51 protein-coding genes (2 of these 51 cut by a window edge) are annotated in these 57123 nt (G+C 66.5%); 28 read left to right on the top strand and 23 right to left on the bottom strand.

What is annotated here, in order from left to right:
* Positions 1–1312: the 5' portion of a glycosyltransferase family 87 protein gene (locus GDIA_RS03705; protein ID WP_043458668.1), read on the bottom strand. Its footprint begins 164 nt before the window's first position; the window shows 1312 of its 1476 coding nt (coding positions 1–1312); it begins with the start codon at positions 1310–1312; the stop codon falls past the left edge of the window.
* Positions 1313–1651: 339 nt separating this feature from the next.
* Between GDIA_RS03705 and GDIA_RS03700 the strand changes: the two genes are divergently transcribed.
* Both GDIA_RS03700 and GDIA_RS03695 read left to right on the top strand, forming a co-directional pair.
* On the top strand, positions 1652–2020 hold the full coding sequence (locus tag GDIA_RS03700; protein WP_012226517.1) for a hypothetical protein: 369 nt from the start codon (positions 1652–1654) through the stop codon (positions 2018–2020).
* Positions 2017–3381, top strand: a complete 1365-nt coding sequence (locus GDIA_RS03695; RefSeq protein WP_012553324.1) for an SGNH/GDSL hydrolase family protein — start codon at positions 2017–2019, stop codon at positions 3379–3381. Before GDIA_RS03700 ends, GDIA_RS03695 begins: the two co-directional genes overlap by 4 nt.
* On the opposite strand, the gene GDIA_RS03690 is transcribed toward GDIA_RS03695, so the two are convergent.
* From GDIA_RS03690 to GDIA_RS03620, 16 genes are all read right to left on the bottom strand, one after another.
* On the bottom strand, positions 3374–3679 hold the full coding sequence (locus GDIA_RS03690; RefSeq protein WP_012553323.1) for a lipoyl domain-containing protein: 306 nt from the start codon (positions 3677–3679) through the stop codon (positions 3374–3376). The two genes, GDIA_RS03695 and GDIA_RS03690, sit on opposite strands and share 8 nt — an antisense overlap.
* Positions 3680–3816: 137 nt before the next feature.
* Positions 3817–4806, bottom strand: a complete 990-nt coding sequence (locus tag GDIA_RS03685; RefSeq protein ID WP_012226514.1) for an alpha-ketoacid dehydrogenase subunit beta — start codon at positions 4804–4806, stop codon at positions 3817–3819.
* On the bottom strand, positions 4796–5731 hold the full coding sequence (locus GDIA_RS03680) for a thiamine pyrophosphate-dependent dehydrogenase E1 component subunit alpha (protein WP_012553322.1): 936 nt from the start codon (positions 5729–5731) through the stop codon (positions 4796–4798). The genes GDIA_RS03685 and GDIA_RS03680 overlap by 11 nt, the downstream gene beginning before the upstream one ends.
* A gap of 2 nt (positions 5732–5733) precedes the next feature.
* On the bottom strand, positions 5734–6588 hold the full coding sequence (locus GDIA_RS03675; protein WP_012553321.1) for an SGNH/GDSL hydrolase family protein: 855 nt from the start codon (positions 6586–6588) through the stop codon (positions 5734–5736).
* A gap of 2 nt (positions 6589–6590) precedes the next feature.
* Positions 6591–7649, bottom strand: coding sequence for a glycosyltransferase family 2 protein (locus GDIA_RS03670; RefSeq protein WP_012553320.1), 1059 nt, complete (start codon positions 7647–7649; stop codon positions 6591–6593).
* The gene (locus tag GDIA_RS03665) at positions 7646–8446 is read right to left on the bottom strand and encodes an SGNH/GDSL hydrolase family protein (protein ID WP_012553319.1); all 801 of its coding nucleotides are present in this window, start codon (positions 8444–8446) and stop codon (positions 7646–7648) included. The genes GDIA_RS03670 and GDIA_RS03665 overlap by 4 nt, the downstream gene beginning before the upstream one ends.
* A complete protein-coding gene (locus GDIA_RS03660; RefSeq protein WP_012553318.1) occupies positions 8443–9636 on the bottom strand; it encodes a transglutaminase-like domain-containing protein in 1194 nt (397 codons plus the stop codon). Before GDIA_RS03660 ends, GDIA_RS03665 begins: the two co-directional genes overlap by 4 nt.
* Positions 9637–9973: 337 nt before the next feature.
* Positions 9974–11503 (bottom strand): flippase, encoded by a 1530-nt coding sequence (locus GDIA_RS03655; RefSeq protein ID WP_012226508.1) that lies wholly within the window; start codon positions 11501–11503, stop codon positions 9974–9976.
* Between the two features lie 409 nt (positions 11504–11912).
* Positions 11913–12758 (bottom strand): glycosyltransferase family 2 protein, encoded by an 846-nt coding sequence (locus GDIA_RS03650; RefSeq protein ID WP_012226507.1) that lies wholly within the window; start codon positions 12756–12758, stop codon positions 11913–11915.
* 15 nt (positions 12759–12773) lie between these two features.
* Positions 12774–13661 (bottom strand): glycosyltransferase family 2 protein, encoded by an 888-nt coding sequence (locus tag GDIA_RS03645; RefSeq protein WP_012226506.1) that lies wholly within the window; start codon positions 13659–13661, stop codon positions 12774–12776.
* Positions 13658–14839: a glycosyltransferase family 4 protein gene (locus tag GDIA_RS03640; protein ID WP_012226505.1), complete on the bottom strand. Its 1182-nt coding sequence runs from the start codon at positions 14837–14839 to the stop codon at positions 13658–13660. Before GDIA_RS03640 ends, GDIA_RS03645 begins: the two co-directional genes overlap by 4 nt.
* A gap of 75 nt (positions 14840–14914) precedes the next feature.
* Positions 14915–15316 carry a hypothetical protein gene (locus GDIA_RS03635; RefSeq protein WP_012226504.1) on the bottom strand — a complete coding sequence of 134 codons (402 nt, stop codon included), beginning with the start codon at positions 15314–15316 and terminating at the stop codon, positions 14915–14917.
* Positions 15317–16402 carry a glycosyltransferase family 4 protein gene (locus tag GDIA_RS03630; RefSeq protein WP_012226503.1) on the bottom strand — a complete coding sequence of 362 codons (1086 nt, stop codon included), beginning with the start codon at positions 16400–16402 and terminating at the stop codon, positions 15317–15319.
* A 46-nt stretch (positions 16403–16448) separates the two neighbouring features.
* Complete coding sequence (locus tag GDIA_RS19770) at positions 16449–16580, bottom strand: hypothetical protein (RefSeq protein ID WP_280110223.1); 132 nt, start codon at positions 16578–16580, stop codon at positions 16449–16451.
* Positions 16558–18630, bottom strand: coding sequence for a GumC family protein (locus tag GDIA_RS03625; protein ID WP_244455093.1), 2073 nt, complete (start codon positions 18628–18630; stop codon positions 16558–16560). The genes GDIA_RS19770 and GDIA_RS03625 overlap by 23 nt, the downstream gene beginning before the upstream one ends.
* A 122-nt stretch (positions 18631–18752) precedes the next feature.
* Entirely contained in the window at positions 18753–20105 is a 1353-nt protein-coding gene (locus GDIA_RS03620) for an exopolysaccharide biosynthesis polyprenyl glycosylphosphotransferase (RefSeq protein WP_244455092.1), read from the bottom strand.
* Positions 20106–20792: 687 nt separating this feature from the next.
* On the opposite strand from GDIA_RS03620, the gene GDIA_RS03615 reads away from it, so the two are divergent.
* The 5 genes from GDIA_RS03615 (at position 20793) to GDIA_RS03595 (ending at position 26677) form a co-directional block, all read left to right on the top strand.
* Positions 20793–21980 carry an outer membrane beta-barrel protein gene (locus GDIA_RS03615; RefSeq protein ID WP_231854102.1) on the top strand — a complete coding sequence of 396 codons (1188 nt, stop codon included), beginning with the start codon at positions 20793–20795 and terminating at the stop codon, positions 21978–21980.
* A gap of 43 nt (positions 21981–22023) precedes the next feature.
* The gene (locus tag GDIA_RS03610) at positions 22024–22602 is read left to right on the top strand and encodes a polysaccharide biosynthesis/export family protein (RefSeq protein WP_012553316.1); all 579 of its coding nucleotides are present in this window, start codon (positions 22024–22026) and stop codon (positions 22600–22602) included.
* Positions 22603–22635: 33 nt separating this feature from the next.
* Entirely contained in the window at positions 22636–23835 is a 1200-nt protein-coding gene (locus GDIA_RS03605; protein ID WP_043458664.1) for a glycosyltransferase, read from the top strand.
* A 48-nt stretch (positions 23836–23883) separates the two neighbouring features.
* The gene (locus tag GDIA_RS03600; protein ID WP_012226496.1) at positions 23884–25371 is read left to right on the top strand and encodes a hypothetical protein; all 1488 of its coding nucleotides are present in this window, start codon (positions 23884–23886) and stop codon (positions 25369–25371) included.
* A 76-nt stretch (positions 25372–25447) separates the two neighbouring features.
* Positions 25448–26677 (top strand): acyltransferase family protein, encoded by a 1230-nt coding sequence (locus tag GDIA_RS03595; RefSeq protein WP_012553314.1) that lies wholly within the window; start codon positions 25448–25450, stop codon positions 26675–26677.
* An 8-nt stretch (positions 26678–26685) separates the two neighbouring features.
* On the opposite strand, the gene GDIA_RS19400 is transcribed toward GDIA_RS03595, so the two are convergent.
* Complete coding sequence (locus tag GDIA_RS19400; RefSeq protein ID WP_012226494.1) at positions 26686–26853, bottom strand: hypothetical protein; 168 nt, start codon at positions 26851–26853, stop codon at positions 26686–26688.
* Between the two features lie 181 nt (positions 26854–27034).
* Between GDIA_RS19400 and GDIA_RS03590 the strand changes: the two genes are divergently transcribed.
* The gene (locus GDIA_RS03590) at positions 27035–27613 is read left to right on the top strand and encodes a phosphatase PAP2 family protein (RefSeq protein WP_012226492.1); all 579 of its coding nucleotides are present in this window, start codon (positions 27035–27037) and stop codon (positions 27611–27613) included.
* Positions 27614–27622: 9 nt separating this feature from the next.
* Here GDIA_RS03590 and acuI read toward each other — a convergent pair whose 3' ends face one another.
* Positions 27623–28600: an acrylyl-CoA reductase (NADPH) gene (gene acuI, locus GDIA_RS03585; protein ID WP_012226491.1), complete on the bottom strand. Its 978-nt coding sequence runs from the start codon at positions 28598–28600 to the stop codon at positions 27623–27625.
* A 218-nt stretch (positions 28601–28818) separates the two neighbouring features.
* Here acuI and GDIA_RS03580 point away from each other — a divergent pair, with 218 nt between their 5' ends.
* Positions 28819–30264 carry an NAD-dependent succinate-semialdehyde dehydrogenase gene (locus GDIA_RS03580; protein ID WP_012553312.1) on the top strand — a complete coding sequence of 482 codons (1446 nt, stop codon included), beginning with the start codon at positions 28819–28821 and terminating at the stop codon, positions 30262–30264.
* A 121-nt stretch (positions 30265–30385) separates the two neighbouring features.
* A complete protein-coding gene (locus GDIA_RS03575; RefSeq protein WP_012553311.1) occupies positions 30386–31480 on the top strand; it encodes a branched-chain amino acid aminotransferase in 1095 nt (364 codons plus the stop codon).
* A 65-nt stretch (positions 31481–31545) separates the two neighbouring features.
* Here GDIA_RS03575 and GDIA_RS03570 read toward each other — a convergent pair whose 3' ends face one another.
* A complete protein-coding gene (locus GDIA_RS03570; RefSeq protein ID WP_012226486.1) occupies positions 31546–31905 on the bottom strand; it encodes a RidA family protein in 360 nt (119 codons plus the stop codon).
* Between the two features lie 320 nt (positions 31906–32225).
* On the opposite strand from GDIA_RS03570, the gene GDIA_RS03565 reads away from it, so the two are divergent.
* Positions 32226–34712, top strand: coding sequence for a phosphocholine-specific phospholipase C (locus GDIA_RS03565; RefSeq protein ID WP_012226484.1), 2487 nt, complete (start codon positions 32226–32228; stop codon positions 34710–34712).
* Positions 34713–34731: 19 nt separating this feature from the next.
* Here the strand turns inward: GDIA_RS03565 and GDIA_RS03560 are convergent, their stop codons facing one another.
* From GDIA_RS03560 to hutC, 3 genes are read right to left on the bottom strand one after another with little or no spacing between them, the layout of a single operon-like run.
* The gene (locus GDIA_RS03560) at positions 34732–36087 is read right to left on the bottom strand and encodes a cytochrome-c peroxidase (protein WP_012226483.1); all 1356 of its coding nucleotides are present in this window, start codon (positions 36085–36087) and stop codon (positions 34732–34734) included.
* Positions 36088–36092: 5 nt separating this feature from the next.
* Positions 36093–37742 (bottom strand): phospholipase C, encoded by a 1650-nt coding sequence (locus tag GDIA_RS03555; protein ID WP_220792385.1) that lies wholly within the window; start codon positions 37740–37742, stop codon positions 36093–36095.
* A gap of 41 nt (positions 37743–37783) precedes the next feature.
* Positions 37784–38497: a histidine utilization transcriptional repressor HutC gene (hutC, locus tag GDIA_RS03550; protein WP_012226481.1), complete on the bottom strand. Its 714-nt coding sequence runs from the start codon at positions 38495–38497 to the stop codon at positions 37784–37786.
* Between the two features lie 199 nt (positions 38498–38696).
* Between hutC and adhP the strand changes: the two genes are divergently transcribed.
* The 17 genes from adhP to GDIA_RS03465 form a co-directional block, all read left to right on the top strand.
* Entirely contained in the window at positions 38697–39725 is a 1029-nt protein-coding gene (gene adhP, locus GDIA_RS03545; protein WP_012553308.1) for an alcohol dehydrogenase AdhP, read from the top strand.
* 143 nt (positions 39726–39868) lie between these two features.
* A complete protein-coding gene (locus GDIA_RS03540; protein WP_012553307.1) occupies positions 39869–41290 on the top strand; it encodes a M20 family metallopeptidase in 1422 nt (473 codons plus the stop codon).
* 130 nt (positions 41291–41420) lie between these two features.
* A complete protein-coding gene (locus GDIA_RS03535) occupies positions 41421–41855 on the top strand; it encodes an NADH-quinone oxidoreductase subunit A (RefSeq protein ID WP_012553306.1) in 435 nt (144 codons plus the stop codon).
* Entirely contained in the window at positions 41840–42475 is a 636-nt protein-coding gene (locus GDIA_RS03530) for an NADH-quinone oxidoreductase subunit B (RefSeq protein WP_012226477.1), read from the top strand. The genes GDIA_RS03535 and GDIA_RS03530 overlap by 16 nt, the downstream gene beginning before the upstream one ends.
* A 12-nt stretch (positions 42476–42487) precedes the next feature.
* Entirely contained in the window at positions 42488–44293 is a 1806-nt protein-coding gene (gene nuoC, locus GDIA_RS03525) for an NADH-quinone oxidoreductase subunit C/D (RefSeq protein ID WP_012226476.1), read from the top strand.
* Positions 44280–44774 carry an NADH-quinone oxidoreductase subunit NuoE gene (gene nuoE / locus GDIA_RS03520; protein WP_012226475.1) on the top strand — a complete coding sequence of 165 codons (495 nt, stop codon included), beginning with the start codon at positions 44280–44282 and terminating at the stop codon, positions 44772–44774. Before nuoC ends, nuoE begins: the two co-directional genes overlap by 14 nt.
* A complete protein-coding gene (gene nuoF / locus GDIA_RS03515) occupies positions 44771–46057 on the top strand; it encodes an NADH-quinone oxidoreductase subunit NuoF (RefSeq protein WP_012226474.1) in 1287 nt (428 codons plus the stop codon). The genes nuoE and nuoF overlap by 4 nt, the downstream gene beginning before the upstream one ends.
* 9 nt (positions 46058–46066) lie before the next feature.
* A complete protein-coding gene (gene nuoG / locus GDIA_RS03510) occupies positions 46067–48757 on the top strand; it encodes an NADH-quinone oxidoreductase subunit NuoG (RefSeq protein WP_012226473.1) in 2691 nt (896 codons plus the stop codon).
* Entirely contained in the window at positions 48754–49710 is a 957-nt protein-coding gene (nuoH, locus tag GDIA_RS03505; RefSeq protein ID WP_012226472.1) for an NADH-quinone oxidoreductase subunit NuoH, read from the top strand. The genes nuoG and nuoH overlap by 4 nt, the downstream gene beginning before the upstream one ends.
* 10 nt (positions 49711–49720) lie before the next feature.
* Positions 49721–50233: an NADH-quinone oxidoreductase subunit NuoI gene (nuoI, locus tag GDIA_RS03500; RefSeq protein ID WP_012553305.1), complete on the top strand. Its 513-nt coding sequence runs from the start codon at positions 49721–49723 to the stop codon at positions 50231–50233.
* Positions 50234–50244: 11 nt separating this feature from the next.
* Positions 50245–50742: an NADH-quinone oxidoreductase subunit J gene (gene nuoJ / locus GDIA_RS03495; protein WP_012553304.1), complete on the top strand. Its 498-nt coding sequence runs from the start codon at positions 50245–50247 to the stop codon at positions 50740–50742.
* On the top strand, positions 50739–51053 hold the full coding sequence (gene nuoK, locus GDIA_RS03490) for an NADH-quinone oxidoreductase subunit NuoK (protein ID WP_012226469.1): 315 nt from the start codon (positions 50739–50741) through the stop codon (positions 51051–51053). Before nuoJ ends, nuoK begins: the two co-directional genes overlap by 4 nt.
* Positions 51054–51058: 5 nt before the next feature.
* On the top strand, positions 51059–52936 hold the full coding sequence (gene nuoL, locus GDIA_RS03485; RefSeq protein ID WP_012226468.1) for an NADH-quinone oxidoreductase subunit L: 1878 nt from the start codon (positions 51059–51061) through the stop codon (positions 52934–52936).
* Positions 52933–54414 (top strand): complex I subunit 4 family protein, encoded by a 1482-nt coding sequence (locus GDIA_RS03480; RefSeq protein ID WP_012226467.1) that lies wholly within the window; start codon positions 52933–52935, stop codon positions 54412–54414. The genes nuoL and GDIA_RS03480 overlap by 4 nt, the downstream gene beginning before the upstream one ends.
* 11 nt (positions 54415–54425) lie before the next feature.
* Entirely contained in the window at positions 54426–55892 is a 1467-nt protein-coding gene (locus GDIA_RS03475; RefSeq protein WP_231854100.1) for an NADH-quinone oxidoreductase subunit N, read from the top strand.
* Positions 55893–55952: 60 nt separating this feature from the next.
* The gene (locus GDIA_RS03470; RefSeq protein WP_012553303.1) at positions 55953–56405 is read left to right on the top strand and encodes a CBS domain-containing protein; all 453 of its coding nucleotides are present in this window, start codon (positions 55953–55955) and stop codon (positions 56403–56405) included.
* A 298-nt stretch (positions 56406–56703) separates the two neighbouring features.
* Positions 56704–57123: the 5' end (the start) of a flavin monoamine oxidase family protein gene (locus GDIA_RS03465; RefSeq protein ID WP_043458659.1), read on the top strand. 1182 nt of this gene lie beyond the right edge of the window; the window shows 420 of its 1602 coding nt (coding positions 1–420); the start codon lies at positions 56704–56706; its stop codon lies beyond the right edge, outside the window.

Here is a 57123-nt window from a genome sequence, read left to right as displayed (position 1 = left end):
CGATGCGGCCTGCCAGGATGGACGGATAGGTCACCGGCATCGAAACGAGTATGATGCTGCACCAGACCAGCCTGTCCGTCAGCGGGCCGCCATGCAACGGCAGCCGGCCTGTGATGTAGGCACTCCACGGCATCAGCAGCAGCAGATAATAATGCGTCCACGATACGGGGCTGGTGATGACGCAGAATGCGATCAACAGCGAAAAATCGAATATATCCGACAGGTCAGCCGCGCTCCGGCCCGTCCGGGCTGCCCGGGATCGCCAGGCCAGGCTCGCGATGGTGGTCAGCGCGAGGATGACGATCGCCAATGCCTTCGACACCAGGGTCATGGAAAACGGCAGGTCATGCAGATACCAGTCGAAGACATATTTCGGCCCTGTCGCAAGCCGCAGCAGGAACGCGTTGATGGACTGATTGTTGAAGGCGCCGATGGTCTGCTGCGTATAGCGGACAATGCACCACTCGTACCATCCGCGCGTGACAGGCCAGCCGAAGACCGCCACGGACGATACGGCCGTCACGGCCACGATCGCCGCGCAGGCCCCGGCGGCGCGCCAGTTTCGCCGATACAGGAAATAGAGGAAGAAGATCGAAATCATCGGCTTGATGGTGGCGGAAAATCCGATCAGCAGGCCAACGGAATACATCCGCTTCTTCTTCAGCAGGCCGAGGCTCAGGATAAGCAGGAGGAATATGAAATGGGTCGTGTTGCCCATGTCGAACATGCTGTACCACAAAGGGCCGTTGCAGATAAAAAGGAAGAACACCAGAATCTTCTTCCTGGTGTTGCACCCTTTCGTCAGGATCAGGAAGGACCCGACCACGGCCAGCAGCCCCAGAATGGAAAAGACGATCGCCGCCCCGGTGGGGCCCATATAGGGGAACGGGGCGAACAGGTAGACGTCGATGGGCCAATTGACGAATTTTCTGTTCATGAGAAACGGAACCAGCGCGCCCCTGCCATGCCTCAGCACGGCATCGGCCGCGTCGTAATAGCAGTCGCGGAAATCGGCCATGAACAGGGGAGGTTTTATAAAATATAGAGGAAACCATATATTGATAAATATCGATAAAATAGCCAACGATATCAGGAGGGAAATTGTCATGCTCCAATTCCCTTTGGTCAGGGATATGCGCAGGTTTTGCATGGTATTCCGTATTCCCTGTATTAAATGGAATTTGTCATATGGTCCGATAGGATAATATATAAAATCACGCGGGCTCGAATTTTTCGGTTTTTGCCGGACCATCGCTCTCGTGCCGTCCGGCGATGGGACGATCAGTCCCACTGATCTCGATCGGTCGAGCATTGCCCGATGATTACGCCGCAGGCACGAGGCGGTTGCACCCCGTTCCAGCCCCGGTTTGGTCGTGACAGGAAGATCAGGGCGAGGACGCCAGCCGCGGCAGGGTATGGAGAAATATCGTCGATCGGCAAGAGCCATGACAACGCAACGGAAAATCCACAATACGAGACAAAATCGGCCATATCGGAGAAACGGTGCGGGCGGTGGGGGAACGTACCGAAAGGAAGGGCGTTTGCTGTTTCGTTGCTTTTCGATCCGGATATATTCCGCACCCGAAGCGATCAAATATGGCAATATAATCAGTATAATTTTCAATAATTACATTACGGGGCGAGGGGCTGCATGCTCTATGAATTCAAGCTCACTTCACTCATTCCCCAGATGTCCGGCGCGACCACGGAATGTGTCTATGCCGCGCCCGATGCGGCGCTGCGGATGGGCAGCAAGCTGATGGACCTCAGCGTCGATCTCAGCAGTGCGTTTGCCCAGGAATGTCCGCCGGTTTCCTATTATCGAGTGGTGCTGCGCGAGGCCGTCTTCCTGCGGCGGATCGACCTGTCGCCGGGACAGTACTGCGCCCTTGGCGATCGTCTGGCGCTGTTTTCCACCGATCCCGACGAATCCCTGGATCAGGAGGTGGATCGGCCGGTGCGCTGCACCGTGGCCGGTATCATTCATCACGACGGCATGTGGACAGGACGGCATTCATGAACAGGATTCCCCTGCGTTTCGGCGCGCTCAAGGCCGACGGCTATACCATTGTTCGTTCCAGCCTGCGCTGGCTGCGTGAATCCGGCCAGTTCTGTCGGGCCGGTCAGCCGGTCGCCTATTGCAATATCAGCCTGGAACCATCGGGTGTGCGGATTGCCGCCGGCGCGTCCATGGCCGGGGAACTGGAGATGCAGGTGGCCTTCGCGCCCCGTGTGTCCGGCCGCCTGACCGTGCAGGACGACATGGCCCGCGGCGGCTACCTGGCCATTCGCGGTGTCGATACATGGGACCCGAATACGATCCTGGGCCATATCGAACCCGACGGCGAGGTCCAGGACGACGATCCGGGGCGCCTTCGTCTGCTGATGCTGGCCGGGCGGCGGATGACGGCCCTGGCCGACGTGCATGCGGGCCTGCTTTCCGGCTGGTTCGGACGCAGCCGCGCGTGGTGGCATGAGGACGGGGAGACACCTGTCACGCTGCTCAGCATGGGGGTCTGCGACGCGGCCGGCGTCGTACTGGGCGAGCAATCCGCGTTCCTGGAAATGTTCGAAGCCGAACGGCGATCCTCGCAGTTCGTCTTTGTGCCCGATCATCCCGTCGCCCCCTGCACGCCGATCCTGATCGACCAGTTGTCGCGGACTCCGGCGCAGTTCGATGCGATCGCCGAGGATCTGCGGCGTTTCCTGGGCAGCGGGGCGGTGGCGCCGACGGCGGATGACTGGATGTTCGCCGGGGCGTTGCTGTCGGTCCTGCAGAACGCACCGCTGAAGGATCGCTACACGGTGTTCGGTGCCGACGGTTCGACCCGTCTCGGGCCGCCGGACGCCGTTCTGCTGTCCCTGAGCGTGGAACCGCAGGCGATCCTGCGTCACCGGACGCTGGGCTACCCCCTGCATGTCATACGTCACCACCTGGCGGCGGCGGGCCCGGCCATCCGGGCGTGGATCGCCGGTTCCTTCGAATCGGTCAGGCGCCCGGTGGATGCGATCCGCCGCGATTACGAAACGCTGATCGATACCCTGGCCGCCACGACCAGAAGCCGCGTCATGGTGCTCAATCGCATGTCGACGTCGGGATACGAGGATATCTCCAGCTACCTGGCCTTCGATGCCCCGCTCAGCGACACGCTGTCCAATATCGCCGCCAAGGAATGGAACCTGATGCTGCATGACGTGGCGGAAAGCCGCGACCTGACCATCATCGACGTCGACGCGCTGGGTGCCGAACTCGGCGGGGGCATGCATCTGCCGGACGGAATTCACCAAAGCGGACAGATGGCGGTGGCCCTGAGGCAGGAGATCCTCCAGGCGCTGTCGGAAACGCGACCGGTCGGAACTCCTGCCGCCCTGGTCAGGTAATTTCGAACGCGACGGGGATGTCGGCTGCCGCGACATCCCCGTCGGGCAGGGGCTCGTCCGCCTCGTCGCTGAACAGCGCCAGCCGCAGCCCGACCGCGCACCAGTCGCCGGGCTGGGCGTGAATTGCCCGCAGGATGCCGGCCTGGCCCGCCCGCACCTCGACGACCGCCTTGTGGGTCTCCAGTTCGACAATCAGGTCGCCCGGCGCAAAGGCGGTCCCGGCATCGCCATGCCATTCGAGGATACGAATTTCCTCGACCCCGGGCACCGCGGCGGGAACGGATAATTGGTAGATCATGCATGTTTTCCTGGTTTGGGTGGTCGATCGCGCTCTGGAGCAATCAGTCATCGGATAGAACCAGCTGAATTGCTCCAGTCTTTTGTTTTCCGAGCATCTTCACGTGGTCAGGTGATTTCACCCGACCACGATCTGCTCTATTGCGCCATAAGCGCGCACACGGTTCGGGCAACGCGTGCCGCATCGGGAACGCACGCCGTCTCCAGAACCGGATTCGATGAAACGGGCGCGGGAAGGGCGCCGATGCGGATCCACGGCCTGGGGCCGATCCGTTCGAACATCTGGCTGGCCACCTCGGCGCCGACGCCGCAGACGGTCTGGCCTTCCTCCAGGGTCAGCAATCGCCCCGTCCGCGCGACGGACGCCGTCACGGTTCCGATGTCCAGCGGCGCCAGGCTGCGCAGGTCGATGACTTCGCAGGATATGTCCTGGTATTCGAGCGCGCGCGCCGCCTCCAGGGCCACCTGGACCATGTAGCCATGGGTGACCAGCGTCACGTCCCGCCCCGTGCGCCGGACGCAGGCCTGCCCGAAGGGAACCGGTTCCTCGATCACCGGCACCTCGCCCGGGGCGGGGAACAGCCGCTTGTGGTCGATATAGACGACGGGCCCGTCATGCCGCAGGGCCGTCTTCATCAGCCCGTAGGCGTCGGCCGGGGTGGCCGGCGCCACGACCGTCAGGCCCGGGACGCTCATCAGCCAGGCCTCGATGCATTGCGAATGGGCCACGCCCTGGCCGTGCGCGCCGGCCGTCGTCTTCACCACCAGCGGCGCCGTCAGGGTCCCGGCCGATTTATAGCGCAGCTTGGCCGCGTAATTGATCAGCGCGTCGAAGCCCAGCATCAGGAAATCCATGTAGGTGATGCTGACCAGCGGGCGATACCCGGCGGCGGCGGCGCCGGCGGCAATTCCGATGGTGGCGGCTTCCGCCACCGGCGTGTCGCGAATGCGCCCGGGCCCGAAGATCGGGTACAGCCCATCGAATTCCCGGTAGGAACCGCCGAAGGCCCCGACGTCCTGCCCCATGATCAGGATACGGGGATCACGCGTCATTTCCTCGCGGACGGCGCGCGCGACGCCCTCGCGAAAGAACATCCGGGTGGTTGTCAGGCCATGGCTATCCAACATGATGCAGGACCTCCTCTGCGTCCGGGTAGGGTGAGGCGTCGGCATAGGCCAGGGCCTGTGTCGCGCGGCTGGTCGCCTGCTGCTGCATCCGCTCCAGATCCGCCGCATCCAGGATGCCTTCGGTCCGCAGGGCCGTGATCGTGCGCTCGATCGGGCAATGCGTCCGCAGCGCGGTCAGTTCGGCCCGGCTGCGGGTCTCCCGCGCCGTGGTGGAGTGCGAGCGCAGGCGGATGGACGTGCATTCCAGAAAGGCCGGCCCCCGTCCGTCGCGGACATGGCGGACGGCCTCGGCGGCGGTGGCGGCGACCAGGCCGACATCCAGCCCGTCGATCGTCCGGGCCCACAATCCGAACGTGGCCCCCAGGTCCGACAGGCGCGGGACGGCCAGCGCAGCCTCGCGCGCGGTCGAAACCGAAAGCTGGTTGTTGTTGCACACGAACAGCAGCGGCAGCTTCCACAGGGCCGCCATGTTCAGCGTTTCGTGCAGCGCCCCGGCGCCGCAGGCACCGTCGCCGAACAGGATGACGACAATGCCGCCGGTCCCGTCCATCTGCCGGGCCAGCGCCACCCCGGCCGCGATGCTGATATTGCCGCCCACCACCGCGTGCGCGCCGAAAAAGCCGTCATCGGGCGCCGACATGTGGCCACGGCCGGCGCGCCCGCGATTCATGCCGCCGGTCCGGCCCAGCAGTTCGGCCATGACCCGCTCGGGCGCCACGCCGCGTGCCAGGATGGGGCCGATCGACCGTCCACCGGTCAGCAACTGATCGCCCGCCTCCAGCGCCGAGGCCAGGCCGACGGCAACCGCTTCCTCGCCCGACGACAGAAGCTGGAAGCCATGGTCCTTGCGCGCCGACAGCGCCTCCTCGAAGGCCCGGATCAGCATCATGTCGCGCAGGGCCTCGATACGATCGATATGGCTCATGTCTACCTCGCGCCGAATGCGCGGATGACGCCGGTGGTCAGCAGGCCCAGGCTTTCCTGCACGCCGCGCTTGCGCACGGCATGGACTAGTTTTTCCATGGCCTGCGCCGGGTCCATCTGCCGTTTCATCACCAGCCGGATCAGCCGGCCGACCTGGTTCTCCTGGTCGGTGTCGGTGATCGTCGAGACGACCTGCCGCCGCCGTCCCTTGCCCATGGTCACCATGTTTCTCGGCGTGATTTCCGGGGGCGGCCGCGTCGCGGGACGACGGGCGGCAATGACCGCCTTCACGCGCTCCTGCGCCTCGTACGGCAGGACGGCGTCCAACCCGTTATCCACGATGCCCAGCGCCACGGCATGTCCGGCCAGTTCGCGGGCCGCCGCGCCGTCCAGACGGTAGTCGGTCTCCAGCCGCAGGGCCCCGATATCGGCGAATATCCGGTCCAGGTCGATGACGAAGGCGCCATATTCGCGCGACAGTTCGGCCGCCAGCAGGTTCAGCCGACGGATCCGCACCAGCAGGACATCGGACCGGTCGGGGTCCGCCTGCGGGCCGACATGGCGGAACACCGTGGCAATCAGAACCGGTGCGCCGCCTGCGCACAGCGTCGCATAGTGCTGCCGGATCTGCTGCTCCAGCACCGGCCATGGCGTGTCCAGCGTCTCGACCCAGGGGACGAGGGATGAAAGGCGGATGGAATCGGCCGGTGCGCCCGGCAGATCATCCATGCTGGCCACCATCGTGCAGGACAGCGGGGTGCCTTCCTGCCGCAATCCCTCGGTCAGGAAATCGGCGGCGCAGGCGACGGCCGGCTGTTCCGAATCCGATACGAAAGCTGTCATGGAAACCTGTGCCATGGTCATGTTCCCCAGGGAATGTTGGAACGAATGTCGGACTCCGACAGCGTCGCTTCCCGTGCCGCCATGTAGGCCTCGCGCACGGCCTCGCGGCTGGGCAGGCCCTCGTAGGACCCGGCGATCTCGGCCAGGTGCGGCAGCGACAGAATGCGGAAATCTTCCGGAATGATCGCGGTGTCGCTCAGGCTCTGCCACAGCAGCGGCAGCAGGGCGACGTCGGCGCGCGGATGGGCCTGGTAGAAGATGTCCTCCCAGTCCTTGTCCTCCAGCGGGTCCCGCCAGCCGCTACGATGGATCAAGTGATAGCTGCGTGCCGCGCCGGCCACCATCTTCAGCCCCGCCTGGCACAGGCGCAGTGCCAGTTCGCGATGTTCGTTGATCGATATGTCGGGATGAAATCCCCCCGCACGGGCGAAGGCATCGCGCGGCACCGACTGGTTGGCACCGGCGGCGGCAGCCCACAGGACGCCGCAATCCCCTTCCGCCCGCAGGGCCTCCATTTCCAGTTCGTACAGCTTGCGCGGGCCGAAACCGGGATAGACGCCGGCCTGGGCGCGATGGTCAATTTCATCGAACCGCTGCGTGACCTGCGCGCGGGTGACGATCGCCCGCGCCCGTTCGGCCTCCGACATGCGCGCGACCCGTTCTTCCTCGCCGGGCCGGGGCGTGCCGCGTTCGGGGTCCAGGAACGGGCGGGTGCAGCGCAGATGGAAGTTCTCGCCACGGACCACCACGCCGGGCCGTTGGCGGTGGATCGCCAGATGGTCCGCGACCAGGTCGGGCCCGGCAAGGGTGTCGCCATCCAGGAAGATCAGGATGTCCCCCGTGGCATGGGTGCCGCCGGTATTGGCCGCCGCCGATCGCCCGGCCGGGCGGGCATGGTGAACGGACACGATATCCAGTTCGGCCCTGGCGTCTTCGATGACCTCCGCCGTATGGTCGGTGGACCCGTCATTGACGACGACGACTTCCGCGGCCTCGGTCTGGCTGGCAAGCGATGCCAGGGTCAGGCGCAGCCGGTCCGCTTCGTTGCGGGAACGAATGACGACGCTCGCTCTCATCTTGCTTCCTCCGTGCTGTCGAGGACACCCAGGTCGGCGAGAATCCGCACGACTTCCTCCGCCACGCGCCGGTATCCTTCCGGCGTCAGATGGACGGTATCGAGCTTCAGCCGATCCGCGCCATGACGGGCGACAATGGTATCGACATCGACGATCGATATGCCGGTGGTGCCCGAAAGGTCGATCAGTCCCTGGTTGAAACGCCGTATGCGGACGGGAAACGTCTCGTCCAGGCCCATGTAGCAATGGGTCGTATCGCCCGGTATGACCGGGGACAGGTTATAGACCAGGATCGGAACGTCCCGCGTTTCGCGAATCCTTCCGATCAGGGCGTCGAGATGCCGCATGGACTCCTCGACGTCCAGAAGCCCGATCATATCGAATTCGGAGCGGAACCAGGCCCTGTCCTCGTCGCGCCATGTCGCGATATCGTTGGGATAGAGCAGGTAGCCCTCGCTGCGATGACGGCCCAGCTTCGTCGTGATGTCGGCCTGGATCGAGAGCAGGATCGCATCGGCCTCGGTCGTGAAGATCGCGGTGCTGAACTGGCTCTTCATCGGATAGCTGCCCAGCGGAATGTCGCGGGCGGCCAGCGAGGCCGGGATCGTGCCGCCGGCCGCCAGCAGGGCGTCGGACCGTGTCCAGGTTTCGTGCCGGACGCGGGCGGACACGCCGGGCCAGGACTCCCGCAGGGCATCGTTGATTCCGTTCCACTGCAGCACGCCGCCGATGCGGCAGGAATGCAGCGTGTCGTGGATATCGACATTGCCTTTGGAAAACAGCGTCAGACGTTTCATATGACGGTGACCCGGTCGGTGTAGATCGATGCGCCATCCAGCCCGACCATGTCGATATCCACACCCTTGCCGCGCGCGGTCTGCAGCACGCGCCAGGTGGCGGGTATGGCGACGCCCACGGGCCCCACGCAGCGGCGCGGCAGGCACTGCGTGATCATCCGGGCATCGGTCCGCCCGTAAAAATGGTCGCGCCAGGCGGAATCCTGTCCGCCGTGGGACAGGTCCCAGCTCATGAAGTCGAACGGACGCCATCCCGCATCCTCCGTCCAGATTTCGGCCCAGTAATGAAGGGTCGGCGAATGCCGGTACAGGAAATGGCCGCCCACCAGGCGTGCGGGAATACCCCGCGCGCGGCACAGGCCGATCAGAAGCGCCGCGCCAAGCTGGCAGTCGTAGCATCCGGCCTCCAGGACCCAGTCCAGGGGGGCGTCGGCCCGGATCTGATCGTAATGGACCGGGCTGTTGATCAGTTCGTCCATGATGAAGGACCAGAAGGCCCGCACGGCCCGTTCCGTCGGTGCCGTCCCGGCCAGGCGGCGTGCAAGCGCCGCGACCGGATCCGTGATCCTGATCAGGCCTTCGCTGGGACGAAGGAAGATCTCGCGATCGGCGTCATCCTCGGGCCCGCCGTCCGGCAGGGGAGCGAGGAAGACATCCGCCCCGATCGTGATGTCGCCTTGCCCGTCCGGACGGATCCGCACATCCATGCGGCCGTCGCTGATGCTGATCGTCCCCCCGTCGCAGGGCCAGGGCCGGACATCCAGATAATCGCATCGCGATCGCAACGGCAGCGGCATGCGTAGCCGCAGCGTCCTGTCGGGGGCGAACGCACCGCGGGCGAACGTGCGCCCGATGGTGATGTCCATATGCGGGCTGTCGCGGCCGCCCAGTTCCCCGACCAGCAGCCGGCTGGTCGGGACGTAGCATGAGGACCAGAAATCATCCTGTCCCTGCCGCCCGCGCGATTTCAGGAAATGTACTACCTCCACCGGATCGAACAGGCGCTGTCCCAGACGATCCCGGTGGAATTGCAGGCCGGACCCGATCCACCGGTCCAGCGCCTGGCGCGTCATGGCCAGGGCATGCGCGGTATCGTCGGTGAACGCCCAGCCCAAAAGCAGAAGCGCCTTCAGAATCCGAGATTCATCGATGGTCCTGTAGCGGTCCGCGAATTGCAGTAATTCGGTCATCGATTTCTCGGTATGTTCTTGTCGGATTGAGCGGGCGGAGTTTTTAAATGTCTCTGCTTGACAGAATATATTAAACCGTGCTTCATAAATAATGATGTAAAAATGTGTTCAGTATAAAAATCAATTCTATAATTATTTCTGTTTTCGGTGTCTGGAATAAAAAACGTTCAGACAAGACGTTAAAATAACGATCTGCAATTAACGCGTTGAATTTTTTAATAAACGCGCCTCTCTCGAACGTATCAACGCTCGCCCGGATAACCGGTTTTGAAGTGTGTCAAAAAAAAGACCGACGCGGTCGGGAAAACAGGGCCGGACCATTCCGCGCGCATGTTGTCTACACGGCCCGCGACTTCACAAGCCTGACCGCGATGATGTCCGAAAAGCGAAGGAAAGCCTTTCGCTCGGAAATGTCGAGGCAGGCGAACCACAGGATTCCATAAAACGCCCCCAGGAGCAGCGCGGCGACCATGATGGCAACCGGACGGGGCATGTCGAAAAGTGCGATGCAAAGCGATGCGGAACCGCACAGAGCGGCCGGCAGGATGCGGCCGATCGCGCCTGACAGGGGTCTGTAGAGGTAGATGCTCATCGCCGTCCGGATGATGAAATCGATCGTGGTGCGCAACGCCCACGCGAAGGCCGCCCCGACCACGCCGAAGGACGTCAGGAACAGGAGCAGGATGGGCGTATAGATCAGCAGTTCGCCGATGGACAGTTTGGCACTGGCGTCCGGTCGCCCGATACCGTCCAGGAAGCCGGCGGACACGGAATCGATGCCGGAAATAAAGACGCCGAGGCAGAGCAGCTTCATGATCATGCTGCTGTGCGCGGCGAAATCGGCGTCGATCCAGATCGACAGGATGTCGTGGCTGAACAGCGCGCCGCACAGGCAGACCGGGAAGAGCAGCGCCACCACCGTCAGCACGCTCGTCTGGTAGAGCTTGACGGTCAATGCCACGTCCTTGCGCCATGACGCCGCAAAGGCAGGGTAGGCCGAACCCGTGACGGCATTGGTCAGCAGGCCGAAGCGCCCCACGACATCCGCCGGCGTGGTGTAGAAGCTGGTCGCGGCCGCCGAAATCACGCTGGCGATCATGAACCGGTCCATATAGGACAGGATCGGATAGGCCACGTTGGACACGGTCATCCACCCGCCGATGCGAAACAGCGGCAGAAGCAGGCGCGGACGGGCCCGTGCCCTGCGCAACTGGGGGATCAGCCGATAGCAAAGCCGCCCATAGCTGACGGTCATCCATAGCCGGCATACGGCCAGCACCAGCATGACGCCGATCAGATTGTTCCAGACCAGCAGGATCAGCAGCGGACCGACATAATACATGATCGAAAACGGCATGTTGATCAGGTTGATGGATTTGAAATCCTGATACGCCGTCACGACGCCCCACATCGCGGCGTTGACCATCACAAACGGCGCCGTAGCGCAGAAGACCCAGAACGACAGCTTCACTTCCTGTTCCAGTTCGTGCGGAATCTTCAGGCCGTGCGTGACCCACAGACCGGCCGATGCCGCCGCGACGAACCCGGCGACAAGCCCGATGCCGCCAAGGGCGAGAATTCCGGTCAGGACCAGGTCGGCGGTGTCCTGCCGGGGGCTGTCGGTCGCCCGGTCGGCGATGGCACGAGTCAATGCCCGGCCCAGGCCGAAATCGAAGATACCGAACGTGCCGATCAGGGTCAGGGCGATGGTGAACACGCCCCAGCGTGACAGGCCCAGCAGGTGAATGAGCTTCGGCGTCACCAGGATCGCCACGAAAATCGGCAGAATCCGGCCAAAGATGTTCCAACCCGTATTGGACAGGATATGCCGGGGTTGCGGAGGCGCAAGCGGGGCTGAGGACGTCATGAATACACCTCGTGTCGATACCAGCCGTGTCTGGCGGGGGCAGTTCGCTATTCCCCGCGGGGCTGGCGACGCCGATGGTCCATGCCGATGATCCCGTGCGCCGCCCGAAAGCGTCTCCGGTTCCGTCTCCAGATCTCGAAAGCGATGTCATTCGTCATCTTGGCGGCCACATGATGATTTGCGTCTCTGTATTTCGGTATGAAATCGTAACGGGTTGGCCCGAGGGCGGCCTCGGATATAATGGGTCGGATCCTTATTCGACTGAATCGTCAGGCAATCGGGCCGCGATCGACGCCGGAAGCCGGATATCGAAGGGCTTCGCGTCGAAACCTGCGGTTTTTCCATGTCGCCGGGCCATTGAACGTCTTCCGGTCCCTGCGGTTCCTCGGGGCGGATTGCCGGCGCATGGTCATCTTCCTGAAGGGACGGCATTTCCGTACCCGGCCAGGCGGCCCAGGAACGTCATCAGGTAGTAGCGCGCGACCAGCATATCGAATTTGGCCAGGTGGACCGCGACCCCGCCGATCGGGCGCACCAGGAACCGGGCCACGGTTTCCCGGTCGCATCCGTTCTTCCGCATCACGCGCCCGACGCCGCGTCCGTACAGGAAGGCGCGGGCTACGTTCAGCACCACGGGTTTGTCCGGGTGGATGATCTTGAGCGTATAGGCGTAAAAGCCGGTAACCTTCCTGGCCAGCATTCTCAGGGCCAGGTCCTGGCCCTCGCCCGATCCGAACGGTGTTCCGGGCCCGATCGCCTCGTCGAAACCGCCCACGGCGTCGAATATGCTTCTGCGGATGAACAGGTTGAATTCGATCAGGCAGGTCCACACCGTCTGGCCGTCGATCGCGCTGTCATGCGCCAGCCATCGTCCCGACCGTCCGGCCTGCCCGCCGGGCAGGATCACCGATCCGGTCAGGAAGCCCAGTTCGGGCTGGGTGCGGAAGCGGGCCTCGACCTGCGACAGGACATCCGGCGGATATTCGCAGTCATCGTCGGGGAAGGTGATGATGTCCCCCGTGGCATGGCGGGCGCCCAGGTTGCGCGCATGATTGCAGCGGCGGACCGGGCTGCGGATATGGCGGATCGTCAGCCGGTCGCCAAACGTGGCGATGACCGGCAGCAGCCGGTCGTCATCGTTCTGGTCCACGATGATGACTTCGAAACTCTGGATATCCTGTTTCGTCAGCGAGAGCAGAAGGGCATGAAGCTCTTCGACGCGTCCGAGCGTCGGCACAACCAGGGAAAAGAGCATGGATCGCGCTCCGTGCTACAGGGTCAGGATACGTTCCGGCGCAATGCGCCCGCGCAACAGGTCCATCAGGGCCAGACCATTGCCGAGCAGCCGGCCCCTGCGGTCGACATAGGGTTCGGGCCACAGGCTGCGCATCAGGTTCATGGTGATATTGCGCCCGACGCTGCGCAGCGTGTGGTCCCACGGAAACGTGCCCTTGCGCGACAGATAGATCGGGTTCGCGACCTGCGAATATCCCAGGCGGCGTCCGGGGGTCTTGCCGGTCTTGCTCGCCAGGTGAATGCCCTTGGCCGCGTTCATCCTGACGACGCGGCCGTGGCGGCCCAGCCTTCGGGAAAAATCGATATCTTCATACCAGGCGTAAAGCGGCAGCCGCTCATCGAAGCGCACGCCGTGCCGCTGGACGGCCGGAATGCGGAACGCCATGTTACAGCCGTAGCTGCTCCATGCGTCCTCGACCGAGGACTGGGCGGGATTGTCGTTGATCCTGGGGTTGTCCAGCATCTGCCGGGCTTCTTCCATCGAAAAGCCCGGTCCCTTCGCTCCATCCGCAAGGACCCGGCCGGTCGCGGCCAAGATGCCTGGGGAGGCGCCGAAGACCTCGGCGCATACTTTCAGGTAGTTCCGGTCCGGCAGGAAATCGTCGTCGAAGAAGACGATGACGTCGTTGTCACCGGCATGGTCCAGGATCACGTTTCGCTGGTGGCACGCGCCGATCGGCCCGCGCAGGATCGTCAGTCCGTCGGCCTCGGCCAGACCGTCCGCGTCGGATGCACGGGGCGTGCAGACGATGATCCGGCTGGCCGGATAGCTCTGCTTGCGTAATTCCTGGACCGTTTCCCTCAGGATGCCGGGACGTCCGCAACTGACGATGCCGATCACGAGAGTTGGGAGGGGCGTCATGGTACGGCTCCGGCATAATGATGGGTGGCGCGCCTGTCCTGCGTCGCCGGTTCGGGATGATGGACGGCGTCCGGTTGCAGGGTCAGAAGCTCGTACGAAAGGGCGACGTGCCGCGCGGCGTAGGTCTGCGAATTCAGGCATTCCCGCATCCGCCGCTGGGCATTGGCGGTCATCGCGGCCTGGCGCGGCGTGTCGGCCGCCAGGTCCGTGATCGCGTGCGCCAGGGCCGCGATGTCGCCGGGCGGGACATAGGTGACGGCGTCATGGTCGAAATAATGCCGCAGTCCGCCGACATCGGTCGTAATTACCGGCACGCCCCGCGTGATGGCTTCCTGGATGGTGGTCAGGCCGGATGCATGCAGGTTGGGACCGAGCGGCACGACGACCAGATCCGCCTGGTCGTACAGGGCCAGCAGGTCGGCATTGTTTTTCAGGGACGCCAATGTCGCGTGGCCGTATCGGGCGATGCGCCGCCGCGCCGCCGGGTCCGTGGTCGCGATCGTCAACCGGCACGGCAGCTCCGCCGTGGCCCGCAGCAGCGTCTCCCAGTCCCGATGGCGGTCATTGCCCAACGACAGGACCCTGATGGTCTGCCGCGCCGGGCGCGGCGGCCGGACGATCATGTCGTCGGCACGGATGCCGAACTCGACCAGTTCGGTGCGCGTGCCGGGGAAGAGCCGCGCCGCCGCCGCCCTGTTGCACGGCGAATGAAACGTCAGGACATCCGCACGGGACAGCAGGGCACGGAATATCAGCCGGTTCTTCCGGGATTCATGTGCCCATCGGTCGAGCAGCCAGACGCTCTGCGCGATGATCCGGGGGTGCCGCCGCCAGGGGTACAGGCGGAACAGCAGCAGGACCGCCATGGACTGGGCCTCGGTATGGGTCCAGACGATATCGCTGTTCCATATGCCGGACCGGTTGCGCCAGGCATGGACGAAATCGAACCCCAGCAGCAGGCGTACGGCATAGCGGATGGCACGGCCGGGCAGGCGTTCCCGTTCGTCCTCGGACTGCGTCACGCTGAAGCTGGGTTCGGCGGCGCGCTGATATCCGTAGGCATATTCCTCGTTGACGCCCAGAAGGCTGCCATCCTTCCATCGCGTATGCCAGTTCGTGGCCCCGTATCCATAGCTGAGCTGTACAAAGGCCCTGACGGGACGCTGCATGTCGGTCATTGAGCGGGTTCGCGACGGTATTGAAAACTTATTCATGTGGCATTTCTTGTTGAAAGTGGCAGCGTGAAGACACGATCAGTAGACTCCCACGTCGACAATGCCGACATTCTGCGCGGCCGTGCGTCCGATCATGGCGGCACGGGCGGTCGCCGCGGCAGCGCGGGTTTTGAACCGATGGCAGTAATTGATCTCCAGGCCCAGATGCAGCCCGTATCGGGCGTTGACCGTCCGCCCGAACCGCCCGCCATAGACGCCCAGCGCGACCCGCGACGTGCTGGCCACGCGGATCAGGTCGCTGATGAACAGCCGCTGGTCCGCCTGGACGCTGCACCAGACGACCGTCGCGGGACCGTTGGCCTCGGGCAGGAAGCCGGCTATCGGGTCATCCTGCGCCACGGCCGGGCGGGGCGACGCCGCAAGGAGGGCAAGCACGCAGGCGGCCCATGCCAGATGGCGTTTTGTCGGATGGCGCATCATTCATGCGGCTTCCCTGTCATGCACCAGGTCCAGAAGCGCGCGCGCCGCCTTGTCCCAGGTAAAGCCGGCGGCGCGTGCCATGCCCTTCATGCGCATGTCCTGCGCCAACCCCGGTGTGTCGATCACGCGGGCCACGGTACTGGCGATCGCGACGGGGTCGTCGGGATGGGCATAGAGCGCGGCATCGGCGCAGACTTCGCGCAGGGCGGGGATCGAGGACGCGACCACGGGGCAGCCGCACGCCATGGCCTCGACCGCCGGCAGGCCGAATCCCTCGTATCGGGACGGAAAGACGAAGCACGCGGCGTTCTGGTACAGGGCGCACAGTTCCGTGTCGCTGACGCGGCCGATATAATGGGCCGGCGCGGGCAGCGTGATCCCGTCCTGCCCGTTGAACACGGACCGGTTCAGGGCGCCGGTGATGACCAGGGCGATGTCGCGGGCGGCCAGCATGCGCGCCAGCACGCCCAGGCTGGCCAGGTTCTTGTGCGGCGCCAGGTTGCCGACGACCAGGACATAGCGTCCCGTCGCAAGCCCGTGCCGCGCCAGAACCGCATGGTCGGCGGCAAGGCGCGAGATATGATCTGCCCCTTCGGGGATCACCGCGAAACGCTCCGCCACGACGCCGAGGTGGCGCGCCAGTTCCCCGCGGGAAAATTCCGACACCGTGACCAGGCGCGAGCGCGTACGCAGCAGCAGGTTGTGCAGGACGCGGTACCACAGGCGGAAGCGCCACGAATAGGCGTCGGGCTGGCTGAAAATGCCTGCGTCATGCAAGACCACCAGTTGCCGCCGCCCCATGATGGGGGCCGTGTTGCCCAGGTTCAGCAGCACGCCGTCCCGGGCCCGGCGCGGCAGGTCGATCTGCTCCCAGATCTGTCCCTGCCGGCGTCCGACGAACTGGCGCTCCAGATCCCCGGGGCCGTCCGCGATCAATGCCGCCGCCGGGGTCAGCAGGATGGGGCGGCTGACGTCATTGGCGCTCCAGACCCGGCCGATGGCGCTGGTGATCTCGGTCGCGAAGCGCTGCACGCCGCTCAGGGGCTGGGTCAGGAAGCGGCTGTTGACGTAAAGCGCGGACTGCATTGAAAACTCCTGCCCATACCGGCATTGGAGGGACGTGGGGCCGGATTCAGGAGGTCAGCAGGCCGTACTGACGATAGATCCCCAACTGGCGCTTCTCGGCGCTTTCCAGTCCCCGGGCCGGGACCTGCGTCAGGACGCTGCCCAGCACGCGGGCGTCATAGGCATGCAGGATCCGCATCGCCTCGGTCAGTTCCATGGACCCGGTCAACCCCCATTTGACGACCATGACGATGCCGTCGGTCTGCTGGGCCAGGACGGCGGCATCGGGGAAGGCCAGGATCGGGGGGGTGTCCAGGACGATCATGTCGTAATGGGGTGAAAACTGCGTCAGGACGCGGCTCAGTTCCATCGGCGACACCATGGCGTAATTGCGTTCGCCCGGCGGCCGCATGGTCAGGATATCGACCCCCGGCATCACGTCGCGCGCCAGCCTGCCCGTGGCCACGCTCACCGGGCAGGGAATTGTCGCTGGCCTGGTCCGTCTTGCCCAGCGCGCCCAATGCCGAGGGGTTGCGGGAATCGCAGTCGATCACCAGCGCGCGTTGCAGGTCGCGGCCCGCATTGGCGGCCAGGGACACGGCAAAGGTCGTCTTGCCTTCCCCGGGGCGGGCGGAGGTGACCAGGACCACCTTGGCGCGGAAGCGGCTGTGACCGAAGCACAGGATGCTGCGGATGTTCTCGATCGTCTCGACATAGGCCGAGGAGACGCCTGCGGCAGCGGACCGGTAATGCCGCACCAGAGCGCCGTTGAAGACCGGGACCATGCCCAGCGTGAACAGGCCGGGGACCGAATCCAGTTGCGACGTGCTGCGGATTCCCTTGCGAATGCGATCCGCCAGCAGGGCCGCGCCGGTCCCGCACAGCATCGAGAACAGCAGGGCGATGGCCAGGTACTGGGTCCGCGGCGGCCCCGAAAAGCCCAGCGGGATCTCGGCGCGCGAAATCAGTTCCGCTTCCGGTTCCTGCAACTGCGCCTGGGTCGAGGTCTGGGCAAAGCGGCCCAGATAATCCTGGTAGACGACGCGTGCGGCGTTGGCCTCGCTTTCCAGCTGGCGCAGGGTGACATTGGCCTGGTTTTCGGCGGTCACCTGCTTCTGCAGGCTGTCCACGGCGTGGCTCAGCGCCGCGACGCGCGCCTGCGCCCCGCTGACATCCTTGGCGATGCTGTCGGCGATCCGCGCCGTCTCGGCGCCGATCTGGCGCCGCACCTGGGCGGCGGCGGCCTGGGCGGCCTGCATCTCGGGATTGCCGTCCAGGACGGAGCGGCTGAGGCTGGACACGCGGCTGCTCAACTGGGCCTGCTGGTTCTGCAATTGCTGGATCAGCGGGGCCGAGACCACGTCCGGCAGGTTCCCCACCGTGCCGTTGCGTTCCGCGGTCCGGACTTCCGAATAGCGTGCGCGCTTTTCCTCCAACGCGGCCTGGGCGGTGACCAGTTCCTGGTTCATGCGCATCAACTGCTCGTCGGCGACCGTGGTCGCATCGGCCTCCGGCGTGCCGGGCATATGTTCCAGGCGGGCCGAGATCAGGCCATTCTGTTCGCGAAATGCCTCGACGGCCTGTTCCGCATGACGCAGCCTTTCGCGCAACGGGACGATCTGTTCATCCAGCAGGGCATTGGCCCGCCATGTCGCAGCGACCTTCATGTGACGCCGGGATTCGAAATAGGCGTCCGCATAGGCATTCGCGATCCTGGCGCTGGATGCCGGATTGTCGGTCTTCGCCGTGATCGTGATGATATAGGACCGGCCGTCATTGAGGATATTGACCTTGTCGGCCAGCACGAGCGCCGTCGCCTGCAGCCGCGCCGCCGGCGTCATGGGGGGCGCGGGCGGCGGCGCGATGCCGAACAGCTTCTGCACGGCAAGGACGATCCGGGCCTTGAGCGGCACGGTATCGAGGACCTTGCGGAATTCCGGATCGTCGACCAGGTTCAGGCGTTCGGTCACCGCCCGGGCAATGGTCGAACTGCGCAGGACGCCGACCTGCGTATTGATGCCGACGGCATCGATGTCGGGGGTCGATACCGTGGCCTGCAGGTCGCGGAAGGACGCCTGCCGCGTGCCCACCATCAGCATCGCCGTCGCGGTGTAATAGGGTTTCATCGTCTCGATGAACGCCACCGCCGGAGCGAACATCCCCACCGTCACCAGCACGACCGCCAGGCGATGGCGCCCAAGGATGCGGAATACCTGCGTGGGGGGAACATGCTGACTGTCCGTCGGCATGCCCGAAAGGCCGGCCAAGGGAGATAATTGAAGCTGGTTCATCGCACGATCTCTCGCATGGGGGCGTAGGGAGATTTCATCGAAACGGCCTTGCGGCGGTCGGGCTTTCGGACTGTGCGGCTCTATCGGGCGCCGTTCCGGAACAGGACGGCCGGCACCGTCCTGGCAAGGATCACGACGTCGTTCCACAGGCTCCAGTTACGGACATACCAGTTGTCCAGTTGCACCCGTCGCGGATACGACGTGTCGCTCCGTCCGCTGACCTGCCACAGGCCGGTGATGCCCGGGCGGATCGCATGGTAGTACTCCATGTCGTCACCGTAATGATCTGCTTCGGCCGTCACGATCGGCCGTGGTCCGACCAGGCTCATGTCCAGGCGCAGCACATTCAGAAGCTGCGGCAGTTCATCCAGGCTGGTCTGGCGCAGCAGGCGGCCGATCGCGGTGATCCGCGGATCGTTCGTCAGCTTGCGCGTCGCGGCCCATTCGGCGGCGGCATGGGCGTCCCGGGCCAGCAGGTCGGCCAGGACCTCCTCCGCGTTCGGCACCATGGTGCGGAACTTCAGGCAGCGGAAGGGCTGTCCATTTCGTCCGACGCGCAGATGTCCGAAGGTCGCCGGGCCGCCATCCATCCGCACCAGCCCATAGAGTATAAGGAACACGGGCAGTGCCAGGAACAGCAGCGCGGACGCCACCGCCACGTCGAACGCGATTTTGGTCGCGCGGTGGAACGGCAGGTCCAGCTTGCTGCGAAATGTCAGCATCATGGTGTCGAAGCTGAAATAGGACAGACGGCTATGGTCGATGGGTATGTCGGCCATCTGCGGGACCAGCGAAAACGGCACCCGGCCCCGCGTCACGCGTGAAATGACCGCGCGGCCGGCGGCTTCGTTGACATCGATGGCCAGGACCAGTCGTACCGCGCCGTACCGCGTCAGAAGTACCCGGGTCAGATGCGAAGGCGCCACGCGCAGCAGGGATTCCGAGGAAATGCAGTCGACCGCCCGCAGACCGGGCAGACGCTCGCTGGAAAATGCCTCGATGGTCTTGTTGCAGGTTTCGGTGTCGCCGACCAGAAGAACCGGAAGCTGCCACAGCCCGAAATGATGCAAGGTGTGCTTGGCGATCTGGCGCAGGGAAATCGCCAGCGCGGCAAAGACGACCCATTGCTCCGTCATCCGCGCGGCATCATGCAGCGAGCCGAGCAGGACGCCGAACCCGGCCGCCACGGTCATGGCGGCCACCGAGATCGCGATGATCTGCGGGACCTCGCTCCAGAACGGCAGCCGGTCGCGATAATGGCCCTTGGTCGAAAAATAATAGACCAGACCCGCCATCATGAAGATCGAAAGCCACAGGCTCTTTTCCGTCGCCAGGTGCCCGTCGGGGACCAGCAGCGACGTCGATGCCGAAAAGGCGGAGGACAGGTGAACAGTCGCGAGCGCAAGCGCGAACGCCAGCGCATCGCCCATCATCAGGGCAGTTGCGGAAAAGTAACGAAAACGGCGAAGATCCGACGGAAGCGCGGGCGTCGGACCGCTGGCCAGGGTAAGGATATTGCTTTCCGGCACCTGACCGGCCGCGTCAGCAACGCCAATAATGATGCTGGAAACCTGTGTATCCATAACACATCCCCGGCTAAAATAAAAATAAATAATTAAAATCAGGTGTCGATAATTTTAAAAAAAGCGATTATATACGATATAAAAATAAGCAATTTATGTTGGCGGGCGGGAAATATGAAATATATCGTTACGTAATGTAGTCGTGTCCAGTCCGGAGGGGTATACGCGGCGACACTGGCAAGGTTTCCTCCCGAAAGGGGGGGGCTCAAAAAAAGTCGAAATGAAGGCGCAGCTATCGTGATCAGAAAAACGTGATAGCGATCGGCGAAGGCGGATGAAAATAAAACTGGAGTCAAGCGATATAGGTTCGGTCAAACGCCCGCACAGTGACAGGAAATAAAAATAAATCACGTGGATGAAACGATCGGGACGTTGCGGCCGTTTGGAATCGCCATATTTGCAAGGTATCCGGTGAGAACAACATTATACGTCAGTCTGGGGCTGATAGTCGTTGTCCCTCTGTTCCTGCCGGATAGTGCATCCGCCCAGGTACTCGATACGTATTTTCCGCCCATGGGAAGCGGGTTCGGCGATATCATGACCGAGCCGGCACAGGTTCGCGCGCTGGAAGAATACGCGCCGCTTGGCCTTCGTTACGGCCCCCTGCGTATAGACGCCGACGCGGCGGAGTCGATCGGCTATGATTCCGATATCGCCCGCCTAGCGAACGGAACCGGCGGCGTCATGGAAACGACGCATGCCCGGCTGGCAGGGGCGGCCGTATGGCAGCGCGACCAGGTCCATGCCGAAATATCCGTCGACGATTACCGCTTTCCATCCCAGTCCATACAGAACCGTACAAACTGGACGGTCGGCCTGGGCGCGGTGCATGATTTCGGCCACGACCGGCTGGGCATGGCCTACACCCATCTGTCGCTGGTCCAGACACCGATGGACCTCGGCGCGCTGATCCTCAGCCGTCCCATACCCTATCAGTATGACGACGTCCGCCTCAGCTATACGGCGACGACCCACGGGCGCTTCAGCTTCATTCCCGAAGCCGGTATCAACCGTTACAATTTCGACCGTGTCGTTCTTGTTCCGGGCCAACTCGACCAGACCTATCGCAACAGGGCCACGATCACCGAGGGCGTGACCGGTCGGTACGACCTTGCCGGGACGACCCAGATTCTCGTGATTCTGCAGGGGACGGAAATCCGCTATCTGGACCGTACCCCGGGCGTTCCGTCCCGCGATTCAAACGGTGTGTCGGCGATGGCCGGCATGGATTTCGGCCTGTCGGGGCCACTTCGCTTCCGTGCCCTGGTCGGCTATCAGACACGGGTCTATCGCTCGTCCCTCTACCAGCGGATCACCTCCCCGATCGCCGAGGCGGAACTGGGATGGAATCCCACCCGCCTGACGACGATGACGCTTTCGGTGCGTCACGGGATCGAGGACGGCGCCTTCGAGAACGTTGTCGGCTTCAGCTATACCTCCGCACAGATCGGTGTCCGTCACAATTACGGACGCAACCTGGTACTGAACGCGCAGGCCGGAATCGAGAAGGCGGATTATTCCGCAGCGTCGGGTGTGCTGAGAAACACGATCCTCGACCAGATCGCGTCCAACCAGACAGTCTATAATATTGGCGCGGGCGCCCAGTGGCTGCTGAACCGTCACCTGAGCGTAACGTTGAACTACAACTTTTCCAGCCAGAAGACAGTGGGATACAGGACATTTTCCGACCATACCGTCCTGCTCAGCGCGCATCTGGCGCTTTAGCCCTTGTGATCTCCAGCCCATGCGATACGGGAGCATATCCAGAATGCCGACGACCAGTCTCACCAGCCGTCGTTCCGCCGTGGTGCTTTTCGGCATGGCAACCGTTCTGAGCGGATGCGCCGCCGGATCGTCCCTCGATCCGGTGGCGGCATACGATCCCAACCAGTATCGCCTGGGGGTCGATGACCAGATCCGGGTTCTTACCTACGGTCAGGACCAGCTGACGTCCGATTTCCGGGTCGACAGCAACGGCAAGGTCGCATTCCCGCTGGCCGGCCACCTGCAGGCGGAAGGACTGACCACCTCCGAATTCGCGGCGGAAATTTCCGCCGCGCTGGAGAAGGCGCGCATGGTGCGGCAGCCGAACGTCACGGTCGAAGTGACGGCCTATCGCCTGGTCTCGATCCTGGGCGAGGTCGCACGGCCGGGCCAGTATGCGTATCAGCCTTTCATGACGATGCTGACGGCCGTCGCATCGGCCGGCGGATTCACCTATCGCGCGCTGGAAGACCGGGCCTACGTCGTCCGGCAGGAAGGCGACCATACGGTGGTGGGGCGCCTTAATCCACAGGACTACGTCAAGCCCGGGGACGTCCTGAAGATTTATGAACGCCACTTCTGATGGAAGATACGGGAGGTATATATCGTGACCGTCATGCAGCCCGATCCGTCCGTCGCACCGATGCTGAAGGTGGCCGTCGTTCATGAGTGGCTGGAACATTTCGCGGGGTCGGAACGTGTCGTCGAGCAGATCCTCAAGGTCTTTCCCCAGGCCGAGATCTTCGCGATCGTCGATTTCATGCCGCCGTCCGAACGCGGCATGCTGGGCCAGCGCAAAGTCACCACGACGTTCATCCAGCACCTGCCGTTCGCTCGCAAACGCTTCAGGAACTATATCGGCCTGATGCCGATCGCCATCGAACAGCTCGATCTTTCCGGGTTCGATCTCGTCATTTCCAGCAACCACGCCGTTGCCAAGGGGGTGATTACCGGCCCCGACCAGATCCATATCTGCTATGTCCATTCCCCGATGCGCTACGCATGGGACATGCAGGCCGCCTATCTGAAGCAAAGCGGGCTGGAGCGCGGGCCGAAGGGATTGTTCGCCCGCTGGCTGCTGCACCGGCTTCGCAACTGGGACGTGCGCTCGGCCAACGGCGTGGACGTGTTCATTGCCAATTCCAGCTATATCCAGCGGCGGATTCGCAAGGTCTATCGCCGGTCGTCCGTCGTCATCTATCCCCCCGTCGATGTCACGCGCTTCCGGCCCGTGGTCCAGGTCCGCGACGCCTATGTGGTTGTCTCGCGCCTCGTCCCGTACAAGCGCGTCGATCTCGTGGTCGAGGCATTCCGGCGCATGCCGCAGCGCCGGCTGATCGTCGTGGGGGATGGTCCCGAACGCGACCAGATCGTCGCCGTCGCGGCCGGTGCGCCCAATATCGAAATGCGGGGCAAGGTGGGAAGCGAGGAATTGCTGCACCTGATGCAGGCGGCACGCGCGTTCGTCTTCGCGGCGGAAGAGGATTTCGGCATCGCCATGGTCGAGGCCCAGGCCTGCGGCACGCCGGTGATCGCGTTCGGGCGCGGCGGCGCGCTGGACATCGTGCGGGGGGTGGGCGACGCCGGCGGCCCGACCGGGCTGCTGTTCGACCAGCAGGACGCGGACGCCATCGTTGACGCCGTGGAACGCTTTGCCGCCCTCGAATCCCTGATGACAGTGGAGCTGTGCCGGGAAAATGCCCTGCGTTTTTCCGAAGAGATGTTCCGCCGCGCGATCCGCGACGTCGTCGATGCGGCCCTTCTCGATACGACCGGGCCCGGCGTGACGCAACTGACGGGTGGGGCTGGGGGTTAAGCATCGCGATTTCCGTCCTCTCTTCCTTCCTGACCGGAGGCCGATCCCGTGTCCGTACCTCTTTTCGGCCTTATCGTTTTTCCCCTCTGCTTCCTGCTGTGGCTGCGGCCCGCCAGGATGCTGGAAGTCCTGCTGCTGGCGGGGGCCTTTCCGGCGGCGGCGGCGCTGGTTCTGGGCGGCGGGGGGGTGCAGCCGGTCCTGGTGCCGACCCTGGGCTTCATATCCTACGCCATGCTGCAACGCATGCTGGGCGCGCGCTATCCGGGGGACCGGGCGGCGCGCGCGCTCTATATGCCTTTCGTGCTGACGGCGGCGTGGGCCGTCCTGGGTTCGGTGATTCTGCCGCGCGTGTTCATGAACAGCGTCCTGGTGTGGCCGCAGAGGAATGATTCCACCGCGCAGCAGGTCCTGCTGGCCCCCAGTTTCGGCAACATCACCCAGGATATCTATCTGATGGTCAACGTCATGCTCACGGTCCTGGCGGCGGGATTCCTGACGCGGGCCGATATCCGGATCGACCGCCTGTATCGCGCGTATCTTTTCAGTGGCTGGGTGGTCTGCATACTCTGCTTCTGGCAGCTCGCGCACCGGCTGGCCGGCGTGCCGTTTCCCTCCGCCTTTCTGTATTCCAATCCCGGATGGGTTATCTTCGACGGGCAGATGGCCGGGTCGGTGCCCCGCATCAACGGATCGTTCACCGAACCATCGGCATGCGGCGCCTACCTGTCGGGGATTCTGTATTCCACGATCTGGGCCGGACTGCAGGGATATCGCCTGCGCATGCTGCGGGCCCTGATTCCGGTTGCCGCCGTCGCCCTGCTCACCACCACATCCACAACCGGTTTCGCCACGATGGCCGTGGGATTCCTGATCCTTCCCGCGGCGGCGCTGGCCACCGGTTCGATCCGGCTGTTCGGCCGTGTCGGCCGTTTCCTCGCCATCGGCGCGGCGATTGCGGGCTTCGGGTCACTGGTCCTGATCACGATCGAGCCGCGCCTGCTGCCGGCGATGGAACTGGTGTTCCAATCGACCGCCGACAAACAGGATTCCGAATCCTATCAGGAACGGTCGATGGCCGACCGCGACGCGCTGGCGGTGGTGCCGCAGACATTCGGGCTGGGCAGCGGCTGGGGAAGCAACCGGGCCTCCAGTCTCATTCCCAGCCTGCTTTCGACGATCGGCGTCGTCGGCGTGGCGGGCATGCTGATCTTCGATGTGCGACTGGTACGAAGCGCCATGCAGGCCCGCCGCCTCGTCCCCATCTGTCCCGAACGCCTGATGATCGATGGTGGTCTTGCCGCGCTGGCCGGGCGCATGGTGGCGGCCATCATGTCCGGTCCAACCATCGGGTTTCCTGACTTCTACCTGATGATGGCCATGGTGATCGCCGCGGTCGCCCGCATCAGGGTGTGGGCCGCGGAAAACCGCTGGCCGTATGAAACCCAAGGCCGGCCGGACATTCCGTCAACGCCGGTGTGGCCGCATGTCCCGGGGCCGGTCGCTCTGTCCCAGATGGTCGGAAGCAGCGTGGCATAGTCCCCAACGATCAGGACCCATCGAACATCGCGGTGACGGGTCCCGTTCCATGTTCCACCGCGTATGGAGGCGCAGGTTGAGACGCAATCACGAACTTGATGCCATTCGTGGCATCGCGGCGTTCGTTGTCCTTCTGCATCATGCATGGCTGGCGATGCCGCGGCCGTGGCATGACATGGCCGAACCGTCATCGTTATGGCTGTTCCTGCGCCCGGCTTTCCTGCTGCGCTACACGCCGCTCGGCCTTCTTGTCGACGGGCCGCGCTGTGTGGGCCTGTTCTTCGTTCTCAGCGGCTATGTGCTGGCGATTTCGCTTTCCGGTCCCCGCGCGGGAGGTTATGGGCGCTTCGTGGTCCGCCGCCTCTGCCGCATCTACCTTCCTTTCGCCGCGATCATCCTGGTGTCGGCCATGGTCTGGGGGCTGGTCCCGGCGGCGGGGGACCGTGTGCCCGAAGCCAGTGACTGGCTGTCGCAGGGGCAATGGTCGGTGGTGCCTGCCTTTGCGGTGCTGTTGGGACACCTGGCCATGATCGGAACGCCGGCCCTGCAAAGCCTCGATCCACCGATGTGGTCCCTGGTGGTCGAAATGCGGGTCTCGTTGATTTTTCCGCTGCTCTACCTGGTCATGACGCGCTATCGGGCGATTGGTATCGCCGGGGTCGCAGTCCTGTATCTGCTGTCCTGCGGCATCATGTCGGCCCGGGACGAGGTCGTACCCCTGTCCTTCGGGACCAGCCTGCTGCTGACCCTGGACTATATGCCGCTGTTCGTCGTGGGTATTCTTCTACACCAGGGGCGTGAACGGCTTTGGCATGTCTGGCGGTCGATGCCGGTCATCCACCGCTGCGTCGCGATCCTCTCGGTCGTGGGGGCCTATATCGCCTTCCAGCGCAGCATGCCCGCGACGGAGGCGGCGTTGATGGCGTGGGCTCCCGGAATCGGGGCGCACGTTGCGATCGACGTGACGAAGAATATCATCTGGCAGTTGTCGGTCGCGGGCGGGTCGGTCGCCGCGATCATGATCGCCCTGCACAGCCAGCGCGCCAGCCGCTGGCTCGACCTGCGACCCTTCCAGTGGCTGGGCAGCATTTCCTACAGCCTCTATCTGGTGCATATGCCGGTGCTGATGGCCATGGTCCACGCGCTTCACGGCCATATGCCCATGCCGGCCATCCTGGCCGTGTCGATCATCCTGTCGCTGGCGGTGGCAACCCTCGGCTTCCACTGGATCGAACAGCCCGCGATCGCCCTGGGCCGTCATCTGACGCGCAGGACGATGTCGGCCCCCGTCGCCGTGGTACCGTGATGCCCGGCCTATCCGTGGTGGTGCCAGAGCAGGAACAGGCCCAGCAGGATCGCAATCCATAGCACGGCCCCGGCCAGCACCGCCCGCATCACGCCGCGGGCGGGACGCAGGGGATCAGGGGTCTGTTCCGTCCTGTCGGCCGGATGATCGACCGTTCTCATGCTGGGTTCCGGCATCGTCTGATCTCCATCACCCCGGTCATTCCCCTCTGGCATCGTGTCGGGTCCAGACTGTCAGCCTACGGAAGCGAAATGATAATCTATTTTTATTTCAAACACATGGTAAAAGATATGTCCAGATCGGAACGAGGTTGATACCCTGTTTTCGCCGGGCGGGCGAGGAGATGCGGGGCCAATGATGTCTTTCGTGACCGATCTTGCGGATCAGTCTGTCGTCATTCCCTTGCAAATCATGGTTTTCGTGACCTTCCTGCTGTTCCGCTCCTGGCGTTTCGCGCTGGTCTGGGGCCTGGTGACGTGCGGCGGATCGGGACTGATCCTGATGCTGAAACTCTGGTTCGAGGCCTGCGGCCTGCCGCCGGACCGGGTTCTCTACAGTCCCAGCGGCCACACCATGGCCGGCACGATGGTCTATGGCTGCCTGCTGGCGGTCCTGCCCGTGCGCCGGTCGATCCTGATGGGGGTCACGGTTGCCATCGCCTGCGTGCTGGGACTGTCGCGCGTCGTGCTGGGCTGCCACACCGTCACCGAGGTCATCGTCGGCGGGGTGGTGGGCGTGGCCGTCGTGGGCGTCTTCTATCGCCTGGCGGGTCCGCCCCCCGGCGGAGGGCGGACCGTGCTGGGCGTGCTGGCCGTGGTCGCGGGTATCGTCGCACTCTTTCACGGATATCACTCGACCGTCGAATACCATATCCAGCAATTTTCGCGTTTCGATCTCGGGCCGCTCTTCTGCCGCTCCGACGTGCGCGGCGCATAGGCCGTCCGGTCAGAGGGCGACCACGATGCGCCCGCGAACGCGACCTTCCAGAAGGTCCGTGGCGGCGGGAACCACGTCCGACAGCGTGATGTCCTGCGTCATCGGTTCCAGTTCCGCCGGGTCCAGGTCCTGCGCCAGCCGCCGCCAGGCCTCGATACGGTCGGGGCGGGGACACATGACGCCGTCGATGCCGACCAGGGTGACGCTGCGCAGGATGAAGGGGGCGACCGTGACCGGAAAGGCCATGCCGCCCGCCAGCCCGCATGCGGTGACGATGCCGCGATACTGCATGGCGGCACAGATGCTGGCCAGGACCTGCCCGCCCGCCACGTCCACCGCCCCGGCCCATCGCGCCTGTGCCAGCGGGGGGCCCGGATGCGACAGGACGGCGCGATCCATCACGTCGTCCGCGCCCAGGGCGCGCAGATATGCGTCGTCACCGGTCCGCCCCGTCACGGCAACGACGCGATAGCCCAGCCGTGACAGCAGCACGATCGCGATGCCGCCGACGCCGCCCGATGCCCCGGTCACGACCACGTCGCCCGAATGCGGGGTCAATCCCTGCCGTTCCAGGGCCAGAACGCACAGCATGGCGGTAAAGCCGGCGGTACCGATGGCCATGGCCTGCCGGGTGCTGAAGGCGCGGGGCAGCGGCACCAGCCAGTCACCGCGCACCCGCGCCAGTTGCGACAGGCCGCCCCAGTGGCTTTCGCCCACGCCGCAGCCATTCAGGACCACGCGGTCGCCGGAGCGGTAGCCCGGATGGTCGGATTGTGCGACGACCCCTGCCAGGTCGATGCCCGGCACCATGGGAAAGCGCCGCACCACCGGGGCTCGCCCGGTCAGGGCCAGCGCGTCCTTGTCGTTCACCGCCGAATATTCCACCCGCACCGTCACGTCGCCCTCCGGCAGGCGTGCCGGTTCCAGCGTGCGCAGCGTGGCACGATAGCCGTCCGCGTCCCTGTCGATTATGATCGCCCTGAACATGCCCGCCCCCCGTGCCACGCCCCCTTTGCGGAGGAACGCGGGACGATGGTGATTGGTGCCGCCGATCGGCCTTGAGGCTGTTTCAAAAGCCCTGCTGCGGCGATTCGACGCGCGTTTCCTGCGCTCAGCAGCAGAACTTTTGAAACAGCCTTTTTGACCCGAACCGGCGCTTGGGGCACGTTCTGGCGAATTGCCCCATACCCGATGGAGATCCCGCCATGTCCCAGTATCCCGAGACGCTGCTGTTCATCGACGGGCAGTGGATCGCGGCCAGCGACGGACGGTTCGTCGACGTGGTGAACCCCGCGACGGAACAGGTCATCGGCCGCGTGGCCCATGCCGGCCAGCCCGAACTGGCGGCGGCGGCCGCGGCGGCCGGGCGCGGCTTCGCGGTCTGGAGCCGGATGTCGGTGTTCGACCGCTACAGGATCATGCGGCAGGCGGCGACCCTGCTGCGCGAGCGGGTCGAAACGGTGGCCCCGATCATGACGATGGAACAGGGCAAGCCCGTGGCCGAGGCCCGGACGGAACTGCTGGCGGCGGCGGATACGATCGACTGGCTGGCGGAAGAGGGGCGTCGCGCCTATGGCCGCCTGATTCCCGCCCGCGCCGTGGGCGTGACCCAGGCGGTGATCCGCACCCCGGTCGGTCCGGTCGCCGCGTTCTCGCCGTGGAATTTCCCGGTCAACCAGGTGGTGCGCAAGGTGGGCGCGGCGCTGGCCACCGGGTGCTCGATCATCGTCAAGGCCGCCGAGGAAACGCCGGCCTCGCCGGCCGCCCTGGTGCGGGCCTTCGCCGATGCCGGGGTACCGGCGGGGGTGATCGGGCTGGTCTACGGCACGCCGTCCGAAATCTCGGAAACGCTGATCGCGCATCCGGCCATCCGCAAGGTGACGTTCACCGGATCGACCGCCGTGGGCAAGATGCTGGCGGCCCTGGCCGGATCGCACATGAAGCGCGCGACGATGGAACTGGGCGGCCATGGTCCGGCGATCGTGTGCGCCGATGCCGATCTCGACCGGGCCGCGACCACGCTGGTGGCGGCGAAGTTCCGCAATGCCGGACAGGTCTGCGTCTCGCCCACCCGCTTCCTGGTGGAACGCCCGGTCTTCGGCCGCTTCGTCGAACGGTTCGCGGAACTGGCCCGGAAGGTTCAGGTCGGCGACGGGCTGCAGTCCGGCACCACCATGGGACCGCTGGCCAATGTCCGGCGCGTGGACGCGATGGAGGCCCTGATCGGCGATGCCACCGCCCGGGGGGCGGAGATCGTGACCGGCGGCCAGCGGGTGGGCAATGCGGGGTATTTCTTCGCGCCCACGGTCCTGCGCGACCTGACCACCGAGATGCGCATCATGAACGAGGAGCCGTTCGGTCCCGTGGCGCTGATGTGCCCGTTCGACACGCTGGACGATGCGGTGGGCGAGGCGAACCGCCTGCCTTACGGCCTGGCAGCCTATGCCTTTACCGGTTCGGGGCGCACGGCGGCCCGCCTGAGGGACGAGGTCCGGACCGGCATGCTGACCGTCAACCACCTGGGCCTGGGACTGCCCGAAGTCCCGTTCGGCGGAATCGGCGATTCCGGGTACGGATCGGAAGGCGGGACCGAAGCGCTGGATGCCTATCTGGACACCCGCTTCTTCTCGATGCGCGACTATCCGGCTTGACGCGCGGCGCGATCTGGGGACTCTGACCGATCGGTCCGGCCCGCGTCGCGGGCGCGTAAGGGGGCCGTTTCGGGCTGGCGCGGCAGAGGCCGCGCCGATGTGGTGGTGAAAGAGCAGGATCATGGACAGCGCCGACCAATTTCGTTTTACGCATCTTCCGCATCCCGCGCCGGTTCCGGCGGCACGGCGCACGGAATTGCTGGCCAATCCGGGATTCGGTCGCGTCTTCACCGACCACATGGCTGTCGTACGCTACAAGGAAGGGCAGGGCTGGCATAACCCGACGATCGAGGCCCGGGCCCCGATCCCGCTGGACCCGGCCGCGGCGGTGCTGCACTACGCCCAGGAAATTTTCGAGGGCATGAAGGCCTATCGCGCCGCCGATGGCGGCGTGGTGATGTTCCGGCCCGATGCGAATGCCTGCCGGTTCTATCAGTCCGCCGAACGCATGGCGATGGCCCCGGTGCCGGATGCGCTGTTCCTGGCGGCGGTGCGGGAACTGGTGCGGGTCGACCGCGACTGGATTCCGACCGGCGAGAACGCCAGCCTGTACCTGCGGCCGTTCATGATCGCCAGCGAGGCGTTCCTGGGCGTGAAGCCCTCGTCGGAATATCTGTTCATCGTCATCGCCTCGCCGGTCGGATCGTATTTCAGCGGGGGCGCCGTCTCCGTCTGGGTGTCCGAGGATTATACCCGCGCGGCCGTGGGCGGCACGGGGGCGGCCAAATGCGGTGGCAACTATGCCGCAAGCCTGCTGGCCCAGCGCGAGGCGAAGACCCACGGGTGCGATCAGGTCCTGTTCCTGGACGCCGTCGAACACCGATGGGTCGAGGAAATGGGCGGCATGAACATTTTCTTCGTGCTGGATGACGGATCGCTGGTCACCCCGCCGCTGGGGGGCACGATCCTGCCGGGCATCACCCGCGACGCGATCCTGACACTGGCGCGCGACCGTGGCCTGACGGTGCGCGAGGAGCCGTACAGCATCGACCAGTGCTATGCGGACGCCGCCAGCGGTCGCCTGAAGGAAGCCTTCGCCTGCGGAACGGCGGCGGTCGTGACCCCGATCGGCCGCCTGTGCGGCCATAGGGGCGAGGTCGTGATCGGCAGCGGCAACGGCGCCGATCCGATCACCGAAAGCCTGCGCGGCGCATTGATCGGCATCCAGCGCGGGCAGAACCCGGACCCCTATGGCTGGGTCCAGCACGTCGCCTGAACCCAGGACGACCAGCTACCCCAAAGGGCTCGGCCCTTTGGGGCACAGGGCAGCGCCCTGACGCTTTACAAGGCTGCGATGGCAGTGAGTTCGACCCGCCAGAGCGGATCGGCCAGACGCGCCTCGACAGTGGCGCGGGCGGGTTTGTTGTCCCGGTCCAGCCATACGTCCCAGGCGCGGTTCATGCCGTCCAGGTCGTCCATGTTCGCCAGGAAGATCTGCACGCTCAGCAGACGGCTCTTGTCGGTGCCGGCTTCCGCAAGCTGGGCGTCGACCTGGCGCAGGATGTCGGCCATCTGGCCTTCGATATCCAGCGTCACGTCTTCGGTCACCTGTCCGGCCAGATAGACCACACCGTTATGGATGACGGCACCGGTCAGACGGGTCTCGGGTTGCAGGCGGGTAATGGGGGACATCGGTCGCATTCTCTCCGGATCACATAGGGATGGCTCAGGATAGGACGTAAGGCGCGCCCGCGACAGGGCCGCGGGTCCGGGGAGAGGCGACTGGCCAGCATGCTGACAAGATAGTCGCCGTATGCGCAATATTATTTTAGCGTTAATATAAAGTGCGTGAAATATTCCATCGATTTCCATGCGGCGTGCGTCGGATATCCGGGCTGCGTCACCGACGCCTTGTCATTGAATTGTCATAAGGGAAACCGGGAGGTCTGTCGTATAGGCACTGACCTATACGACACTCATCTTATATGCCCCTCATCCGGCGGGTCTTGCGCGAGTAGACAATGGCCACACGCAGAGATTTCCTGAAATACGCCCTTCTGTCCGGAGCGGCGGGTGGCGCGTCGTTGCTGTCTGATCCCATCCGCCGTGCTTTCGCCATTGCACCGAATCCGGGCTCGACCTGGCAGGACGCCGAGCATGTCGTGATCCTGATGCAGGAAAACCGCTCGTTCGACCACGTCTTCGGCACGCTGCAGGGTGTGCGCGGCTTCAACGACCCGCGTGCGATGCGCCTGGCCAACGGCAATCCGGTCTTTGCGCAGACCGGCAAGGCGGGGGAGACGTATCTGCCCTGGCGGCTGAACATCCGCGATACGCGCGTGACCTGGATGGGCTCGATCCCCCATTCCCGCGACAGCCAGGTCGATGCCTGGAATGGCGGCGGTCATGACGGATGGATTGATGCCAAGAAGTCGCATCACAAGGGCTATGATCGCTATCCGCTGACAATGGGCCACTACACGCGCGAGGACCTGCCTTTTTACTACGCGCTGGCCGACGCCTTTACCGTCTGCGACCAGAATTACTGCGGCGCGATGACCAGTACCACGCCCAATCGGCTGCTGTTCATGACCGGAACCGTGCGCGACCGGCAGGATACGTCGTCGAACGTGTATATGCGCAATGGCGAGATCCTGGAGGGCGGCATGACGTGGGCCACCTTTCCGGAACGACTGGAACAGGCCGGAATTTCGTGGAAATACTACCAGAACGAACTGACGCAGACCGGCGGCATGAGCGAGCCGGAACGGGCGTGGCTGGGGAATTTCGGCACGAACGTTCTGGAATGCTTCGATCAGTATTGCGTTTCGGCCAATCCCGGTTTCGCCGACTGGCTCGAGGCGCGCATCGCCGACTGCCAGGGCCATATCGACCGGCTCAACAGCCGGGAAATGCTCATTTCCGAAGCGCATGAGGAGCAGTTGGCCGAGGCGCGGATGCTGCTCGATGTCCTGACGCGCCGTCGCGGCCTGGCCGACCAGACGATGGACAGGCTGACACCGCAGGAACGTACGTTGTTCGAGAAGGCGTTCGTCATCAACAGCGGTGATCCGAATTATCGCAAGCTGGACCGTCTGGCCTTCCATGACGGAGAAAAGACCACTCACATGGATGCGCCGAAGGGCGACCTCCTGCATCAGTTCCGCCAGGATGTGAAAGCGGGCAGCCTGCCTGTCGTATCGTGGCTGTCGGCACCGGGGCATTTTTCCGACCATCCGACCTCGCCGTGGTACGGCGCGTGGTACGTGTCGGAAGTCATGGATATCCTGACCGAAAATCCCGATATCTGGAAAAAGACCATTTTCATCATCACCTATGATGAAAATGACGGTTATTTCGACCATTGCTGTTCCTACGCGGCCCCGGACCCCACGCGCCCGGACACCGGTCGTTCTTCCGCCGGCATCGGACCGGACGGGCTGGAATACACCACCGCGAAGGATGAAACGGACCGAGGCGTGCCCGAACGCCTGGCCCGCAGCGGCCCGATCGGGCTGGGCTTCCGTGTGCCGATGATCGTGGCCTCGCCCTGGAGCCGGGGCGGTTGGGTCAATTCCCAACTGTTCGAACACACCTCGACGTTGCGCTTTCTGGAAGCCTTCATCCAGGGCAAGTTCGGCAGGACGGTCACCGAGACCAATATCTCGCCCTGGCGCCGCGCCATCAGCGGCGACCTGACCTCCTGCTTCCGGCCCTATGACGGTACGGTGCCGACCCTGCCTTTCCTGGACCGCGACGCCCATCTGCATATGATAGAGGACGCGCGTGACCGGCCGATGCCGGGCGGCTTTCGCGCGCTGGATGATGCGGAGATAGCCGCCCTGCGCGCCGACCCCGCCACCTTGCGGCGGGTGATCCGGCAGGAGCCCGGCACGCGTCCGGCCTGCGCTCTGCCCTACGAGCCCTATTGCGACGGCGGCATGTCGAAGGATGGCAGGCTGGTCAGCCTGCGTATGCGCGCCGGTACGACGCTGCATGGCGCACGGTCGGCCGGGCTGCCGTTCAATGTCTATCGTCATGCCGCCGCACCCGATGGCGGCATGCAGGCAGGGACCTACGCCGTCGCGGCCGGGGATACGCTGAGCACGGCATTCGGCGGTTCGGCATTTCTCGACGGGCTCTACGACGTGTCGGTCCATGCGCCGAACGGCTTTTATCGTCGGTACAGGGGGCGGCGGGACGGCGTGCCGTTATGGGCGGAATGCCTCTATCTGCACGGCAAGGATGCGGATCTGCTGGTGCGCGTCACCAATCACGGGACGAAGGCAATCGACATAACCTGTACCCTGGCCGCGCACGGCACGGCGCGGACGCTGCATGTGCCGCCGGGACGGAGCGTCGAGGCGCCGTTCGCCCTGCGTCAGGACGCGATGTGGTACGACGTCACCCTGACCAGCCCAACCGAGGGCGATCTGCTGTATCAGTTCGCGGGCCGGGTCGAAACCGGGAACCCGGGGCGGACCGATCCGGCCATGGGCGCGGCGTAGGGGACCATCTCCCCGCGCGTCAGCGGGCGGGGCGATCGGTCAGCATGTCCAGGAAGGCGACGATGTCCCGCCGCTCGTCCGGGGTCAGGGGCGGCGCGTCGCCGGGGTGCCGGTCGAACGGGGCATCGGCCACGTCGATATTGGTCTGGTAGCGATCGGGCAGATCGTCGAATTTCCGCACCTGCCCATCCGGCCCCACGGGATAGATGCGTCCGGGATCGACGTCGCGGAAGGTGTAGAAGGCCAGGACGTCGTCCAAGGTGCGGAACACCCCGTTATGGAAAAAGGTGTGGCGCGTCGCGACATTGCGTAGCGTGGGGGTCGCGAACAGGCCGCACATCGCACTTTGGCCCGCCATGTCGGCGCGCGGCGGCCCGCACAGCCCCAGATCGTGGAAGGACGGATCGCGGTTGGCGGCCAGTGCCCGGTTCCGGGGGGCGCCCAGGGCCTCGAACTGATGGTCGGTGAACAGCGGCGGCCTGCCGTCGGCCCCCGGCCGGTCGGGGTGGCATGCCGCGCAATTGCCCTTCGCCGGGTCGTTGAACAGCAGATAGCCCCGGCGCTGGGCGGGGGACAGGCGCGTCTTTCCCTCCAGCCAGTCGTCGAAGGGGCTGGCGTAGGGATGGAAGGCGGGGTCTTCGATCTGGTAGCGCGCCACGGCGAACAGGGCCTCGGCCAACAGCAGGTCCGGCGACCGCGCGACGGCCGGGCCGCCCAGGCGATAGAGGGTAGGGGTGTAGGGGGCCCGCGCCAGCCGGGCCAGGACGACGGCGCGGCTGGACGCCATTTCCCGGGGGTCGAACAGCGGGCCTGTCGCCTGCTGTTGCAGCGTGTCGGCACGGCCGTCCCAAAACAGGCCGCCCTGCGGGACCATGTTGGCAGCGGTCGCCGCATTGTTCTGCGCGGTCTTGGCGGCGTGGGGGAGGCCGGTCGCGACGGGCGGCGGCGGGGCTTCGCTTTCGGCATTGTCGGGGCCGATGCTGAAGGCGGGGCGGCGCTCCAGATAGGCCAGGGTCGGGACGGCGCGCAGCCCGTCCCGCGACAGGTCGACCCCACCGCGCGCCACCATGGCGGCACCCGCCGGCCCGTAATGGCGCGCCCGGTCGTGGCAGGACGCGCAGGATAGCCGTCCCGACCCCGACAGGGCCGGATCATGGAAAATGTCGCGCCCTGCCAGGGCCATCGCCGAAAGCGGGGCGGCGGGCGGGCGACGCAGGGCGACGGGGCAGGGGTTGCGCCCGTCCGACAGGGGCTGGCAGGCCGCGGGCGCCGGACCGCCCGCCGCACGGGCCGGCCGATCCCCCGGCGAACACAGCCACAGGACCGGCAGCAGCAGGATGAACCATACCCGGCCGCTGTCCGATCGGCGCGGCACGGCCCCTATCGGGCCTCCTGGCCGGTTTGGGGGTCCAGCAGCAGCGGCGTCAGGCGCGGCGGACGGGTAAAGTCGAACAGGTCCCCCAGATCATGGGCGTCGGCGTCGAAGGCCCCGCCACCCAGGCGTGCGCCGCCCAGCCAGTTATCCTCGATGAAGCGGGTGATCGAACTCTGGGTGACCAGGGCGTGGCCGACATGATTGACCCGCGCCCAGGGCGAGACGACCAGCAGCGGAATGCGGGTTCCCGGGCCGCAGCGGCCATCGACCGGCTGGCCCGCGACGCCCGGCGGACGTGGCGCCGTGCCGCAGCGGCCGGGGCCATCCAGCTGGTCCGCCGATTGGTCGCCCCCCGGCGCCGCCGACGAATGGGTCGGCCGGACGAAGGCATGGTCGTACCACCCGTCCGAATCGTCCCATGCGATGATGATCGCGGTGTCACGCCATTCCGGACGCTGCTGCAGCAGGTTCACGATGTCGACGATGCCCTGCTGCTCGTCCAGCGGGTCGGAATAGCCGGCATGGCCGTCCTGATAGGCGGGCAGTTTCAGGAACGAGACCGCCGGCAGGTGTCCCGCGCGCACGGCGGCGAAGAAATCGCGCAGGTCGTATTCGTGATTGGCCGGGTCCGGCGTGACGCCGTCCGCGCCCAGCGTATGGCCGATGGCGGCGATCGATCCGGGGCGCGCATGGGTCGGGTTGGCGGTGCTGGGGAAATACTGGAACCAGTTGTGATGGGGAATGTAGTCGGTGATCGTCTGCCCCACGACGGGCGAGGCCGTGGCCCGCTGGCACCCGGTGGACCCGTCCGGGTTGCGCACGGTCAGGTCGAATCCGCCCATGAACCCGCCCCAGGAAATCCCGGCGCCGTTCAGCAGGTCGCCGATATTGCGCCCGCGCATCACGACCTGGTCCTTCGGCACCGAGCAGACGTCATGGGCGGGGTCGATGTCGCCGATCATCGTCCAGCCGCCCTGCCCGTCGGCGATGTAGGGGGAATGGGCCTGCCGCGTGGCCGGCTTCTGCGTGGTCGCGACGATCTGCATGCCGTTGGTCTGCCCCGACACGACCTCCAGCGCCCCGGGGGTGGAGGGGCCGTAGGTATCGGTATAGGCCGCGTCGCTCATGGCGAAGCGCTGGGCATAGCGCCACAGAGCGGTGACGGTATTGCCGTCGAAATAGCCCATGACCTGTCCCCGGGTGGCGAACGCCCCCACGCCGCCGGGCGTACCGCGCCCGGTATGGCGGGGAAACAGGTCGGCCCTGCCACCGTGATAGGCCAGTTGTTCGGCGGTATAGGCATGGTTCTGGTCGGCGGTGGCGGCCTGCGTCCTGTCCAGCCGGAACGGCAGGCTGGCATCCCGGCCATTGGCCGGACCGGCGTTGGGGTTGGCGGTCAGCAGGCCGGTCGCGGCCAGGGTGTTGGCCGGCGGCGTGCCGGCCCCCGCGACGAAGGCCGGTTCGCCCGGCGGGTTCGCCGCCTGCGGGTAGGTCGCGAAATAATGGTCGAACGACACGTTCTCGTCGTACACCACAACCAGATGCCTGATCGGCGTCGTGGTCACGGCGGGTGGCGGCCCGGCCCCCCAGGCGGACGCGGCCAGCAGGGTCGTGGCCAGGGGAATGGCGAGGAAGGGGAGCGTTCTGCGAATCATGCCGGCGCGTGTGTCCTGATCGGTCGTCGCCGGGGCGGCCGTCACCGCCCCGAACGGCCGCTCAGGCTATAGCGGCTGCCCGGATAGGTGAAGATGCCCTTCATGACGACGCGGCCCTCCACCCAGGTGCGGCGGACCAGTTGCAGACAGGCTTCCGGCGTGTCGAGGTCCAGCAGCCCGCGCAGCCGCGCGTCGGGCGTGATGGCGAAGACCACGTGCTCGACGTTCTCGGGCCGGGCGATCAGCGACAGATACCGGTGCGGATGGGCCAGCGAGAAATCCTGCGCCAGATAGGCGGGCGCGAAATGCGGCGACACGAAGCGGTCTTCGACCTGCAGCGGGATACCGCCCTCGTCATGGACGATGACCGAGTGGAACAGCCGCGCCCCTGGCCGCTGGCCGAACGCGATGGCTAGGTCCATGTCCGCGCGTACGGTCTCCAGCGCCACGACGCGCGCGTGATGGGCCTGTCCGCCGGCCGCGATGTCGTCGGCGATGTCGCGCAGTTCCAGGAATTCCGCGTCGATCGCGGGGGGCGATACGAACGTGCCCACCCCCTGGGCACGGTTCACCACGCCCTCGGCCGTCAGTTCGCGCAGGGCCCGATGCACCGTCATGCGCGATACGCCCAGCGTCGCGACCAGCGCGCTTTCGGACGGCAACCGGTGCCCGGCGGGCCATTCGCCGCTTCGGACACGGTCCAGGACATAGTGCTTGACCTGGCCGTACCGGGTGGGCGGGATGCTGTCGGGCATCGAGGGGGGGGACTCCGTGGGGCGGTTGCCGGATGTCGATGGGTGTCTATACAACCAAACCCGAACGGGAGCCTACTCCGGCACCCTGGCGGGCCGGCTTGATGCAGATCAGGTCGTGCCGGAAGGGAGCTGTGTAAGACTACGCCACAGAGACGATCCGCGGATGCGATCTGCGGATACAATCCTTGGGGGAACGAGCATGACTGGAAAGATGAAGGCCGCTGTCGTTCGTGAGTTCGGCAAGCCGCTGACGATCGAAGAGCTGGATATTCCCTCGATCCGGCCGGACCAGATCCTGGTCAAGATGGACGCGTGCGGCGTCTGCCACACCGACCTGCACGCCGCCCGGGGGGACTGGCCCGTGAAGCCGAATCCGCCCTTCATCCCGGGGCACGAGGGCGTGGGCCACGTCGTGTCCGTGGGCAGCGCGGTCAAATGGGTCAAGCTGGGCGATGTCGTCGGCGTGCCGTGGCTGTATTCGGCCTGCGGCCATTGCGAGCACTGCCTGGGCGGGTGGGAAACGCTGTGCGCCAGCCAGGACGATACCGGCTACACCGTCAATGGCTGCTTCGCCGAATATGTGGTGGCCGATCCCAGTTACGTCGCCCACCTGCCGAAGACGATCGACCCGCTGCAGGTGGCGCCCGTGCTCTGTGCCGGCCTGACGGTCTACAAGGGCCTGAAGATGACCGACACCAAGCCGGGTGACTGGGTCGCGGTGTCGGGTGTCGGCGGGCTGGGCCAGATGGCGGTGCAATACGGCGTCGCCATGGGGATGAACGTCATCGCCGTCGATATCGACGACGAAAAGCTGGCCACGGCAAAGGCCCTGGGCGCGGCGCTGACGGTGAACGCGCGCGCCACCGATCCCGCCCCCTTCATCCAGTCGCAGGTCGGCGGCGCCCATGGCGCGCTGGTCACGGCCGTGTCGCGCAGCGCGTTCTCGCAGGCGATGGGCTTTGCCCGCCGGGGCGGCACGATCGTGCTGAACGGGCTGCCGCCGGGGGAATTCCCGATTTCCATCTTCGACATGGTCATGGCCGGGACCACGGTGCGCGGATCGATCGTCGGCACGCGGCTGGACATGATCGAGGCGGTGTCCTTCTTCGCCGACGGCAAGGTCAAGACGGTGATCGAGCCCGACCGGCTGGAAAACATCAACCAGATCTTCACCGACCTGGAAGAAGGCAAGATCCAGGGACGCAAGGTGCTGGATTTCCGCCAGTAAGCCGCGCCACGACCCCAGTCGTTCCGTCGAGGCCGGCATATCCGTGGCCGGGCACGGTGTGCAGGATGGCCTGACGGGGCGCATATGGCCTACGATGCGGCTGTTGCCGGGGAATGGTACCGGCGAGCGATTGGGGACCCGCGATGCGAAACAGTGCGCCGGTATGGGAATTCGTCGAGGCCCGCAAGGCACCGCTGATCGCGCTGAGCGATGCGGTGTGGGGCGTGCCGGAACTGAATTTCGACGAATTCCGCTCGGTCGCGCTGCATGACGCGGCGTTGCAGGCCGAAGGGTTCCACGTCACGCGCGACGTGGCGGACCTGCCGACCGCCGTCATGGGCGAGGCCGGGTCGGGCGGCCCCGTCATCGCCATCCTGGGCGAGTTCGACGCGCTGCCGGGACTGAGCCAGGAAGCCGGCCTGCTGCATCACCAGCCCGTGCCGGGCAGCGGGAACGGCCACGCCTGCGGGCACAACCTGCTGGGCTCGGCGGCGCTGCTGGCGGCGACGGCGGTCAAGGACTGGCTGGCCGCCACCGGCACGCCGGGGCGCGTGCGCTATTACGGCTGCCCGGCCGAGGAGGGGGGCGCGGGGAAGGGCTTCATGGTGCGCGCCGGGGTGTTCGACGATGTCGATGCCGCGATTTCGTGGCATCCCTTCGCGTTCGCCACCGTCTTTCCGCCGGCCGCCCTGGCCAATACGCGCCTGGACTTCACCTTCACCGGCCGTGCCGCCCATGCGGCCTCGGCCCCGCATCTGGGCCGCTCGGCGCTGGATGCGGCGGAACTGATGAATGTCGGCGTCAACTACCTGCGCGAGCACATGCTGCCGACATCGCGCATCCATTATGCCTACCAGGACGCGGGGGGTGCCGCGCCGAACGTGGTCCAGTCGCGCGTCGTCATCCGCTACACCGTCCGCGCGGCGGAACTGGAGGACATGCTGGCCCTGGCCGCCCGGGTGCGCCGCGTGGCCGAGGGCGCGGCGATGATGACCGAGACCCATGTGGACTGCGCGGTGGTCAGCGGCATGGCCAACCTGCTGGGCAACCCGCCGCTGGAAGCCGCGATGCAAGCCAATCTGGAACGGCTGGGCCCCCCGCCGTTCGACGAAGCCGACCGGGCCTTCGCGCGCCGCATGCAGGCGACCTTCACCCCGGAAGATATCGCATCGGCCTTCCGCCAGGTGGGAATGCCCCCGGCGACCGACAAACCGCTCTGCGACGTCGTCCTGCCCTATCCGTCGCCGGCCGGGCCGATCCTGCTGGGATCGACCGATGTGGGCGATGTCAGCTGGACGGTGCCGACGGTCCAGGCGCTGGGCGCGACCTGCGCCATCGGCACGGCGCTGCATTCCTGGCAGATGACGGCGCAGGGAAAATCCCCGATCGCGCACAAGGGCATGGTCCATGTCGCCAAGGTCATGGCGGCGACGGCGACCGACATCCTGAGCGACCCGGTATTGCTGGACCGCGCGAAGCAGGACCACGCGGCGAAGCTGCGCGCGCAGCCCTATATCAGCCCGATGCCCCCCGAAGTACAGCCCCCGGTAAAACACCGTCCGTAAACGCGCACCGGTATCGGCCCGACACGGACGCGTGAACGGGGTAAAAAAGGGTGAACCCGGTCCGGGCAGGGCACGTTAACCGCAGAACATTCCGTCATTTTCGGTCACTTCAACCTCAGCGGTGTTGGCCATGTCGGACTTCTGCACGCAGCATCCGCTCTTTTCCTATGCCGTGGCGATCGTGGTCCTGCTGGCCGCGATGCTGGGCCTGGGGGCGGTTTCCGGGACCCGGCGCGTCGGCGCGGCACGTGGGCGGTCGATGGACCTGCCGTTCGAATCCGGTGTCCTGCCGGTCGGTTCGGCGCATTTGCGCATCCCGGTGCAATATTACCTGGTTGCGATGCTCTTCGTCATATTCGACGTGGAATCGGTTTTCCTGTTTTCGTGGGCACCGGTGGCGGTCGGCGCCGGGTGGCGCGGCTATGGCGCGGTGGTGGTGTTCGTCGCCTCGCTGGCGGCGGCGCTGGCCTATGTGTGGCGGTGGGGCGCGCTGGACTGGGGCCCTGTTCCCCGTCGCCGGATAGACTATCGCAGGGCGGGGGACGCATCATGCGCTGGTCGCTGACCCGACCGGGCGAGGAACCCGGCACGCCGCGCGACGCGACCATGACCGAAACCGTGAAACGCAACCTGGTGATGGGGCGGTTGCAGGATTTCGTGTCCTGGGGACAGAAGAATTCGATCTGGCCGTTCAATTTCGGCCTGTCCTGCTGCTACGTCGAAATGGCGACGGCCTTCACCAGCAAATACGACATCGCCCGGTTCGGGTCCGAGGTGCTGCGCGCCACCCCGCGCGAGGCCGACCTGATCGTCATCTCCGGCACCGTCTTCGTGAAGATGGCCCCGATCGTCAAATATCTGTACGACCAGATGCTGGAACCGCGCTGGGTGATCTCGATGGGGTCCTGCGCCAATTCCGGCGGAATGTACGACATCTACAGCGTGGTGCAGGGGGTGGACAGCTTCCTGCCGGTCGATGTCTACGTCCCGGGCTGCCCGCCCCGGCCGGATGCGCTGCTGGAAGGACTGATGCTGCTGCAGGATTCCGTGGGCACGCAGCGCCGGCCGCTCAGCTGGATGGTGGGGCCGCAGGGTGTCGAACGGGTCACGCCGCCCAGCCTGCGTGATGCGAAGCGCGACCAGCGCCGCGCCGCGCAGACCCTGCGCAGCCCCGACACGATCTGACGGGGCCGCGCGATGATCGTGCCCGACCTGGTGGCGGACGCCATGACCGCAGGACCGCCCGCCGCGAAAAGCGGAGACGGCGCCACCATGTTCGGGCAGGTCTCCGACCTGGGGCCGGGAACGGTGCTGGCGGTCGAGACGGCGCGCGACGGAGTGCCCACGGCCTGGATCGCGCCGACTTCCCTGCGCGCGGTCGTCGGCATGCTGCGCGAACCGGCGGCGGCGCTGCGGATGCTGTTCGACCTGACGGCGATCGACGAACGGCAGCGCGCGCACCGCGTCGGACAGCCGGATTGCGCCTTTACCCTGGTCTGCCATTTCATGGCCCTGGGGGGTGCGGGCGACGCACTGCGCCTGAAGGTGCCGTTGCCCGCCGAGGCGCCGCGGGTGCCGTCGATCGCGGACTTTTGGCCCAACGCGAACTGGTACGAGCGCGAGGTCTGGGACCTGTTCGGCATCACGTTCGAGGGCCACCCGTTCCTGCGGCGCATCCTGACCCCGCCCACCTGGACCGGGCACCCGCTGCGCAAGGACCATTACGCCCGCGCCACCGAAATGCCGCCCTACAGTCTGACCGAAGACCAGGAAATGGCCGAACAGCAGGCCCTGCGCTTCGACCCCGGCGCGTGGGGCATGGCGCGGCATTCGGCGCATAGCGACTTCATGTTCCTCAATCTGGGGCCGAACCATCCCAGCGTGCATGGGGTGTTTCGCATCGTCTTGCAACTGGAGGGCGAGCGGATCGTCGATGCGGTGCCCGATATCGGTTTTCACCATCGTGGCGCCGAGAAGATGGGCGAGCGCCAGTCCTGGCACAGCTTCATTCCCTATACCGACCGGGTCGATTACCTGGGCGGCGTCATGAACAATTTCCCCTATGTCATGGCGGTGGAAAAATTGGCCGGCATCACGGTGCCGCCCCGGGCGCAGATGATCCGGGTCATGCTGGCCGAACTGTTCCGTGTGGCCAGCCACCTGGTGTTCTACGGCACCATGACGCAGGATGTCGGGCAGTTGTCGCCGGTCTTCTACATGTTCAGCGACCGCGAGCGGGTTTTCGAAATCATCGAGGCCATCTGCGGTTTTCGCATGCATCCCGCCTGGTTCCGCATCGGCGGCGTGGCGATGGACCTGCCGCGCGGCTGGGACGGGCTGATCCGTGATTTCCTGGACTATCTGCCGCCGCGCCTGGACGAGTACGAAAAGATGGTGATGCGCAATCCCATCTTCCGGGCACGGACCATCGGCGTCGGCGCCTACGACGTATCGGAAGCCATTGCCTGGGGGGTGACGGGGCCGGGCCTGCGGGCCTGCGGCCTGGAATGGGACCTGCGGCGCAAGGTCCCCTATTCGGGATACGACCAGCTGGAGTTCGATATTCCGACGGCGCAGAACGGCGATTGCTACGACCGGGTGCGCGTCCATATCGCGGAAATCCGCCAGAGCCTGCGCATCATCCGGCAATGTCTGGACGGCATGCCCGCGGGCGCGATCAAGGCGGAACACAGGCTGACCACGCCGCCGCCGCGGGCGCGGACGATGCATGACATCGAAACCCTGATCCATCATTTCCTGTCCGTCAGCTGGGGGCCGGTCATTCCGCCCGGCGAGGCCCATGCCTGCGTCGAGGCGACGAAGGGGCTCAATTCCTATCACCTGATCAGCGACGGGGGGACGATGTCCTATCGCACGCGCATCCGTACCCCGTCCTTTCCCCATCTGCAGATGATCCCGCTGATCAGCCGGGGCGGGATGATCGCCGACCTGATCGCGATCATCGGCAGCATCGATTTCGTGATGGCCGATGTCGACCGCTGACCCGCCCCTGCCGCCCGACCTGAAGGCCGAGATCGCGGCCATGGTGCGGGCCGCCGATTACCCGCGCGCGGTGTCGGTGGGCGCGCTGGCCGCCGTGCAGGCGCGCTTCGGCTGGGTGTGCGACGCTCATCTGGCCGAACTGTCGGATCTGACGGGCCTGTCGGTCGCGGACCTGGACGGGGTCGCGACCTTCTTCAACCTGATCTTCCGCCGCCCGGTCGGGCGGCACGTCATCATGATGTGCGACAGCGTGTCGTGCTGGATCATGGGGCGTGACGCGCTGTGCGCGCGGCTGTGCGACCGGCTGGGCATCCGCCCCGGCCAGACGACGCCGGACGGGGCGGTGACGCTGCTGCCGATCGTCTGCCTGGGCCATTGCGACCACGCGCCGGCCCTGCTGGTGGACCGGACGCTGCATGGCGATGTGGACGAGGCCGGGATCGACCGCATCGCCGACAACGTGCGGGGGCACCCGGCATGAGCGAACGCCCCCTGACCGCCATGATCGACGCCGCCGGCCCGCCGGACTGCGCCGCCTATGGCCGCGCCGGCGGCTGGCAGGGGCTGCGGCGCGCGCTGCGCGACCTGACGCCGGAGGCCGTCATTGCCGAGGTCACGGATTCACGCCTGCGCGGGCGCGGCGGAGCCGGGTTCGGCACCGGGCAGAAATGGAGCTTCGTACCCAGGACCCCGGCCGGGGACCAGCGCAAATACCTGGTCGCCAATGCCGACGAGATGGAGCCCGGCACCTTCAAGGACCGCATCCTGCTGGAGGGCAATCCCCTGCAACTGATCGAGGGGATGATCGTGGCGGGATATGCCATCCAGGCCGGCGAGGGCGTGATCTTCCTGCGCGGGGAATATCACCTGGCGCTGGACCGCCTGACCCGCGCGATCGACGAGGCCCGGGCCGTCGGCTGGCTGGGGCGGGACATCGCGGGCTCGGGCTTCGATTTCGACATCCATGTCCATGCCAGCGGCGGCCGCTATATCTGCGGCGAGGAAACGGCGCTGCTGACGGCGCTGGAGGGCAGCCGCGCGGTGCCGCGCAGCAAGCCGCCCTTTCCGCAGGTCGGCGGCCTGTGGGGCGCGCCCTCGGTCGTCAACAATGTCGAAACCCTGTGCAACGTGCCACACATCCTGGCCAATGGCGCCGCGTGGTTCCGCGCGCTGGCCATCGGGCCGGATGGCGGGACCAAGCTGTTCGGCGTCAGCGGCCGGGTGAAGCGGCCGGGCGCGTGGGAACTGCCGATGGGCACCCCGCTGCGTGAGATCATCGAGGAGCATGCCGGCGGCATGCGCGACGGCTACGGCCTGCGCGCGCTGCTGCCGGGCGGGGCCTCCACCGCCTTTCTCGACGGCGGGGCGATCGACATCGCCATGGACTACGCCACCGTCGAGAAGGCCGGCAGCCGGCTGGGCACGGGGCTTGCGATCCTGCTGGACGACCGGACCTGTCCGGTCGGGATGCTGCGCAACCTGGAACATTTCTTCGCCCAGGAATCCTGCGGCTGGTGCACGCCCTGCCGCGACGGGCTGCCCTGGGTGGAACGGCTGCTGGACGCGATCGAGGAGGGCAGGGGCGAGGATGGCGACCTGGACCTGCTGGCCCATCATGCCCGCATGATCGGCCCGATGGGCCGCACCTTCTGCGCGCATGCCCCCGGCGCCATCGCGCCGCTGTCCAGTGGACTGAACCTGTTCCGGGCGGAGTTCGAGGCGCATCTGCGCCTCGGCCGCTGCCCGCATCGCCACGCGGCATAAGGGGACGCCATGGCCACGATCCGGATCGACGGACGAGACTGCCCCGCCCGGCTGGATGAAAACCTGCTGCAGGCGTGCCTGGAAAGCGGCGCGGACCTGCCCTATTTCTGCTGGCATCCCGAACTGGGGTCGGTCGGGGCGTGCCGGCAATGCGCGGTGCGGCAGTTCGCGGGCCCCGACGACACGCGCGGGCGGATCGTCATGGCGTGCATGACGCCGGTCACCGATGGTGCGATCCTGTCGATCGAGGATCAGGAGGCACGGGACTTCCGTGCCGGGGTCATCGAATGGCTGATGACCAACCACCCCCATGACTGCCCGGTCTGCGCCGAGGGCGGCGAATGCCACCTGCAGGACATGACGGTCATGACCGGCCATGCCGCGCGGCGCTATCGCTTCCCCAAGCGCACGCATCGCAACCAGGACCTGGGCCCCTTCGTCCGGCACGAGATGAACCGCTGCATCGCCTGCTATCGCTGCGTGCGCTTCTATCGCGACTATGCCGGCGGCACCGACCTGGCGGCGTTCGGCGCGCATAACGACGTCTATTTCGGCCGCGCCGCCGGCGGCGTGCTGGAAAGCGGCTTCGCCGGCAACCTGGTGGAAATCTGTCCGACCGGCGTGTTCACCGACAAGCCTTTCACGTCGGTCTATGTCCGCAAATGGGACATGGACGGTGCGCCGTCGGTCTGCCCCCATTGCGCGGTCGGCTGCAATACCATCGTCAACGCGCGCCAGGGCTCGGTACGGCGGGTGATCAACCGCTACCACGACGCGGTCAATCGCTATTTCCTGTGCGACCGGGGGCGGTTCGGCCATGGCTTCGCGCAGGCGCCGTCCCGCCCGCGCGTCCCCCTGCGCCGGGTGGACGGACAGCAGGCGGTCGCGGCCGTGCGCGACGTGCTGGACCGGTTCGCGGACATGGCGGCGGACGGGCCGGTGGTGGGCATCGGCTCGGCGCGCGCGTCGGTCGAGGCGAATTTCGCCCTGCGCAACCTGGTGGGTCCGGCGGGATTTTCCACCGGCCTGACGGGGGCGGAACACGACCTGGCCTGCGCGCTGCCGAACCTGCTGCGCGCCACGCCGGCGCGCAATCCCACCCTGCACGACATGGAACGCGCCGATGCCGTCCTGATCCTGGGCGAGGACGTGGCGGCGACCGCCCCGCGTGTCGCGCTGGCGCTGCGCCAGGCGGTGCGCCAGCCGGATTACGGCGCCGCCGACGCGGCCAAGGTCCCGCGCTGGATGGACGCCGCCGCGCGCACCATGGGCACCGGCCTGCGCGTGCCGCTGTTCGTGCTGACGCCCGGCGCCACCGGCCTGGACGACATTGCCGAGGGCATAAGGCGCGCGGCCCCCGACGACATCGCGCGGCTGGGCTTCGCCATCGCGCACCGGATCGACATGAACGCGCCCGAGGTCGCGGACCTGACCGAGGACGAGGCCGCCCTGGCGGACCGGATCGCGCGGGCCCTGTCCGCCGCCGGCCGGCCGCTGATCGTCACCGGGTCGCACTACGGCATGGCGGCGCTGCCGCACGCCGCCGCCAACATCGCGACCGCCCTGGCCCATGCGGGGCGCGACGTGGCCCTGTCGGTGATGCAGCCGGACTGCAACAGCATGGGCGTGGCGCTGCTGGGCGGGGTCAGCCTGGACGCGGTGGCCGGCATGGTGCGGGCGGGCGGGATCGGCACGCTGGTGGTGATGGAAAACGACCTGACCCGCCGCATGGCGCCGGACGCGCTGGAGGCCCTGCTGGCGGGTGTGCGGCATCTGGTGGTCATCGACCATGTCGCGACGCAACTGATGGCGCGGGCGGATATCGTGCTGCCCTCCGCCGCGTTTTCGGAATGCGCCGGCACGCTGGTCAGTGCCGAGGGACGGGCCCAGCGTTTCCTGCCCGTGCTGTCGCCCGACCGGCCCATCCAGGCGGCATGGCGCTGGGCGCGCGACCTGGCCCGCGCGGTGGGGCGTGATCCGGGCTGGGCCGACCTGGATTCGATCGTCGCCGCGATCGGCACGTCCTGCCCGGCCCTGGCCGGGATCGGGGCCGCCGCGCCGGATGCGTCCTATCGGCTGGACGGACAGCGCGTGCGTTCGGCGCCCCCGCGTTTCGACGGGCGTACCGCGATGCGCGCCCAGGTCAGCGTGCGCGACCGGCCGCCGGTGGCCAACCCGGACACGCCGCTCTCCCCGTCGATGGAGGGATCGTACGGGGCGGACATGCCGGGGGCGCTGGTTCCGTACTATCAGCAGCCGGGATGGAATTCGGTCCAGGCGCTGAACCGCTTCCAGCAGGAAATCGGCGGCCCGATGCGCGGCGGCGACGCGGGAGTCCGCCTGCTGGATGGCGACATGCCGGCCGCGCCTGCCTGGCACGCCGACATTCCCCCCCGTTTCGTGCCGTCCACGGACCGCATCCTGCTGCTGCCGCAGGAACTGCTGTTCGGAACCGAGGAACTGAGCACGCTGTCGCCGCCGGTCGCCGCGCGGGCGGAACCGATGGTGCTGCGCGTGGGCACGGACTGGCCGGCGGATGCCACTCTGCTGCTCGCGGGGCAGGCGATCGGCCTGCCGGTGGTGCGGGATGCGGCGGTGCCGCCCGGGGTCGCGCTGTGTCCGGCGCATGCGGGCGGGGCGCAGGGTATCGTCAGTCCCGTCTGGGCCGATATCGGGCATGCGGGCGGGGACGCGTCATGATCGTTCCCATGCCCGCCATCATTGCCGTCACGCTGGTGGTCCTGCTGGGGCTGGCGACGGCGCTGACGTGGGTCGAGCGGCGCCTGCTGGGCGTGTGGCAGGACCGCTACGGGCCCAACCGCGTCGGGCCCGGCGGCGTTCTGCAGGCCGTGGCCGACGGCATCAAGATCCTGTTCAAGCAGGACTGGATTCCGCCGTTCGCCGACCGGGCCGTGTTCGTCCTGGCGCCGACCATCGGCATGATGACGGTGCTGCTGTCCTTCGCGGTCATCCCCGTCACCGCGTGGTGGAGCGTCGCCGCCGGGCTGAATGTCGGGCTGCTGTTCGTCTTCGCCGCCATGGGGATGGGGGTCTATTCCGTGGTGCTGGCGGGCTGGGCGTCGAACAGCAAATACGCCCTGCTGGGCGGGCTGCGGGCGGCGGCGCAGATGATCAGCTACGAAGTGTTCATGGGCCTGTCCGCCCTGGGCGTGGTCATGGCGGCGCATTCGTTCAGCCTGCGCGACATCGTGCTGGCGCAGTCGGGCCTGTGGTTCGTCATCCCGCAGGCACTGGGCTGCGTCGTGTTCCTGCTGGCCGGAATCGCGGAAACCCATCGCCTGCCGTTCGATCTTCCGGAAGGCGAGAACGAACTGGGGGCCGGATTCCATACCGAATATTCGGGCATGAAGTTCGGCATGTTCTTCCTGGCGGAATATGCGGGCATCGTCCTGATCTCGGCCCTGGTGGCGACGTTGTACCTGGGCGGATGGCAGGGGCCGGTCCTGCCCGGGGGGCTGTGGTTCGCGCTGAAGACCGGGGTGCTGACCGGCCTGTTCATCCTGCTGCGCGCGGCGCTGCCGCGCCTGCGCTACGACCAGTTGATGGTGCTGGGCTGGAAGGTCCTGCTGCCGCTTTCCTTGCTCAATATCGTTGCGACCGGCGCGGTGCTGCTGCTGCGCGCGCCGGGATAGGGGGCCCGCGATGTTCGATATCCTGCGCACGCTGTGGCTGACCTTCCGGCACATGACCCATCGCCGGGTCACGGTGGGCTATCCCGAGACCAAGCCGCCGCTGCCGCCGCGCTATCGCGGGCGCATCATCCTGTCGCGCGATCCCGACGGGCAGGAACGCTGCGTCGCCTGCGGCCTGTGCGCCGTGGCCTGCCCGGTGGACTGCATCAGTCTGCAGAAAACGGAACAGGACGGGCGCTGGTACCCGGATTATTTCCGTATCAATTTTTCCCGCTGCATCTTCTGCGGATTCTGCGAGGAAGCCTGCCCGACCTACGCGATTCAGCTGACCCCCGATTTCGAGATGAGCGAATATGTCCGCCCCAGCCTGGTCTATGAAAAGGAGGACCTGCTGATTTCGGGAACCGGGAAATATCCCGATTACAGCTTCTATCTCGTGTCCGGCGTGACGATCCCGGGCAAGGACAAGGGGGAAGCGGAACGCGAATCCCCGCCAGTCGACGTGCGCAGCCTGATGCCCTGAGGGTGATGGACATGAATGTCTCCTTCGCCCTGTCCGCGCTGGTGGTCGTGCTGGCCGCCTTCATGACGGTCACGCGCGCGAATGCCGTGCACGCGCTGCTGTACCTGGTCGTGCTGCTGCTGGCGCTGGCCGGCATCTTTTTCCAGTTGGGCGCGCCTTTCGCGGCCATGCTGGAAGTCATCATCTATGCCGGCGCCATCATGGTCCTGTTCGTATTCGTGGTCATGATGCTCAACCTGGGGGCGACGGACCAGCGGCGCGAACGGGCGTGGATCGTGCCGCGCGTGTGGATCGGCCCGGTCCTGCTGGCCGGTGTCCTGCTGGCGGCGCTGCTGCGTGCGCTGGCCGTGACCGCGCCGGCGGGCGGCGGCGGCCCCATCGGTCCGGCGCAGGTGGGGCTGGTGTTGTACGGGCCCTATGCGCTGACGGTCGAACTGGCGTCGTTCCTGCTTCTGGCCGGGCTGGCCAGCGCCTTTCGCATCGGCCGCCATCTTCAGGGGGGGGAATGATCATGCGCCCCACCCCGGACATGGCGATGCTGCTGGCCGCCGGCCTGTTCGCGCTGGGGCTGCTGGGTGTCCTGGTGCGGCGCAACCTGCTGTTCATGCTGATGTCCATTGAAATCATGCTGAATGCGGCGGCGCTGGCCTTCGTCGCGGCCGGAACGCGCTGGCATGCGGCGGAGGGGCAGGTGATGTTCCTGATGATCCTGTCCCTGGCGGCGGCCGAGGCCGCGATCGGGCTGGCGATCCTGCTGCGGATGCACCAGGCGGGGCGGCCGACCCTGGACGCCGATACCGGCAACCGCCTGAAGGGATAGCGATCATGACCGCGCTGCCGCCGCTGATCGTCCTGTGCCCGCTCCTGGCCGCCACGATCCTGTTCCTGTTTCCCCTGTTCCTGCGGTCGGGCCGTATGTCCACCCGCGCGGCCTGCATCATTGCCGCCGGGGCGCTGGGCCTGTCGGCGCTGCTGACCGGATGGCTGGCGGTGGACCTGCTGCCCGCGCCCCATCCGGCCCTGCGGATCGTGCTGTGGCAGTGGATGCGCGTGGACGGGTTCGACGCGCATGTGTCGTTCGCGGTCGATCCGCTGTCGCTCGTGATGATGCTGGTCGTGACCGGGATCGGGTTCCTGATCCACCTGTATGCGTGCGGATATATGTGGGACGACCCCGATATCGCACGATTCTTCGGCGGCATGACGCTGTTCGTCGCCGCCATGCTGGTACTGGTCCTGTCGTCCGACCTGCTGTGCCTCTATGTGGGGTGGGAGGGCGTGGGCCTGTGTTCCTACCTGCTGATCGGCTTCTGGTACCGCGAGGTCGCGAACGGCGCCGCCGCGCGCAAGGCCTTCATCGTCACGCGGATCGGCGACGTGCTGCTGCTGTGCGGGCTGCTGCTGCTGGCGACGCGCGCGGGCAGCCTGGACATCGACCGCGTGCTGGACGCCACGCGCTTCCTGCGCGGCCCGGGCGCCGAACTGGTGGCGCTGCTGCTGCTGTGCGGCGCGGTGGCCAAGTCGGCGCAGGTTCCGTTCCAGATCTGGCTGCCCGACGCCATGGCCGGTCCCACGCCGGTTTCGGCCCTGATCCACGCGGCGACGATGGTGACGGCCGGGGTCTACCTGATCGCGCGGCTGCATGCGCTGTTCGAGCCGGCGCCGGTGGTGATGGGGGTGATCTCGGTCGTGGGGCTGGTGACGCTGCTGCTGGCGGGGGGCAGCGCCCTGGTCCAGACGGATATCAAGCGTATCCTGGCCTATTCCACCATCAGCCAGCTTGGCTACATGTTCCTGGCGCTGGGCACCGGGGCGTGGGGGGCCGCGATCTTCCACCTGGTGACGCATGCGATGTTCAAGGCGCTGCTGTTCATGGCGGCGGGCGCGGTGATCCTGCGCATGCATCACCAGCAGGATATCTTTCACATGGGCGGGCTGCGGCGGGCGATGCCGGGCGTCTTCGCCGCCTTCGTGGCGGGGGCGGCGGCGCTGGCGGGCGTGCCGCTGGTCTCCGCCGGGTTCTACAGCAAGGAAGCGATCCTGCAGGGCGCGTGGGACAGTTCCCCCCTGCTGTGGGCGGGGGCGCTGCTGGGGGCGTTCCTGACCGGGCTGTACAGTTTCCGCTGCGTCTTCATCGTCTTCCTGGGCGCGCCGCGCGGCACCGCGACGGGCAGCACCGGCTGGTCGATGGCGGTGCCGCTGGCGTGCCTGTCCGTCCTGGCGGTCGTCGGCGGGATGATCGAAATGCCCGATGTCATCGCGCCGGTGCACCTGCTGTCGCACCTGCTGGCGCCGGTGCTGGGCGGGGCCGAGGCGGAATCGGGCGGCGAGGGTGGTCGTGCGTTGCTGGCGGCCGGGTCCCTGGCGCCGCTGGCCGGGATCGCGCTGGCCTGGGTGTTCTGGCAACCGGGACGTGTGCCGCAGCCGGCCTCCGGCGTGCTGGCGGGGCTGGCGCGGGCGGGGTGGGGGTTCGATGCGGCGTACGGCGTGCTGGTGGTGCGCCCGTTCACCGCCCTGGGCCGGTGGATGAAGCGGGACGTGTTCGACATCCTGCCCGACCTGCTGGCGGCGGGGGCCGTCTGGGGCGGCAAGGCACTGGGACTGATGCAGGACGGCCAGGTCCGGCGCTATGCCGGGTGGCTGGCCGTGGGTACGGCGGTCGCCCTGTGCCTGGCGGTGCAGCCATGGGGGGGACGGCCATGATCGCGTTGCCGGCCCTGGTCCTGCTGCCGCTGGCCGGCGGGACGGCGGCGTGGCTGGCCGGACGCGGCGCCGGCCCGCGCGGGCCGTGGCGCGTGACGCTGGCCACGCTGGCGCTGCTGACCCTGCTGCTGCTGTACATCACCTGGCGTGCGTACTGGCACGCCCCGGCGGGCGGCGGGCCGTGGCTGGCGCATTTCGCCGTGCCGTGGATTCCCGCCCTGGGCATCGCGGTGCGCTGCGACCTGGACGGGCTGGGGCTGGTTATGCTGTGGCTGACGGTGGTGCTGTCCTGGCCGTGCGTGCTGCTGGCCTCGCGCGATATCGGGCCGGGGGCCGGGGTGTTTCACCTGCTGCTGCTGGCGACGGTCGCGGGGGTGGACGGCGTGTTCATCGCGACCGACCTGTTTCTGTTCTTCTTCTTCTGGGAACTGATGCTGGTACCGCTCTATGTCCTGATCACCGGCTGGGGGCACGAGGACCGGGCGCGCGCGGCCATCAAGTTCTTCCTGTTCACCCAGGGCAGCGGCCTGCTGATGCTGCTGTCCATCCTGGGTCTGGCCATCGCGCATTTTCGCCAGACCGGGGTCCTGACCTTCGATTATTTCGCCCTGGCGGGCACGATGCTGGCGCCGGGCGTGGCGCTGGCGCTGGCGTCGGGGTTCTTCGTCGCCTTCGCGGTGAAGCTGCCGGTGGTGCCGCTGCATGTCTGGCTGCCCGACACCCACACCCAGGCCCCCACGGCGGGCAGCGTGCTGCTGGCCGGGGTGCTGCTGAAGACCGGCGGTTACGGGCTGATCCGCTTCGTCGCGCTGCTGTTTCCCGACGCCGCGTCACGGCTGGCGCCGCTGGCGCTGGTGCTGGGGGTGGCGGGCGTCCTGTACGGCGCGATGCAGGCACTGGTGCAGGACGACCTGAAACGGCTGATCGCCTATAGCAGCGTCAGCCATCTGGGGTTCGTCCTGATGGGGGTTTTCTCGGGCTCGGCCCTGGGGATGGAAGGGGCGGTGGTGCAGATGCTGGCCCATGGGCTGAGCACCGGCGCGCTGTTCGTCATCGCCGGGGCGCTGCAGGACCGGCTGCATACCCGCGACCTGCGCCGCATGGGCGGATTGTGGGCGGTGATGCCGCATCTGTCCGCCATGGGGCTGGTCTTCGCGGTGGCGTCGCTGGGCCTGCCGGGCCTGGGCAATTTCGTGGGCGAATTCCTGGTGCTGCTGGCGACGTGGCGCATCAGTCCGCTGCTGGCCGTCCTGGCGGCGTCGGGGCTGGTCCTGTCCGCGCTGTACGGCCTGACCATGGTCAGCCGGGCCTTCCAGGGTCCCCTTCCGGTGGACGGGGTCCGGGGGGCCGGCGATTTCGGGGCGCGGCACATGGCGGTACTGGGCGGCACGGTCGCGCTGCTGATCGGCCTGGGCCTGTGCCCGCAGCCGGTGCTGGACCTGTCGCAGCCCGCCCGCCCGACGGTGTCCGCGCCATGACTCATGACGCCATGACCATATTGCCCGCCATGCCGCCGCCCGTGCTGGTCCTGGGGGCCGGCATCCTGGCCCTGCTGGCCTGCCTGGCATGGCGGCGCGCGGCCATGGGATGGGTGGCCGCCGGCACGCTGGTCCTGGCGCTGGCCAGCCTGGCCTTCGCCGGTGCGGGCGGCCCGCCCGTCGCGGACGGGGCCGCCCTGTTCGCGGCCGATGGGTGGTTCGTCTATGGCGCCGGGCTGATCGTGCTGTCGTCGGGCGGCGTGCTGGCCATGGCGTGGCGCCGCCTGGGGGATGACGGCGCGGGCGAGGGGCACCTGCTGCTGCTGCTGGGCACGCTGGGCGCCGTGATCGTGGCGGGCAGCGCGAACATGATCGCGCTGTTCCTGGGGCTGGAAACGCTCAGCCTGTCCCTGCCGGGGCTGGTCGCCTACCGGCCCGGCCGGCCGGAAGCGGTCGAGGCCGCGATGAAATACCTGATGCTGTCCGGTGTCTCGACCGCGATCCTGCTGTTCGGACTGGCATTGTCCTACGACCAGGGCGGCACGCTGCGCTTCGCCGCGCTGGATGGCGGGGCGCATGGAATCCTGGGGCTGGCGGCCAGCATCATGGTCCTGACGGGCCTGTTCTTCAAACTGTCGGTCGTGCCGTTCCATTTGTGGCTGCCCGACGTGATCGAGGGCGCGCCGCTGCCGGTCGCGGCCTTCATCGCCGTCGTCTCCAAGATCGCGCTGTTCGTCGCGCTGGCCCATTACGCCGCGGGCGTGGACCTGGCCGGCGCCGGACCCCTGTCCACCGAACTGACCGCGGTGGCGGTGCTGAGCATGCTGGGCGGCAACCTGCTGGCCCTGCGGCAGACCAACCTGAAGCGGCTGCTGGCGGGGTCGTCCATCGCCCATATCGGGTACCTGCTGGTGGCGCTGCTGTCGCCCGGGCCGTTCGGCGCGGGCAGCGCCGCCTTCTATCTGGCGGCCTATTCGGCGGCCACGCTGGGGGCGTTCGCGGTGTTGGGCGCGGTGGGGCAGGGTGGCGAGGACATGGCGGACCTCGATTCGTGGCGCGGCATGTTCCACCGGCATCCGGCGGTGGCCTGCGCGCTGTCCGTCATGCTGCTGTCGCTGGCGGGCATTCCCCCGGTCGCCGGCTTCTTCGCCAAGGCGTATATCGTCACGGCGGGCATGTCGGCCCACCGCACGGTCCTGTTGGCGGCCCTGATCGTGGGCAGCGTCATCGGCCTGTACTATTACCTGAACGTGGCGCGGGTCATGATGGCGTCCGCGCCGGGCGTCCTGCCGCGCGAAGGCGCCCCGGCGGGGCGCGGACAGGCCGGCCTGGTCGCGGTGCTGGCGGTGGTCGTGGTGATGATCGGCCTGCTGCCCGGCCCGCTGGTGCGGTGGAGCGGCGCGCTGGTCGCGGCGGCGGGGTCTCACGAATTTCTGTTCGCCGCCGCCCACGTGCCGGGCACCGTCCCCTTCCGTTAGCCGTCCGGCTTGCCACATCACCCTTGCGCGCCCCCGATCGGGGACGCGGGAGGATGCATCATGACGGCTTCTGTTCTTCAGGTGCTGGACCGCAAGGGCCATCACGTCACGACGGTGCGCGAGGATATGAACGTGGCCGACGTCGCACGCCTGCTCAGCGACCGGCGCATCGGCGGGGTTCCGGTGCTGGACGCGGCGGGCGTGCTGGTCGGGCTGGTGTCGGAACGCGCGCTGGTCGGCGCGCTATCGCGGTACGGGGCGGATTTCGCGCGGCTGCGGGCGGAGGACGTGATGATGCGCAACGTCCCCACGACGTCGCTGGACGAGGATATCGTCGCGGTCGCGCGCCGGATGACCGGACGGCGGGCCCGGCACGTCCCGGTGCTGGAAAACGGCGCGGTGGTCGGCCTGGTCAGCATCGGCGACCTCGTCAAGTTCCGGATCGAGGAAGCCCGCCACGCCGCGACCTCCGGCCGGAACTACATTATCGGCAACACGGACCACGCCGCCTGACATGATTCGATACCGAGACATTTTTTTGTTTCGTTGTGGCATTTGAATCACGATATCCCCCAGGCGCGCCCGGGACGTGCGGCTTCGAAAGCAGCGGTGAAACAAGGTGTCTTCGCGATGCGGGCCGGTACCGGGCGCCGGCGGAGGCGGAAAAAACCATTACGGTATGGAACCCAGATGATTGCCCCGGCGCGACGGAAGGCTGTAACAAGGTGGCTCACCGGCACAAGACGGGCGTGCCGTCCGGCTGTCACCTTATCTGTTGCATGCTCCTGCAACGTCTTCTGGGGAAGCTTTTATGACGAATGCTTTTCGGCGTCCGGCGGCTACGCGCCGTCAGATGCTGACCCGAATCGGCATATTGGGGGGCAGTGCCGCCCTCTATCAGGCGATGACCAGCCTGGGCCACGCCGCCGGCACCGATTTCAGCGGCCCGCCCGTCCTGACCGGGGCCAAGCGCGGAACCCGGGTTCTGGTGCTGGGGGCCGGCCTGGCCGGGATGCTGGCGGCCTATGAACTGCGCAAGGCGGGCTATCAGGTCCGCATCCTGGAATTCCAGAATCGCAGCGGCGGGCGCAATATTTCGCTGCGTGGCGGCGACACGCTGACGGAACTGGGCGGCGCGACCCAGAAGGTCCAGTTCGCCCCGGGCAACTACATCAACCCCGGCCCGTGGCGCATTCCATACCATCACCAGGGCCTGCTGCATTACTGCAAG

This window comes from Gluconacetobacter diazotrophicus PA1 5, from assembly GCF_000021325.1.
In the GTDB taxonomy this organism is placed as follows: Bacteria; Pseudomonadota; Alphaproteobacteria; order Acetobacterales; family Acetobacteraceae; genus Gluconacetobacter; species Gluconacetobacter diazotrophicus.
The sequence above is the reverse complement of the archived record's forward strand: the minus strand, read 5'-3'. Positions and strand labels throughout refer to the sequence as shown.

What these genes read in the sequence shown, in the direction of transcription:
- GDIA_RS03700 (WP_012226517.1), top strand. Translation starts at nt 1,652, where the DNA reads ATGCTCTATGAATTCAAGCTCACTTCACTCATTCCCCAGATGTCCGGC.
- GDIA_RS03695 (WP_012553324.1), top strand. Translation starts at nt 2,017, where the DNA reads ATGAACAGGATTCCCCTGCGTTTCGGCGCGCTCAAGGCCGACGGCTAT.
- GDIA_RS03690 (WP_012553323.1), bottom strand. Translation starts at nt 3,679, where the DNA reads ATGATCTACCAATTATCCGTTCCCGCCGCGGTGCCCGGGGTCGAGGAA.
- GDIA_RS03685 (WP_012226514.1), bottom strand. Translation starts at nt 4,806, where the DNA reads ATGTTGGATAGCCATGGCCTGACAACCACCCGGATGTTCTTTCGCGAG.
- GDIA_RS03680 (WP_012553322.1), bottom strand. Translation starts at nt 5,731, where the DNA reads ATGAGCCATATCGATCGTATCGAGGCCCTGCGCGACATGATGCTGATC.
- GDIA_RS03675 (WP_012553321.1), bottom strand. Translation starts at nt 6,588, where the DNA reads ATGGCACAGGTTTCCATGACAGCTTTCGTATCGGATTCGGAACAGCCG.
- GDIA_RS03670 (WP_012553320.1), bottom strand. Translation starts at nt 7,649, where the DNA reads ATGAGAGCGAGCGTCGTCATTCGTTCCCGCAACGAAGCGGACCGGCTG.
- GDIA_RS03665 (WP_012553319.1), bottom strand. Translation starts at nt 8,446, where the DNA reads ATGAAACGTCTGACGCTGTTTTCCAAAGGCAATGTCGATATCCACGAC.
- GDIA_RS03660 (WP_012553318.1), bottom strand. Translation starts at nt 9,636, where the DNA reads ATGACCGAATTACTGCAATTCGCGGACCGCTACAGGACCATCGATGAA.
- GDIA_RS03655 (WP_012226508.1), bottom strand. Translation starts at nt 11,503, where the DNA reads ATGACGTCCTCAGCCCCGCTTGCGCCTCCGCAACCCCGGCATATCCTG.
- GDIA_RS03650 (WP_012226507.1), bottom strand. Translation starts at nt 12,758, where the DNA reads ATGCTCTTTTCCCTGGTTGTGCCGACGCTCGGACGCGTCGAAGAGCTT.
- GDIA_RS03645 (WP_012226506.1), bottom strand. Translation starts at nt 13,661, where the DNA reads ATGACGCCCCTCCCAACTCTCGTGATCGGCATCGTCAGTTGCGGACGT.
- GDIA_RS03640 (WP_012226505.1), bottom strand. Translation starts at nt 14,839, where the DNA reads ATGACCGACATGCAGCGTCCCGTCAGGGCCTTTGTACAGCTCAGCTAT.
- GDIA_RS03635 (WP_012226504.1), bottom strand. Translation starts at nt 15,316, where the DNA reads ATGATGCGCCATCCGACAAAACGCCATCTGGCATGGGCCGCCTGCGTG.
- GDIA_RS03630 (WP_012226503.1), bottom strand. Translation starts at nt 16,402, where the DNA reads ATGCAGTCCGCGCTTTACGTCAACAGCCGCTTCCTGACCCAGCCCCTG.
- GDIA_RS19770 (WP_280110223.1), bottom strand. Translation starts at nt 16,580, where the DNA reads ATGCGGATCCTGCATGCCTATGACGCCCGCGTGCTGGGCAGCGTCCTG.
- GDIA_RS03625 (WP_244455093.1), bottom strand. Translation starts at nt 18,630, where the DNA reads ATGCCGACGGACAGTCAGCATGTTCCCCCCACGCAGGTATTCCGCATC.
- GDIA_RS03620 (WP_244455092.1), bottom strand. Translation starts at nt 20,105, where the DNA reads ATGATGGGCGATGCGCTGGCGTTCGCGCTTGCGCTCGCGACTGTTCAC.
- GDIA_RS03615 (WP_231854102.1), top strand. Translation starts at nt 20,793, where the DNA reads ATGACCGAGCCGGCACAGGTTCGCGCGCTGGAAGAATACGCGCCGCTT.
- GDIA_RS03610 (WP_012553316.1), top strand. Translation starts at nt 22,024, where the DNA reads ATGCCGACGACCAGTCTCACCAGCCGTCGTTCCGCCGTGGTGCTTTTC.
- GDIA_RS03605 (WP_043458664.1), top strand. Translation starts at nt 22,636, where the DNA reads ATGCAGCCCGATCCGTCCGTCGCACCGATGCTGAAGGTGGCCGTCGTT.
- GDIA_RS19400 (WP_012226494.1), bottom strand. Translation starts at nt 26,853, where the DNA reads ATGCCGGAACCCAGCATGAGAACGGTCGATCATCCGGCCGACAGGACG.
- GDIA_RS03590 (WP_012226492.1), top strand. Translation starts at nt 27,035, where the DNA reads ATGTCTTTCGTGACCGATCTTGCGGATCAGTCTGTCGTCATTCCCTTG.
- acuI (WP_012226491.1), bottom strand. Translation starts at nt 28,600, where the DNA reads ATGTTCAGGGCGATCATAATCGACAGGGACGCGGACGGCTATCGTGCC.
- GDIA_RS03580 (WP_012553312.1), top strand. Translation starts at nt 28,819, where the DNA reads ATGTCCCAGTATCCCGAGACGCTGCTGTTCATCGACGGGCAGTGGATC.
- GDIA_RS03575 (WP_012553311.1), top strand. Translation starts at nt 30,386, where the DNA reads ATGGACAGCGCCGACCAATTTCGTTTTACGCATCTTCCGCATCCCGCG.
- GDIA_RS03570 (WP_012226486.1), bottom strand. Translation starts at nt 31,905, where the DNA reads ATGCGACCGATGTCCCCCATTACCCGCCTGCAACCCGAGACCCGTCTG.
- GDIA_RS03565 (WP_012226484.1), top strand. Translation starts at nt 32,226, where the DNA reads ATGGCCACACGCAGAGATTTCCTGAAATACGCCCTTCTGTCCGGAGCG.
- GDIA_RS03555 (WP_220792385.1), bottom strand. Translation starts at nt 37,742, where the DNA reads ATGATTCGCAGAACGCTCCCCTTCCTCGCCATTCCCCTGGCCACGACC.
- hutC (WP_012226481.1), bottom strand. Translation starts at nt 38,497, where the DNA reads ATGCCCGACAGCATCCCGCCCACCCGGTACGGCCAGGTCAAGCACTAT.
- adhP (WP_012553308.1), top strand. Translation starts at nt 38,697, where the DNA reads ATGACTGGAAAGATGAAGGCCGCTGTCGTTCGTGAGTTCGGCAAGCCG.
- GDIA_RS03540 (WP_012553307.1), top strand. Translation starts at nt 39,869, where the DNA reads ATGCGAAACAGTGCGCCGGTATGGGAATTCGTCGAGGCCCGCAAGGCA.
- GDIA_RS03535 (WP_012553306.1), top strand. Translation starts at nt 41,421, where the DNA reads ATGTCGGACTTCTGCACGCAGCATCCGCTCTTTTCCTATGCCGTGGCG.
- GDIA_RS03530 (WP_012226477.1), top strand. Translation starts at nt 41,840, where the DNA reads ATGCGCTGGTCGCTGACCCGACCGGGCGAGGAACCCGGCACGCCGCGC.
- nuoC (WP_012226476.1), top strand. Translation starts at nt 42,488, where the DNA reads ATGATCGTGCCCGACCTGGTGGCGGACGCCATGACCGCAGGACCGCCC.
- nuoE (WP_012226475.1), top strand. Translation starts at nt 44,280, where the DNA reads ATGTCGACCGCTGACCCGCCCCTGCCGCCCGACCTGAAGGCCGAGATC.
- nuoF (WP_012226474.1), top strand. Translation starts at nt 44,771, where the DNA reads ATGAGCGAACGCCCCCTGACCGCCATGATCGACGCCGCCGGCCCGCCG.
- nuoG (WP_012226473.1), top strand. Translation starts at nt 46,067, where the DNA reads ATGGCCACGATCCGGATCGACGGACGAGACTGCCCCGCCCGGCTGGAT.
- nuoH (WP_012226472.1), top strand. Translation starts at nt 48,754, where the DNA reads ATGATCGTTCCCATGCCCGCCATCATTGCCGTCACGCTGGTGGTCCTG.
- nuoI (WP_012553305.1), top strand. Translation starts at nt 49,721, where the DNA reads ATGTTCGATATCCTGCGCACGCTGTGGCTGACCTTCCGGCACATGACC.
- nuoJ (WP_012553304.1), top strand. Translation starts at nt 50,245, where the DNA reads ATGAATGTCTCCTTCGCCCTGTCCGCGCTGGTGGTCGTGCTGGCCGCC.
- nuoK (WP_012226469.1), top strand. Translation starts at nt 50,739, where the DNA reads ATGATCATGCGCCCCACCCCGGACATGGCGATGCTGCTGGCCGCCGGC.
- nuoL (WP_012226468.1), top strand. Translation starts at nt 51,059, where the DNA reads ATGACCGCGCTGCCGCCGCTGATCGTCCTGTGCCCGCTCCTGGCCGCC.
- GDIA_RS03480 (WP_012226467.1), top strand. Translation starts at nt 52,933, where the DNA reads ATGATCGCGTTGCCGGCCCTGGTCCTGCTGCCGCTGGCCGGCGGGACG.
- GDIA_RS03475 (WP_231854100.1), top strand. Translation starts at nt 54,426, where the DNA reads ATGACCATATTGCCCGCCATGCCGCCGCCCGTGCTGGTCCTGGGGGCC.
- GDIA_RS03470 (WP_012553303.1), top strand. Translation starts at nt 55,953, where the DNA reads ATGACGGCTTCTGTTCTTCAGGTGCTGGACCGCAAGGGCCATCACGTC.